Origin of the sequence: Brevibacillus sp. TJ4 (assembly GCF_044627595.2) — a bacterium.
In the GTDB taxonomy this organism is placed as follows: domain Bacteria; phylum Bacillota; class Bacilli; order Brevibacillales; family Brevibacillaceae; genus Brevibacillus.
In genome coordinates, this window is record NZ_CP185865.1 from 1789103 (window position 1) to 1846773 (window position 57671).

The following is a 57671-nucleotide window of genomic DNA, read 5'->3' on the forward strand; positions in this document are numbered from 1 at the left end:
GCATCATGCACCCCAGCATTTTGGCAACCAGATGGTAAACCAGGCCAACGTACAGACGGCGCAATTTGTACCACTGGGTGGAAATCCGATGGGGATGACTGGGGAGCCGAATCTGGGCTTGCTGATGGATATTCCGCTCCAGGTTACGGTTGAACTGGGAAGAACCAAAAAGCTGATTCGTGAAATTTTGGACCTGTCCGCAGGCTCCATCATCCAGTTGGACAAGCTGGCAGGGGAGCATGTCGATATCCTGGTTAACAACAAGCTGATCGCCAAGGGTGAGGTCGTCGTCATTGATGAGAACTTTGGTGTCCGCGTAACCGACATCATCAGTCAGTTTGACCGCGTTCAAAAGTTGCAGTAACACAAAACTAACTGTAAAGCATTGGGAGGAAGCTATCCATGTCTAACAAGGTATTGATCGTAGATGACGCTGCATTCATGCGCATGATGATTAAAGAGATTTTGTCGAAAAACGGTTACACAGTAGTAGGAGAAGCGAGCGACGGTGCCCAGGCAGTCGAAAAGTACAAGGAGTTGGGTCCTGACCTGGTAACGATGGACATCACCATGCCGGAGATGGATGGAATCGCAGCATTGAAAGAAATCAAGAAAATGGATCCAAACGCACGTGTCATCATGTGTTCGGCGATGGGGCAGCAAGCGATGGTCATTGATGCGATTCAGGCGGGCGCGAAAGATTTTATCGTAAAGCCATTCCAGGCTGATCGCGTGTTGGAAGCGATCAAAAAAACCTTGAGCTAATGATGAGAGTTCTGCGTGCAGGGATGCGGCTCATCTGTGTAAGTTTTCTAGCCCTGTTGCTTTTCGCTTCCCTGCCGACTTTTGTCTTTGCCCAGAGCGGTTCTGTATTTGATGCCATCAATGGGAACACTCCAGCGAGCGATGCGCCCGCCGGCGATGAACAGCCGGCGGCCATTCCCGGCAGCAATGTGGGCAGCCTGTTTGGCTATCTCGTTCAGGTTGTTTTTTCGCTGGGATTCATCATTTTGTTGATTTATTTGCTGCTTCGTTTCCTCGGCAAAAGACAGATCGGACAGCATCAAGGGCCGATCAAGGTGATCAGCGCAGCATCATTGGGACAAGGAAAGACGGTTCAAGTGGTGATGATTGGCGAATCGCTGTACGTCGTCGGAGTAGGAGAAGACGTCCAATTGCTCAGGCATATTCCGCCGGGTGAAGAAGCGGATGCCATTCTCGCCGATGTGGAAATCCAGCCGTTCAAAAATTCGTTGTCTTGGCTGCCGTTTGGCAAGAAAAAGCAGGCAGACGAAGAGGAGCTGTTTTCCTCCGAGGTGGAGGACAAGAGCTTTCAGGAGCTTCTCAACCGGCAATGGACGGACGTCCAGAAAAAGCCGATCCGCCCTGCTGAGTGGAACAAAGAGGAAGATCAGGACAGAGGGGAACTTCGATGAGAGTTTTTTGGCAGTTTCTTGTGGTTGCCATTGCATTACTGGCCATCCCGAATACCGTTATGGCAGCTCCTGCTGTACCGTTGATTCCTACCGTCGACCTGCAAATTGGCGGAGGAAACGGTACGCCACAGGAGACGTCCTCGGCTATCCAACTGTTGCTGATTCTGACCGTGCTGTCAGTTGCTCCGGCAATTTTGCTCCTGATGACCTGCTTTACTCGCATTGTGATCGTCCTGTCATTCGTGCGTACAGCGCTGGCCACACAGTCGATGCCGCCCAACCAGGTCTTGATCGGGCTGGCGATGTTTATGACCTTTTTTATCATGGCCCCTACACTGGCACAGGTGAACGAGACAGCGGTCCAGCCCTTTTTGCAGGGAGAGTTGACACAGCAGCAAGCATTTGACGCCGCAGTCATTCCCTTTAAGGAGTTCATGGCAAAGCAGACACGGGAAAAAGACCTGGTGCTGTTCCTGGAGTACACCCAATCGGAAAGACCGACGAGCATCCAGGACATACCGCTTACTGCACTGGTTCCCGCTTATGCGATCAGCGAACTGAAAACAGCGTTTCAAATTGGTTTTATGATTTTTATTCCGTTTCTTATTATCGACATGATCATCTCCAGTATTTTGATGGGGATGGGGATGATGATGCTGCCGCCCGTAATGATCTCGCTGCCATTCAAAATTTTGCTGTTTATTATGGTGGATGGTTGGTATCTTGTCGTCAAGTCGCTGTTGACCAGCTTTTAGTTTAGATCCAGGGGACTAGGAGGGAGAGCATGACACAGGAACTCTTGATGCAAATTGCGCAAAGCTCTGTTTTTACCATCCTGATCGTGGCTGCCCCTGCACTCGGAATTGCCATGCTGGTCGGTTTGCTCGTCAGTATTTTTCAGGCGACGACGCAAATTCAAGAACAGACACTCGCATTTATACCGAAGATTGTCGCGGTATTTCTGACGATTCTTTTCGTGGGTCCGTGGATGCTGCAAACATTACTCGATTTTGCAATGGGGATTCTGGGCAATCTCCACCAGTTTGTAGGGTAGCGTATGGATCTCGTCTTGATGCAACTACCCGTTTTTTTGCTGGTTTTTGTCCGAATCACGGCTTTTTTTGTGGCAGCGCCATTTTTCAACTCGCGAAATGTACCCAACCAGTTCAAGATCGCTCTCGGGTTTCTCTTGACGCTGATCAGTTTTCAATACGTACCGGCCGTTGAGCCGATTCCGATGGACTTGACCTTTATCATCCACGTGTTAAAGGAAGTGCTGGTCGGGGTAATGCTCGGGCTGATTTGCGAAATCATGTTTGCTGCCGTACAGGTAGCCGGTGGAATGATGGACATGCAGATCGGTTTGGCAATGGCCAACGTGATTGATCCGCGCACGGGTGCGTACATACCGGTTACAGGTAACTTTAAAAATGTACTGGCGACCCTTTACTTCTTCAGCATCGATGGTCATCACATGTTGATTCGCGGACTTATCAGCAGTTATCAAGTAATTCCTTTGGACCGGATGTGGGCGCCATTTGGCAGCGAGCAAGTGGTGATGACGGCGGTGAAGGTGTTCACACAGATGTTTCTCAGTGCTTTTATGATTGCCGCACCACTGGTCGTAGCAATCTTTCTCGTTGATGTGACGCTTGGGATCATTGCCAAATCCGTTCCGCAGTTTAACATTTTTGTTGTGGGTATGCCGATCAAAATGCTTGCCGGCTTTCTCCTGCTAATCGTTCTCATGCCAGCTTTCTTGCTGACCTTGAACGCGCTGTTTGAAAAAATGTTCCGGGGTTTTGCGGAGATGATGAGATGGCTCGGGGGATGAACATGAAGCGAATCCAATTCGCCTACCCCATTGACTTGCAGTTCTTCAACGGGGAAAAGACGGAGAAGGCGACTCCAAAGAAGATCCAGGACGCCCGAAAAAAAGGGCAGGTGGCCAAAAGCCAGGAGTTGGCGCCGGCGATCGCGCTGACCGCTTTCTTCTTCTTGCTGATGATGCTGGGCGGCTACATGCTTGAAGGGTTCCAGAGCATTATGCGTGAATCGCTGGTCACATACATCGGATGGCAGTTTAATGCGCACAACCTGCAAACCATGGTCAAGCAGATGGCCTTTGAAATCGTGAAAATTGTCGCACCGGTACTGGGACTGTCTTTTCTCATCGCGCTCGCAGTCAATTACGCGCAGGTGGGGTGGCTGTTTACGACAGAACCGTTGAAAATGAAACTGGAAAAGATCGACCCGATCAAGGGAGCAAAAAAGCTGTTCTCACTTCGCTCCATTGTCGAATTGTTTAAATCGTTGCTGAAAATCAGTGCGGGGCTTGTCGTCGCCTACTTTATCCTGTGGGAAGCCAAGGAAAAGCTGATGGAGCTTTCTTTCCTTTCACTTGGCTCGGTGATCGTGTTTACGGGCAATGAGGTCGTCAAGCTGGGAATCTTCATCGGACTTCTTCTGTTTATCCTTGCGATTCTGGACTACATATACCAACGCTATGAGTTCGCCAAAAACTTGCGCATGTCAAAGCAGGATATCAAGGACGAGCACAAGCAGGTAGAGGGCGATCCGTTGATCAAGTCGAAGATTCGCCAAAGACAGCGGAGCATGGCACTGCGCCGGATGATGCAAGATTTGCCCAAAGCCGATGTGATCATCACCAACCCGACGCACTTCGCCGTGGCGATCCGCTATGACGCCAACGACATGAGTGCCCCGACGGTGATCGCCAAAGGACAAGACTACTTGGCCTTGAAGATTCGAGAGATCGCCAAGAAACACCGCATCATTACAATGGAAAACAAGCCCTTGGCCAGGGCTCTCTATAACCAAGTTGAAATTGGACAACAAATTCCCGAAGAGTTGTTTAAAGCGGTCGCGGAAGTTCTCGCGTACGTCTACAAGCTGCAAGGGAAAGTGAAATAAGAGAAAGGAGGACACATAGTGGGATTTCGATTGAAAGAACTAGGGACAATCTTATTTGTCATCAGTATTGTAGTTATGATGGTGATCCCACTCCCTTCAGAGCTGCTTGATTTGCTGCTAATTCTCAACATCTCCCTTGCCTTGACGATTTTGCTCGTGGCCATGTATACAAAGGAAGTTCTGGATTTTGCGATTTTCCCGACAGTGTTGCTGATTACAACCTTGTTCCGTCTGGCGTTGAACGTATCCACGACACGAAACATCCTCTCCGAGGGCGAGGGTGGTAGGGTAATCGAGACCTTTGGGAGTTTTGTTATCGGAGGCAGTCCGGTAGTCGGTTTCGTCGTCTTTTTGATTCTCATCATCATTCAGTTCATCGTTATCACCAAGGGTTCAGAGCGTGTCGCGGAAGTAGCTGCCCGTTTTACCCTGGATGCGATGCCCGGGAAGCAAATGAGTATTGACGCAGATTTGAATGCCGGCATGATCTCGGAAGCAGAAGCGCGCGCCAGAAGGAAAAAAATTGAGAATGAAGCAGACTTTTACGGCTCCATGGACGGTGCCAGCAAATTCGTCAAAGGTGACGCGATCGCCGGAATTGTCATTTTTATCGTGAATATTATTGGTGGCTTCATTATTGGTATGTTGATTCACGATATGGGCTTTGCGGAGTCGGCGGCTCACTTTACGATGATGTCGGTGGGGGATGCACTGGTCAGCCAGATTCCGGCGCTGCTCATCTCTACGGCAGCGGGGATTATCGTGACGCGCTCCTCTTCGGGAGAAGGCTTGGGCGATGACATCGCCAAGCAGCTTTTCAACGTCCCGCGCCTGCTTTACATCGTAGCTGGCAGCATGCTGTTTCTGGGCTTGTTTACGCCAATTGGACTGTTCCCGGTGTTCCCGATCATTGCGATCCTCGGATTTGCGGCGTGGAAACTTTCCCGCAATCAGAAGACAGAGGAGAAGGAATCGGCTGATCAGATCGAGGAGCAACAGATTGAGGAAGTCCGCAGTCCGGAAAGCGTCGTGAACCTGCTGCAAGTGGACCCGATCGAATTCGAGTTTGGCTACGGCCTGATTCCGCTCGCGGATGTGAAACAAGGCGGTGATTTGCTGGATCGCGTCATTATGATCCGCAGGCAAATTGCCCTTGAGTTGGGGATCGTCGTTCCGGTCATCCGGATTCGCGACAACATTCAACTTCGCCCCAACGAATACATGATCAAAATCAAAGGCAGCCAGGTTGCAAAAGGGGAAATCATGCTCGATCACTACTTGGCAATGAGTCCGGGAATCGAGGACAATTCCGTAGTGGGGATCGAAACAGTGGAACCAGCGTTTGGATTGCCCGCATTGTGGGTAACAGAAGAAAATAAGGAAATTGCTGAACTGTCTGGATATACGGTGGTGGACCCGCCTTCCGTTGTCGCCACTCACTTAACCGAGATCGTCAAGCGGCATGCTCACGAGCTGCTGGGACGACAAGAGGTGCGTGCGCTGGTCGACAACGTACGCGAGACTTCCCCCGTGCTGGTTGACGAGCTGATTCCAGGCATGTTGTCTATTGGTGATTTGCAAAAGGTGCTGCAAAAGCTGTTGCGTGAAAAAGTGTCCATTCGCAATCTGCCGGTTATTCTCGAAGCGCTGGCCGACCACGCAGTCTACACCAAAGACCCTGAGGTGCTGACCGAGTACGTGCGGCAAGCGATGTCGCGGCAAATCACGCTGCAGTTCACAGAGCCGGGCCAGCCATTGCGCGTGCTGACTGCCGGTGCTGGCTTGGAAAAAGTAATTTCCGAGCGAATCGAGCAGTCGGAGCAAGGCAGCTATTTGGCGATGGATCCGGAGACCACCCAGCGCATTTACCAGGTCATGTCGTCGGAAGTAAGCAAAATGATCAATTCTGGCCAACAGCCGATCATTCTGTCTTCGCCGGCTATTCGCATGTATCTGCGGCAACTGATGGACCGGATGATGCCCGATGTGCCTGTGCTGTCCTATAGTGAGCTCGAGCCGCATGTTGAAGTGCAAAGCGTAGGGATGGTGAACATTTCGTGAGAGTGAAGCGTTACATTGTCGATTCCATGCCGGAAGCAATGGAAAAAATCAGAGGGGATTTGGGGAAGGATGCTGTCATCCTGAACTCCAAGCCGATCAAAGTGGGCGGAGTCTTCGGGCTGTTTGGCAAACAGCGGATTGAAGTCATCGCAGCAGTCGATGCGAAGACGGCCGATCGTGACAGACCCGTCCCCCCGGCAGCAGAACGGTCAAACGATTCACTCAAGCGCCCCCCGGCAGGGACGTATACTGCACAGCAAGTATACCGCAAACCCTCGTCAGCGACGCCTGGTCACGAGTCGCCAGCGGAGCCTGCTGCCGCACCGCGTGCAATGCTCGACACAGCGCCACCTGTGGCTGAACCTGCCGGAAGAGCGGCAGTCGAGCAGCCTGCAGGACAGACCTCCCAGACGGCCCGCGTCTCTGCACAGCCGGTACCCGATACGGTGACGGCCGGCAAGGGAAGCGAGCAGTTGGCTAACGAAGTGCGGGACATGCGCAAAATGTTCGAAAAGTTGTTGGTCAACGATCTGAGCCAGCAGCTTTCGCCTTCTCTGCAGCAGGTACGGCAGCGCTTGCTGGAACAGGAGGTAAGCGAGGAGGTGTCAGCAGAGATTATCGGTCACCTAGTGGAGACAGCCAAGCCGGGGCATGATTGGTCCCGAGAAGAAGCGCTTCGTATCAGCAAGGAGCAAATTGCTGCAATGCTTGCCCCGCACATCGATTCAGCCGCAAAGCTGGGGCCGGATGTGAGATATGCCTTTTTCTTCGGACCAACAGGAGTAGGGAAAACGACCACGATCGCCAAGCTGGCGGCCAACAGCATGCTCAAGGAAAGGCGGAAAATCGGCTTTATAACTGCAGATACATACCGGATGGCAGCCATTGAGCAGTTAAAAACGTACGCCAACATCCTGAACGTGCCGTTGGAAGTAGTCTTCTCCCCCCGCGAGATGGCCCAGGCGATGGAAAAACTGAGCGATTGCGACCTGATTTTCGTCGACACGGCCGGACGGAACTTCCGCAATGATGAATATGTACAGGGAATCAGCGAGCTGCTGCAGCATGGGAACAACAATACCAACTTCCTGGTATTGAGCCTGACCTCCAAGTACAGGGACATGAAGGCGATCATCGACAACTTCGCTGGGGTTCCTGTCGATCAAATCATCTTTACGAAGGCCGATGAAACCAATGCGTATGGCAGCATGCTGAATGTAACAAAAGAGACAGGGCTTTCCCTCTCGTATATGACCACTGGACAAAACGTACCCGATGACATCATGGCGGTAACGCCTGCAATGGTTTCCGCCATGATAATGGGAGATTGACAGGATGCGCGATCAAGCAGAACAACTACGTGAGCGGATGCAGCAGAACAGGAAAGCGCGACCGACTCGGCTCATCACCGTGTCCAGTGGAAAGGGCGGAGTCGGGAAGTCAAACTTCAGTTTGAACTTCGGCTTGGGATTGATCGAAAGAGGACATAAGACGATTCTCTTCGACGTCGACCTCGGCCTGGCAAACCTGGATGTACTGATGGGGATATCTCCACGGCACAACCTGTTTCATTTGCTAGAGCCCGACAAGACCGTATGGGACATCCTGGAGAGAGGCCCGGGAAACCTGGAGTTCATTGCAGGAGGCTCCGGCTTTACGCAAATCATGCAATTGGAAGACGCAAAACTGGATCGCCTGTTCTCCCAGCTTGAACCGTTGCATGGTTACGCTGATACGATCATTTTTGATACGGGTGCAGGTGTCTCAAAAGAGTCGATCCGCTTCATGCTCTCCTCCGACGAAGTCATTCTCGTCACAACACCCGAGCCGACTGCGATAACGGATGCTTATGCAGTGATCAAAATGATCCACTCGCGCAATCCACAGGTCCAGATTCGGATGGTGATCAATCGAGCCACCTCGGAGCGGGAAGGAAGAGCAACCGCTGACAAACTGGCTATGGTGGCCAAACGCTTTTTGAACATGGAGATCGGCACGTTAGGGTATATCACGGATGACCCTCACGTCTCCAAGGCAGTAAAGCTGCAGCGTCCTTTTCTACTCGCATATCCAGAATCGCAAGCCTCCAAAAGCATTCGAAAGCTGGTGGGAAGCTACCTGAACCACGCTTCTGCACCAGAAAGGGATTCCGGCGGCGGTCTGAGAGGATTTCTTGCGAAGCTGAAAAACTTCGTTCGGTAGGCAACAGGAGGTAGGAAGGGAGCGAACGTACAGTGAGCAAAATTCGAGTTCTTGTCACGGATGATTCTGCTTTCATGCGAAAGGTGATCTCCGACATCTTGTCAGAAGATCCTGATTTGGAAGTCATTGACCGTGCCAAAAACGGCTTGGAATGTATCGAAAAATGCAGCAAACTTCAACCTGATGTCGTTACATTGGACATCGAAATGCCTGTCATGGACGGGCTGCAGGCATTGGAAAAGCTGATGAGCACAAATCCTCTTCCTGTCGTTATGATCAGCAGCTTGACCAAGGAAGGGGCAGACGCGACGATTCGCGCTCTGGAACTCGGAGCTTTTGATTTTGTCACCAAGCCATCGGGGCCAATTTCCCTGGACATTCACAAAGTGGCGGATCGGCTGATCCAATGCGTGAAAGCAGCAGCTCTGGCGAAACGAAGAAAGAAAATCGGGGGAACCGGTGTCCTTCCAAGGACTTTGCCTGTGAAGGAACAGGTGGTGCCAAAGACAATTCAGCCCGCCAAACCCGCTTCGCCGCCCGTACCGACTCCGGCACCTGCCGTCGTGTCCACGCCGCCGTCTGTTCCACGGCGGAGCGGGGCGAACAGCAGGCTGGTCGTCCTCGGGACCTCGACAGGCGGTCCGAAAGCATTGCAAAAAGTACTGACGGCGATCCCGGCAAATTTTCCCGCCCCAATCGCAATCGTCCAACACATGCCAGCCGGTTTTACCAAATCGTTGGCTCAGCGCCTAGATTCACTATCCCAGATTCGTGTGACGGAAGTGCAGGAAGGGGAAGTGTTGCAGCCTGGTACGGCGTACATCGCGCCAGGCGGGTATCACTTTGAGGTGAGGCAAGGCAGTGGAAAACTGTATGCCCATCTGACGCAAGAAGAGCCGCGAGCAGGCCACCGTCCTTCGGTAGATGTCTTGTTTGAATCGGTCAGCAGATTGACAAATATCGACAAATGGGCAATCATCATGACAGGCATGGGAAATGATGGTACAAAAGGATTGCAACTTATGAAACAGACAGGAGCGGTAACAAGTATTGTCGAAGATGAATCGACATGCGTAGTGTTTGGAATGCCGCGTGCAGCGATACAGGCAGGGGTAGCGGACAACGTCGTGCCCTTGGATAACATTCCAGAAGTACTATGCAAGCTCTTGCACTGATTTTGGGAGGTGGATCACCGATGGATATGAATCAGTATTTGGACATGTTTATTGAAGAGTCAAAAGAACATCTGCAAGCGATCAACGCAAATTTGCTCATCTTGGAAAATGATCCGACGAACATCCAGATCGTGAACGAAATTTTCCGCTCGGCCCATACCTTGAAGGGCATGTCAGCGACGATGGGCTTTGAAGACATGGCGAGTCTTACGCACGAAGCAGAAAACGTGCTTGACTTGATCCGCAACAACAAGCTGACGATCAACAGCGATATTATGGATGTCATTTTCCAAAGCGTCGATCTGATTGAGAGCATGGTGATCCATATTACAGAAGGTGGAGACGGTTCAGCCGACGTATCCAAGCCAGTACAAAAGCTGCGAGCCATCGTATCCGGCGAATACCAGGCTGAACAGGAAACCGCGGCGGCACTGGCTGTCGAACCGGCTGCTCCGGAAGCTGCATCAGGCGGCCAGGAACAGGGGTATGAGCTGGACGAGTATGCCATGACCGTTCTCAAACAGTCGAAAGAATCCGGCAATAACTTGCTGTCGATCAAAGTAACCCTGCATGAGAACTGTTTGCTAAAAGCAGCCCGCGCCTACATGGTGTTCGACCAGTTGGAGTCGATGGGGGAAGTCATCAAAACGACTCCGTCTGTGCAGGAGATCGAAAACGAAGGGTTTGACCAGTCTTTCTCCATCGTCTACGTAACGATGCAGCCGATTGAGAAAATCAAGACAGCGCTGCTCAACATTTCCGAGGTCGTAGAAGTCGACGTCGATACAATCCAGCTTCAGCAACAGCAGCAAGCGCTTGAGGCTGCAGCTCCGCCTGTGCAGGCAAAAGCTGCTGAGCCAGTGGCGAAGCAGGAAGATAACGCATCGAAGCAGCAAGTGGCAGGAAAGAAACCGGCCGCCGGAGGCAAAACGATCCGCGTCGACATCGAGCGTCTGGACATTTTGATGAATCTGTTCAGCGAGCTTGTCATCGACCGTGGACGCCTGGAGCAACTGGCTCGCGAGATTGGCAAAAACGAGCTGCAGGAAACCGTAGAGCACATGAGCCGCATCAGCGGAGATTTGCAAAGCATCATCCTGACCATGCGCATGGTGCCAGTGGAGCAAGTTTTCAACCGTTTCCCGCGGATGGTTCGCGACCTGGCCAAAGATTTGAACAAAAAAGTGAATCTGGAGATTTTCGGTGCAGAGACCGAGCTGGATCGTACTGTTATCGACGAAATTGGCGACCCGCTCGTTCACTTGCTGCGCAACTCGCTCGACCACGGCCTCGAATCCGTAGAAGAGCGCAAGAAAGCTGGCAAGCCGGAAGAGGGCACGATCCAGTTGCGTGCGTTCCACAGCGGCAACCATGTCTTTATCGAAGTGAAAGACGACGGTGCCGGCATCAACAAGGAGAAAGTGCTCAACAAAGCGCTTGAGCGCGGCATCGTCAGCCAAACCGCTGCGGAAACGATGTCCGACAAGCAAATTCACGAGCTGCTGTTTGCATCTGGTTTCAGTACCGCTGAGGTGATCTCCGACATCTCCGGCAGGGGCGTAGGACTGGACGTCGTCAAGTCGAAAATCGAGTCATTGGGCGGCAGCGTCAGTGTCGATTCGGTACGCGGCAAAGGCACGACCTTCCTGATTCAGCTCCCGCTGACACTGTCGATCATTTCCGCGATGCTGGTTCAAGTGAAAAACGAGAAATACGCTGTACCTCTCAGCTCCATCATCGAGACTGCCGTTTTCAAGAAAGATCAGATTATGATGGCCCATCGCCAAAAAGTGATCGACTTCCGCGGAAGAGTGGTACCGCTGGTATCGCTGGAGGATGTATTCCAAGTTCCGCGTGACCGTGTTGAGGAAAGCGACGAGGTAGCCGTAGTCATTGTTCGCAAGGGAGAAAAAATGGCGGGTCTCGTGGTTGACTCCTTTATCGGTCAGCAGGAGATCGTCTTGAAGTCGCTGGGCAAGTACCTGGTCAACGTCTTCGCGATCTCCGGTGCGACGATTCTGGGTGATGGACAAGTAGCACTGATCATCGACTGCAATGCTTTGATTAAGTAGAAGGAGGCGCAGCCACATGTTGGACGAAAAAGAAATCGTAGGCGAAGTGAAGGTTATTGTCTTTCGGTTGAAAGACGAGGAGTATGGCGTGGAAGTAAACCAGGTAAAATCCATTGAAAAGCTGGAGCATATCACGCGGGTTCCCCGTACGCCCCAGTTTGTCAAAGGGGTCATCAACCTGCGCGGTGTGGTAACGCCGATTATCGACTTGCGCAAACGGTTTGACCTGGAAGAAAGCGATTATACCGATTCCACCCGAATCATCATCGTCGCGGTCGGTGAACTGGAAGTGGGGCTGATTGTCGACGCAGCCAACGACGTCATCGACATCCCGGTAGATGCGGTGGAACCACCGCCAGAAGTAGTCGGAGGTGTAGAGGCTGCCTACCTTCGCGGAGTAGCCAAACTGGACAAGCGCCTTTTGATCCTGTTGAACCTCGACAAAGTGCTGAGCACAGAAGAGATCAAACAGTTGGACGCGATTGAGGTCTAGGAAAATGGCTTACTACTCAAAGTTTGGGGAATTTCAGTTTGACGTGCTGCGGGAAATCGGCAATATCGGTGCGGGTCATGCAGCTACCGCTCTCTCCAAGCTCATTCAAAAAGAAATTGATATGAAAGTCCCCCAGGTCAACGTCATTCCGTTTGACCAGGTTGCAGATTGTGTAGGCGGGTCGGAGGCGGTAGTCGTTACCGTCTTCCTGCGCGTCGAAGGCGATGCGACAGGCAACATGTTTTTCATCTTGGACATTGATTCGGCGCAACACCTGCTTCACCAGGTCACTGGAATCGACAAACAGGTCGAGATGTGGGAGGAGTTGGAGATTTCGGCACTGCACGAGATGGGCAACATCCTCACCGGATCGTATCTTTCCTCGCTGGCCGATTTCACCAACTTGAACTTGCAGCCCTCTGTTCCGGCATTGGCAATCGACATGGCCGGAGCGATCCTCAGCCATGGACTGTACGCCCTGGGACGGGCTGGTGACTTTGCACTGACAATCGATACTGCCTTCTTTGAAGGAAACGAACGGGTGAAAGGACACTTTTTCCTCATTCCTGACCCTGAATCGTTACCTACATTATTTCGCGCACTAGGAGTACCGTTCGATGGAGACAATTAAGATCGGTATGGCTGACCTCGGTGTTACAAGACCACCAGGTCGGTTGCGTACCACGGGTTTAGGTTCATGCGTGGGGGTGGTTCTCTACGATCAGGTAAAAAAGGTCGCAGGAATGGCTCATGTGATGCTTCCTGAATCTTCGATGGCAAAAAACGGGGATGTGTCAAAGGGGAAATTTGCGGACACGGCGATCCCTTATCTGATTCAACTGATGGAGCGGGAAGGGGCATCGACGCGCAACATGGTCGCGAAAATGGCAGGGGGAGCACAAATGTTCGCCTTCCTTGGCGGCAGTGACACGATGCGGATCGGTCCACGCAATGTAGAAGCGTGCAAACATGCTTTGCAAGCTGCCCATATCAAACTGATCGCGGAAGATACGGGCGGAAACTGTGGTCGGACGATCGAATTCGATACGACCAACGGCCTTTTGCAGATTCGAACAGTAAATCAAGGTGTGAAGGAAGTATAAGTATGCTGGGAACCATTTGGATCAATACTGGCTTGGCGCTTCTCTCCTTTGTTGTAACCTTTGGAACAGCACTTGTCAGCAACGTCTGGCTCGTCTCACTGGAACGAGCGGTCATCGCGTTTGTCGTCTTCTTTCTCGCCGCTTTTCCAATCCGCTGGATACTTGGAGTGGTGACGCAAACGCCTGCAGCTCCGGACGTGGAGGGTCACAATGATACCGCAGAAGCAGGGAATGAAGCGAGAGAGGCCGATATGAATGTACAGCAGAGCGATGAGGCTGAGCCATTCACACCTCTTTCCTTCTCCAAAGTAGATACAACTCATCCTACCGAGGATCCCACCACCGTTGCAGAGGTTATCAGGCGCTTAACAGATGAGTAAAGGTTGGTGACGAATTCGTGGCACGGCCAATCAGTCAAGCAAAAACAAAAGAATTCGATAAATGGGTTATGTGGAAACAAGAAGGGAGTCGCGAGGCTGAAGTAGATTTGATTACGCAGTTTTTGCCGCTGGTGGACAAGGTTGCCAGCCGCCTTGCGATCAACCTGCCTGCCAACGTGGACAAAGACGATTTGATCAGCTACGGACGATTCGGTCTGTTGGACGCATTGTCGAAGTTCGACCATACGCGTGGACTGCAATTCGAAACGTATGCCATGTGGCGGATTCGCGGAGCCATGATTGACGGCTTGCGCGAAAATGACTGGATACCGCGGACAGTCCGGGACAAGGCGAAGAAAATGGAAGAAGCATACACCTATTTAGAACAACAGTTGCTGCGAATGCCGACCGACCAAGAAGTATCTTCCTACCTGGGAATCAATGAAAAAGAACTCCAGCAGTTGTTTTTTGAAACATCCCTTGCTACCATGGTATCCATTGATGAGGCAGTCGGCGATGAAGAAGAGCAAAAGACTGCTCGTCACTCGTACATCGTCGATGAAGCGACACCGCAGCCGGAGCACGTTGCAGAAGCCGCTGGTTTGAAGGACGTGCTCGTTTCCGTCATTGACAAACTGCCGGAAAAGGAAAGAATTGTGGTTTCCCTGTTCTATTTTGAAGAAATGACATTGTCCGAGATAGCGGAAATTATGAGCTTGTCACCCTCGCGTATTTCGCAGCTGCACTCCAAGGCGCTTTTCCGCTTGCGCTCTACATTATCCAGATGGAAATCGCAGCTTATGTGATCCTGGTTGCGTGATCAGCCTGGACGAGCGATAACTGATGTTTGAAGAGGGGGTAGAAAAAATGGAAGAGATCAGACCGTATCAGTTAGAAGTCAAAATCTCGCCAGACAAAATGGAAGCCATAGTCATACTCAAAACGGAAGAAAGTCAACCAGAAAAACTGTCGCTTACCGAAGATGACGTGTATCAAGTATTACAAGAACATGGAGTGAAGTTCGGCATCCAGCAAAGTGTCGTTCGAGAATTGTGCGCCATGCCCACCAAGTACATTGATGCTCGGCTCCCCGTTGCTGCTGGTGTTCCAGCCGTTCCTGGCGAGGATGGCAAGATCGAATACCCCTATCTTGATGTTGTGGAACCCGATAGCGGTCCCAAAGAATTGGCAGACGGACGCGTTGACTTTTACAATTTGACCAACATTCCCAATGTGGTCAAGGGTCAGCTTTTGGCCCGCAAACACCCTGCGACAGCCGGTGTACCAGGAACTTCTGTTACCGGAGAGACCATCGCGCCCAAAGCCGGCAAAGACGCCATCTTGAAGCCTGGGAAAAATGTCGTGATCAATCAAGAGCGAACCATGGTGTACGCCGCGATTGACGGTCAGGTTTCTTTTACGGAAAAAGAGAAAATCAATGTATTTCCCGTTTATGAAGTAAAAGGGGATGTCGATTTCTCAGTCGGCAATATTGAATTCGTGGGAACGGTGGTCATTCGCGGGAACGTCCTGAACGGCTTTCGCGTCAAGGCATCCGGAGATATTCGCGTACTGGGAAGTGTGGAGGGTGCCGACCTGGAGGCCAATGGCTCGATCGAGATCAAGAGCGGGATCGTCGCACAAGACAAAGGCTCCATCATCGCCGGCCAAAACGTCAAGACTTCCTTTATTCAAAATGCCAATGTAAACGCGGGCAATGACGTAATCGTTTCGCAAAGCATTATGTTCTCCACCGTGCGCGCAGGCAGACAGATCGTCTGCAATGGAGCCAAAGGCTTCATCATCGGCGGGGTGCTGCAAGCAGGGGAAAAAATCAGTGCGCGGGTTTTCGGAAACACGAGCGCGACACCAACCGTGCTGGAGGTCGGGGTAAAGCCGGAGCTGCGGACGGAGTTGGCGGAAATTACAAAGCAGCTGCAAAATCTTTACGAAAATTTGCGCAAAACGGATCAAGGATTGACTGTCATCAATCAAATTTTGCAGACGAGCGGCGATCTGCCTTCCGACAAACGCGTGATGCAGGTGAAACTGACCAATACCCGCTTGGTGCTGGAAAAGGAAGCCAAAGACCTCGAGGCGAGAAAGAAGCAGGTTGAAGCGGAACTGGTAGGAGAATCCCCGGCGGCGATTGAAGTGTTCAACACGATGTACCCCGGGATCAAGATGACGTTTGGAAAGCTGGTTCATTTCAATAAACACGAATACGGTCGGACGCGTTTTCTGGTCATCAATGGTGAAGTGACGAACGTGACGCTGGTATAATCGAAGCGACGGGATTCCGTAATGATTGGGAAGGGGGAGCATGATGAGCTTAAAAGTGGTCGAGTTGCAAGTAGCCTTGCCGCGCATGACCGATGTAGGCAGAATTCAGGAGCAACAGCTTCAGCGCCCCATCCATGAGGAATTGAACCAACAGCAAGAACGCAAACAACTGGACGAGCTTAACCGCCAACGGCCAATTGAAGTAAACGAGACAGAAAAAAACTTGATTCGCGAGCGAGAGTCCAGAGAGCAGAAGCAGAACGGCGAGCGCATGTCGGGTGAGGCGGCGGAGGAAGAGAAACAGGCGGAGACATTGAAAAGCAAAGCCGTACCGATGCGCGATCCGATGCGCGGACGTTTTATCGATATTTCATTATAATCATCAGAAGACAAACACAGAATGCCTGGACAAAGGTGGCTCACATGGACACGATATACATCATCTTGATTGGCGCCGGAATTTGCATCATGCTGATTGCCCTGTTGAGCAGACAAAAAGGGGCGGGAAAGCATTCCGGGTTGCCAAAGCAAAGCAGTATCGACAAGGCGGAGATCGACAAGGCTCTGCAACGAGTTGGCAAGCGTTTCGAGGAGGAGTACACGCTGCTCGCGCGTGAGTCAGAGCAGACGCGCCTGGAACTGATGCAGGAAATTCTCGCGCTGCGCAACCGCATTGAGGAATTGGAACAAAGCGTAAACGCGAAGCAGGAACAACCATCTTCTGAGCAAACGGTTCAGAAGACAGCGCCGGTTGTGGAGGAAGAACCGGATGTACTGGCACTCAAGGAACGCTACAGACGTGTTTTCGAATTGGCGAAAGAAGGTCTGACGCCAGACGAGATCGCCAAGCGCCTGGGGGCTGGACGCGGGGAGATTGACCTGATCTTTATGCTGGCGGCCAAGCGGGAGAGGGGCCAGGGTCATGCGTAAACGGGAACTCTTTTTGGGATTTGGAGCAGGTTTGCTGGTAGCTTCCGCGAGCATCGCACTCATACAGCCGAAAGAGAACGCTTCCATCCCGTCCGGACTGACCCGGGAGACGATCGCTGAGGCGGCGAAAGCGCTGGAGATGGTTGTGTTGACGAGAGAGGAGTACGACGAGCTGCAGCAGGAGAAAAAAGTGCAACTGGACCCGCCGCCGACTCCTCCGCAAAGGCCTGAGGCTCCGACAGTAGGGGCAGCGGATGTGCCACAGACGACGCCGGTACAAGCTCCTGAGGTGTCCACACCCGAGGCTGCAACGGCCCCCGCTGGTTCTGTGACGCAAGAGCCGCCTGCGCCGGACATCCCGCAGACATCAGCGCCAGAGTCGGTCCAACCTCCTGCCCCCGTCACGAAGGTATTCTCCATTCCGTACAGGGAGACAGCACAAGGGGTGGCGCGCACCCTGGTTGAAGAAGGCATTTTGCAGGAGAACAACAGGCTGGTCGAGGTGCTGCGGGCGCAGAACAAGCTGAACCGGATTCGCGTTGGCGAGTACGAGGTTTCCTTGCCCGTGACCGAGGAACAAATCGTTGAATTGATTACCACTCCGCCCCAAAATTGAGGCGGTGTTTTTTTGGACGAAAAAAAGAAAGCGGTTTGTTGCAATTGCATGGGGCATGTGATATATTCAATAACGGTGTTGAATTCGCACGTCCACCAATTCCAGCAACGGTGCTGCCTGTAGGCAGTTTTGCTCGGAAGATGCGGTGAGGCGGAGGTAAGCATCACAAAAAACCATTTTTGAAGGAGGTGTGAAATATGGCAGTAATTTCGATGAAACAGCTTCTCGAGGCTGGTGTTCACTTCGGTCACCAAACTCGCCGCTGGAACCCGAAAATGGCTCGCTATATCTTCACCGAACGTAACGGTATCTACATTATCGACCTGCAAAAAACCGTAAAGAAAGTTGAAGAAGCGTACAACTTCGTACGTGAACTCTCTCAAAACGGTGGAAAAGTTCTCTTCGTTGGTACGAAGAAACAAGCGCAAGAATCCGTTAAGGAAGAAGCAGAACGCACAGGTCACTACTACATCAACCAACGCTGGTTGGGTGGTACTTTGACTAACTTCTCTACCATTCAAAAACGTACAGCTCGCCTGGCTGAGCTGAAGCGCATGGAAGAGGACGGAACATTCTCCGTTCTGCCGAAAAAAGAAGTTATCGTTCTTCGCAAAGAAATGGATCGCCTGGAAAAATTCCTCGGCGGTATTGCACATATGGATCAACTGCCGGACGCATTGTTCGTCATTGACCCACGCAAAGAGCGCATCGCAGTTGCGGAAGCACGCAAACTGGGTATCCCGATCGTAGCGATTGTAGATACCAACTGCGATCCAGATGAGATCGACTATGTGATCCCTGGAAACGACGATGCGATTCGCGCAGTGAAATTGCTGACAGCGAAAATGGCTGACGCTCTGCTGGAAGGCAACCAGGGTACAGAAGAACAAGCCACAACAACTGCGTAAGCAAGTGTATGAAGGGTGGACTGAGGGTGTCAGAGCCCCCGTCCACCTTTTTTCATCTGTTTCACCTGATCCATAACTAAAGCAGTTTATCTTGCAACTTTTCGAGGAGGTTTCACTCAATGGCAATTAGTGCACAAGCGGTTAAAGAACTGCGTGAGCGTACAGGCGCGGGAATGATGGATTGCAAACGCGCGCTGGAAGAAACAGCGGGAGACATGGAAAAAGCGATCGACCTGTTGCGTGAGCGCGGGATTGCAAAAGCTGCGAAAAAATCCGGCCGCATTGCAGCGGAAGGTTTGACAGGAGTAGCAGTATCCGGCAATGTCGGAGCAATCGTAGAAGTAAACTGTGAAACAGATTTCGTGGCGAAAAACCCTGAGTTCCAGGCTCTCGTTCAGGATATCGCTGAGCATGTAGTAAGCCAGCGTCCAACCAGTGTAGAAGCAGCACTGGAACAGCCGTTCAAAGGTGCAGGTGAAACGCTTGGCCACGTTATCAACGAAAAAATCGCTACTATCGGGGAAAACATTTCCTTCCGCCGTTTCTTCATCAGCGAAAAATCGGACAACGGCACTTTCGGTACGTACCTCCACATGGGTGGTAAAATCGGCGTTCTCGTTACACTGGAAGGTACCAAAGACGAGACATTGGCAAAAGACCTGGGCATGCACGCAGCAGCGTCCAACCCGCGTTTTGCCAATCGCGAAGAAGTATCCGAAGACGAGATCAACCGCGAGCGCGAAGTATTGAAAAATCAAGCGCTGGCTGAAGGCAAACCTGCCAACATCGTAGAGAAAATGGTTGAAGGCCGCCTCTCCAAATACTTCGAAGAATACGTGCTGGTTGAACAGCCATTCGTCAAAGACCCGGATAAAAAGGTTTCTGCTTTGCTGAAAGACGCAGGCGCTACCCTGAAAGAATTTGCCCGCTTCCAAGTAGGCGAAGGCATCGAAAAGAAACAAGAAGATTTCGCTGCTGAAGTAATGGCGCAAGTGAATAAACAGTAAGAACGAAATAGGGAACACCTTCGTGTTCCCTATTTTCAAAGCAGAGAGTTTCACAGAAAGTGAAACTCTCCTGCACGTAATCAGCAAATGCGCCCGCGTACGTCGGAAGGAATCCGGCCATACACAGAGAATGACTCATGAATGGAGGCTGTTTTGCATGCCACTTCCTGCCTATAAACGCGTTGTGTTAAAGTTGAGTGGGGAAGCATTAGCAGGAGATTTGGGATACGGGATCGACCCGAAAGTCATTTTCTCCATCGCAAACCAGATCAAAGAAATCGTAGAATTGGGAGTCCAGGTCGCTGTCGTAGTTGGCGGTGGCAACATCTGGCGCGGACTATCGGGCAGCTCCAAAGGGATGGATCGGGCGACCGCGGACTACATGGGGATGCTGGCTACAATTATGAACTCGCTGGCCCTGCAGGATGGTCTGGAACAAGTCAACGTACCTACTCGTGTACAAACTTCGATTGAAATGAGGCAGGTGGCAGAGCCGTACATACGCCGACGTGCCATTCGTCATCTGGAAAAGATGCGCGTCGTCATTTTTGCTGCCGGAACAGGGAACCCGTACTTTTCTACAGACACAACCGCTGCCTTGCGCGCCGCCGAGATCGAAGCAGAAGTGATCCTGATGGCCAAGAACAAGGTAGACGGTGTATACTCGGCAGATCCGAGTCTCGACCCCGACGCTGTAAAATACGACAAGCTCACTTTCCTGGAGGTCCTGAACAAGGGATTGGGTGTCATGGATTCGACGGCATCCAGCTTGTGCATGGACAACGACATTCCGTTGATTGTCTTTAACATCTCCGAAGAAGGCAATATTCGCCGCGCTGTAATGGGTGAGAAAATCGGTACTCTTGTCAAGGAGGAATCATAATGCCACAAAGCGTGATCAATGAAATGGAAGAGCGCATGAATAAAGCGATTGCCAGCCTGAAAAAAGACCTGGCCAGCTTGCGTGCCGGACGTGCCAATCCGGCGATGCTGGATAGGGTCGTAGTCGATTACTACGGCACACCGACGCCGATCAGCCAATTGGCGACAATCAGCGTTCCTGAACCGCGCATGCTGACCATTCAGCCTTGGGACAAATCTGCACTGAAAGAGATTGACCGTGCGCTGCAACAGTCCGATTTGGGTATTTCTCCGTCGAATGACGGTGTTGTCATCCGCCTGGTCATCCCGCCGCTGACAGAAGAACGCCGCAAGGAACTGGTGAAGCTGTCCGCGAAAAGCGGAGAGGAAGCGAAAGTGGCGATCCGCAACATTCGCCGCGATGCCAACGACGAGCTGAAAAAGCTGGAGAAAGCAGCGACAATCTCCGAGGACGAATCCCGTCGCCACCAAGAAAACGTGCAAAAAATCACAGACAAGTTTATCGCGGAAGTCGATAAAATTGTAAAAGACAAAGAAAAAGATATTATGGAAGTGTAGTTGAAAGGAATCCCCCTCAGTTGAGGGGGATGTATGTCTATATCTCTCATTACGGGGGAAAACTTTATGTTAGAACATCTAGCGCGCAAATGGACGCGAAAGGAAAAACAGCCGGACAGCGGGATGGATGCTTCCGGAAAAATTCCTGTGCATGTTGCTGTTATCATGGACGGCAATGGTCGCTGGGCCAATCTGCGCAGCCTACCCAGGGTAGCAGGTCACCGAGCAGGCATGAAAACGGTAAAAGAGGTCGTCAAGGCAGCGGACGAGATCGGAATCCGCTACATGACGATGTATGCTTTTTCGACTGAAAACTGGAAGAGACCTCGTGATGAAGTAGATTTTTTGATGAGACTTCCGCAGGAGTTTTTGTCGACAGAATTGGATGAATTGATTGACCGTGGGGTACGCATCCGCATGCTGGGCAGCAGAGACAAATTGCCCGCTCATACGCTGGAGGCTCTGCTCATCGCAGAGGAGCGGACGCGTGAAAACACCGGTTTGCAACTCAACTTTGCCCTGAACTACGGGGGGCGGGATGAGATCGTGAAGGCATTCATGGAAATGGCCGCACAAGTGCAGGCAGGCTTGCTTGATCCCAGCAAATTGGATGAAAAAGAGATTTCTCGTCATTTGTATACAAGTGAAATTCCGGATCCAGACTTGTTGATTCGCACCAGCGGGGAAATTCGGTTGAGCAACTTCATGTTGTGGCAGTTGGCTTACACGGAGTTGTGGTTTACGGATGTGCTGTGGCCTGATTTTACCCGTGAACATTTTTATCAAGCCATTGCGGAATATCAAGGCCGAGCTCGTCGCTACGGGGCGGTATAGCCAAGAGGTGGAATAGTTGAAGCAACGGATCATAACAGGCCTGATCGGTGGGGCCGGTTTTCTTTTCCTCATCTATGTAGGAGGTGCCTGGTACTCACTGCTGGTTCTCTTGCTGGCCGTCATGGGTTTCTATGAATTCATCAGAATGGCTGGCGTACAAAAATATTGGTTGCCCGGTTTGCTCGGGTACGTGTTGATGGTGGGGATCATGTGGCCATCGCTTGCGTTTTCCGCGTGGCTTACAATGAGCATCCCTAATCTGATTTTGCCTGTGTTTTTGCTTCTTTTGACGTACTCCGTTTTGCGGAAAAACCAGTTTCACATTGAACACATCGCTCTTATCCTGGTAGGAGCGTTATACATAGGCTATGGTTTTACTTATATGGCTGCAACCCGCAGTTTGCCTGACGGGCTGTTCCTGTCACTTTTGGTCATACTCGGGATTTGGGCTACAGACTCAGGTGCTTATTTTATTGGTAAAGCATTTGGCAGCAAGAAGCTGTGGCCGGAGATCAGCCCCAACAAAACGGTCGAAGGGGCAGCGGGCGGTCTGGCAGCAGCGGTGATCGTGGTGCTGGGACTCAATGCGATATGGGGAGGCTTCTCCCTCCCGCAAGCGATCGCCATCGCTCTCGTGACAGGTATCGGCGGACAGTTGGGTGATTTGATCGAGTCCGGGCTCAAGCGACATTATGCGATCAAGGATTCAGGGCAGTTGCTTCCAGGACATGGAGGCGTGCTGGATCGTTTTGACAGCATGATGTTTGTGTTTCCCGTGCTGCATTTACTAGGAATTGTCTGAGAAAAAGTGCATATAGAAAGAGAAATAAAGGGTGGTTCAAAGTGAGACGAATAGCGCTCCTGGGTTCTACAGGCTCCATCGGGACGAGCACGCTGGACGTGGTTAGCCAGCATCCAGAGGAGTTCGAGGTAGTTGCGATGGCAGCCGGAAACAACGTGGACCTGTTGGCCAAGCAGGTGAGAGAGCATCGGCCTGAACTGGTTTCGGTCGGGACCGAGCAAGCGGCATTGGACCTGCGTGAGCAACTGCGCGGTGAACCTGCCCCGGAAATCGTCTGCGGCACGGAAGGTTTGGAACTGGTAGCAAGCCACTCTGATGCCAATTTTGTGATGACAGCAGTAGTGGGAAGTGTCGGTCTGGCACCGACTCTGGCCGCTATTCAAGCGGGGAAAACGATAGGCCTCGCCAACAAAGAGACGCTCGTCTGCGCAGGCTCAGTCGTTATGAAGGCGGCGAAAGAAAAGGGCGTGCCGATCATCCCGGTCGACAGCGAACACTCTGCCTTGTTTCAATGCTTGCAAGGGGAGAGGCGAGAGGATGTATCGCGTGTTATCATTACCGCATCGGGAGGCTCGTTTCGCCATCTGAAGCGGGAAGAGCTGGAAAAAGTGACGGTCGAACAAGCATTGGCCCATCCGAACTGGAGCATGGGGGCTAAAATCACGATTGATTCCGCGACGATGATGAACAAAGGCCTGGAAGTGATCGAGGCCCACTGGTTGTTTGATTTGCCGTACGAACAAATCGAAACACTCCTCCATTATGAAAGTATTATTCATTCCATGGTAGAATATAAGGATAGTGCTGTCATGGCGCAATTGGGTACACCGGACATGCGCGTGCCGATCCAGTACGCGCTCAGTTATCCGGGAAGAAAGCTGCTGAACACCGAGCCGCTCGACTTGGTGAAACTGGGCACTCTTCACTTTGCAGCCATGGATTTTGCCCGTTATCCTCTGTTACAATTGGCGTATGAATGCGGAAAAGCCGGCGGAACCTATACGGCTGTACTGAATGCAGCCAATGAGGTGGCAGTCGAGCATTTTCTCGCAGGCTCCATCCGCTTTTTGGACATTGAACGAATCGTCAAGCTCACCTGTGACGCCCACAGCGCGATCCAGGAACCGTCGCTGGAAGAAATCTTTGCGGCGGATAGTTGGGCGCGTTCCCGAGCTTTGGCGTTCATCCAAACAGGGTAAGATAAGTACCATACTTGGTAATGAAAGGTGGCTGTTCATTTGCCTTTTCCCAATCTTGATTCCCTTGAATCGATCCTCGCCTTTGCCATCATATTTGGTGCGCTCGTCTTTTTCCATGAAATGGGCCACTTTCTTTTGGCAAAAAGGGCGGGAATCCTTTGCCGTGAATTTGCCCTAGGAATGGGCCCGAAAATTTTCAGCTTCAAACGGGGAGAAACAGAGTACACCATCCGCCTGCTGCCGATCGGCGGAATGGTGCGCATGGCTGGCGAAGACCCGGAAATGGATATGCTGAAAACGGGCATGATGGTTCGGGTGGAGCGAGACGCGGTCGGGAAAGTAACCCATATTTTGCTGGACGAGGAGACACCTGGTTCGGCACGTGCCATTGCAGGCCGTGTGCTGGATTACGATTTGGAAACAAAGCTGTTTATCACACTCGAGCTTGATGGAGAAGATCGTACGTTTTCCATCCATCCCCAAGCCCAGCTTGTAAAAGATGGACGCGAAGCGCAAATCGCGCCGCTCAACCGCCAGTTTAAAGGAAAGACCGTCGGACAGCGTTTTTGGGCGATCTTCGCCGGACCCGCGGCGAACTTCCTGCTCGCCTTTGTGCTCTTCGTGGCAATCGGCTTGCTGTACGGCGTGCCGGACGACGTTCCGAAGATCGGGGAAGTGATGCCGGGTGGTCCGGCTGCCGAGGCGGGACTGGTACAAGGCGACAGAGTCGTATCCATCGAAGGCAAGCCGATCGCTTCCTGGAGAGATATTGTCGAGATCGTCAGCACCTCGCCGGACAAGGAACTGCAGTTTGAAATCGAACGCAACGGGCAAGTATCCACCGTTCCGGTTCATGTGGAAGGCGATGAAACCAATGTCGGTAAGATCATGGTAACCCAGTCCATGACGTATGCCCCCGGTGAGGCACTGAAGTTCGGTGTGACGTCTACCTACAAGTTTACCGTGATGATTTTGCAAAGCCTTGGTATGCTGTTCACAGGTGCCGTTGGTCTGCAGGATTTGAGCGGACCGGTAGGGATCTTCCAGATGACCGGACAGTTTGCGCAACAGGGAATCGCGATCTTGATGCAATGGGCAGCCGTACTGAGCATCAACCTCGGTCTGTTCAACCTGTTGCCGCTGCCTGCGCTCGACGGGGGAAGGCTGGCGTTTCTGCTGGTGGAAGCATTGCGTGGAAAACCGGTTGATCCTCATAAAGAAGGAATGGTCCACTTCCTGGGCTTTGCATTCCTGATGCTGCTGATTTTGGTTGTAACGTGGAATGACCTGCAACGCTTGTTTGCATAAAGACGTACCTACTCAGTAGGAAAGACAGACAAAAGTAAAGGATGGTGCAACATGTACAAGCGCGAGGAGACAAAACCGGTATTTGTAGGTGGAGTGCAGATCGGGGGACAAAAAAGTGTAGTGATCCAGTCCATGACTACGGCGGATACCCGTGACGTGGAAGGCACACTGGAGCAGATTCAGCGTCTGCATGACGCCGGTTGCCAAATTGTACGACTGGCTGTCATCAACGAAGATGCAGCCCGCGCCATCAAGAAGATCAAGGAGCGTTCTCCGCTGCCGCTCGTAGCGGATATTCACTTCGATCACAAACTGGCGCTGATCGCTCTGGAAAGCGGCATTGACAAAATCCGCATTAACCCCGGAAACATCGGTTCCAAAGAAAAGACGAAACGTGTAGTCGAGGCATGCCGTGAACGGAACGTCCCGATCCGCATCGGGGTCAACTCCGGTTCCGTAGAGAAACGCCTGCTCGATAAATACGGCTACCCTTCGCCGGAAGCAATCGTGGAAAGCGCGATGGACCACGTGCACATTCTGGAAGAGCTGAACTATGACAATATCGTGATTTCGCTCAAATCATCCGATGTGCCGACGATGATCCAGACGTATTCCCTGATGGCGCAAAAGCGCAACTACCCGCTGCATGTCGGCGTGACAGAGGCGGGTACCCAATTCTCCGGCAGCATCAAGTCCGCTGTCGGTATCGGAACGGTACTCTCCATGGGGATCGGGGATACGATTCGCGTGTCCCTGACCGCCGATCCGGTAGAAGAGATCAAGGTTGCCAAGCAAATTTTGCGCAGCCTTGACATCGTCAACAACGACCCGGTCGTGATCGCATGTCCTTCTTGCGGACGCTGCGCGATCGACCTGATCGGACTGGCTACCAAAGTCGAGGATGCTGTCTCTACCCTGAAAGTACCGTTGAAGGTGGCCGTTATGGGCTGTGCTGTAAACGGTCCGGGAGAAGCGCGCGAAGCCGATGTCGGCGTCGCGGGCGGCAACGGAGAAGGGCTGATCTTCCGCAATGGCGAAATCGTGCGGAAAGTGAAGGAAGACGAACTGTTTGAAGAACTGATGAAAGAAATCAATGAAATGGTGAACGAGAAAAAACCTACCCATGTGTAGGGAATGGCACTGATTGCCTGTTTTGATTGAAGGAGGACACGCACGTGTTGAAGCAAAGTCAAATGTTGATTCCCACTTTGCGGGAAGTTCCATCCGACGCCGAGATTGCCAGCCACAAGCTGCTTCTTCGCGCCGGTATGGCACGCCAGTTGGCATCCGGTATTTACACCTATTTGCCGCTGGCTCTCCGCACCTTGCAAAAAATCCAGGCTATTGTGCGTGAAGAGATGAATCGGGCAGGAGCACAAGAGCTGTTGATGCCAGCCATGCAGCCTGCTGAACTGTGGCACCAGTCAGGGCGTTGGGACGTCTACGGGCCTGAGCTCGTCCGTCTGCAGGACCGCCACGAGCGCTCCTTTGCTCTCGGACCGACCCACGAGGAAGTCATCACCAGTCTAGTGCGCGACGAAATCAATTCCTACAAAAAGCTGCCTATCAACCTGTACCAGATTCAAACCAAGTATCGCGACGAGGTGCGACCGCGCTTTGGTCTGATCCGCTGCCGGGAGTTTATTATGAAGGACGCCTACTCCTTTGACACGAATCAGGAAGGCTTGGACCGCAACTTCCAGGCTATGTACGATGCGTATACACGCATTTTCACCCGTGTCGGCCTGAACTTCCGGGCAGTCGAGGCGGATGCCGGCGCAATCGGCGGAAAAGGCACGTATGAGTTCATGGCGCTGTGCGAAATCGGGGAAGATACGATCGCTTATTCCGAAGAGGGAGATTATGCTGCCAACTTGGAAAAGGCAGAAGTCGTCTACACTCCTTCGGAAAAACCTGCTGTGCAGGCACCTCCAGCGGAAAAGGTGCACACCCCAGGCGTCAAAACCATCGATCAGTTGACCAAGGCACTGCAACTCGACGCAAAGCAGATCATCAAGAGTCTGCTGTACCGGGTGGACGACAAGCTGGTCATGGTGCTGGTCCGCGGTGACCACGAACTGAACGAAGTGAAGCTGAAAAACTTGTATGACGCGACCCAAGTCGGGCTTGCTTCGGAAGCGGACATTCACGCCGTTACGGGGGCTGCTGCCGGGTTTGTCGGACCAGTAGGCGTAGACGCTGAAAAAGTCGAAATCATTGCCGACCAGTTTGTACAGGATGTATACGATGGCATCGTCGGCGCGAACGAAAACGACTACCACCTGAAGCATGTCGTACCCGGGCGTGACTTCGCTGTGTCCCGCTATGCCGATCTGCGCAACATCACGGAAGGGGACGTGTGCCCGCGTACCGGAGGCGCGATCAAGTTCGCCAGAGGAGTCGAGGTCGGTCACGTATTCAAGCTGGGCACGAAGTATTCGCAGGCGCTGGGCGCTACCTTCCTCGATGAAAACGGTCGCAGCCAGCCGATGATCATGGGCTGCTACGGCATCGGCGTGTCGCGTACGATCGCAGCCGTCATTGAGCAGAACAACGATGAAAACGGCATTATCTGGCCGGTTGCCATCGCTCCGTTCCACGTCCATGTAATCCCGGTCAACGTAAAGGTTGACGAGCAGCGGCAGGCGAGTGAGCAAATTACAGAAGCGCTGCAGCGCGCGGGAGTGGAAGTGCTGTACGACGACCGTGCCGAACGCGCCGGTGTCAAGTTCAAGGACGCGGATTTGATCGGGCTTCCGCTGCGCATCACCGTCTCCGACAAGGCTGCGCAGGAAGGCACGGTGGAAGTGCGGATTCGTAAAACCGGAGAGGCTCGCGACGTCAAGCTGGACGAACTGGTTGACACCGTGAAAACGATGCTGGCCGAGATTGACCATACCGGTGCAGAACTGTTTGGCGCATAAGCCAGGCAGGAAAAAAGCGAGATTTTGTCGAATGGTACGGGGTACTCCCCTTTTTGAGCGGGGGGTACCCTTTTCTTGTTTATGGAAGGTGGGTATACCGTGGACCGGACACATGAACAAAAACAACGATTTTCCTTGTTAATGAAGCAAATGGAGATGCCCGCTGATTGGGTGGAGCATTTTTTCGCTGACGGACAAATCGATAAATTGGAGCTGTACAAACAAAACAAAAAATGGGTGTTTCACTTTACACTGCCCGCACTCTTGCCGGTACATGTTTTTCAGGCGTACATGCAACGGCTTCACGCTACCTTTTCCCATCTTGCTGTGGTCGATGCGCATTTTCGCTACCAGCAAAAGCCTGTGGTAGAGCAGGTCGTAGACGAATACTGGGACTTGCTGCTCGGGCGCGCGGAAGCAAAGCTCAACTCGCTGGCAGCAACGCTGCGCGGAGCGAGAAAGCAGGTCGCGAGCGGCGAAGTAAAAGTATACGTGCCGACGGAAATGACGGTGGAGATGGCCAAGCGAAAGCAGGCCGACCAGGAGCTTGCCGCGCTTTTTCAGCAAATGACTGATTGCAATCCGCGTTTTACGTTCCACGCCGAAGAAAACGAGGACGCGTACAAGGCGTTTGCCGAACAGCGCGAAGAAGAAGAACGGGCGCTGGTGGAAGTCGTGATGACGGCAGTCCAGCAGGAGAAAGAAAACAAGGCAAGCGATGGGGCTGAAGCAATTACGCGCCTGCTCATCGGCTACGAAATCAAGGATGATCCGATTCCGATCGTCCAAATTCAGGAAGAAGAGCGCCGCGTAGCCATTCAGGGTATGGTGTTCAACGCCGAGATCAAGGAACTGCGCAGTGGCCGTCATCTGTTGACCTTCCACATTACCGATTACACCGATTCCTTGACTGTGAAAATCTTTTCCCGCGACAAGGAAGATGTCAAAATGCTGGAAGCGCTCAAAGACGGCATGTGGGTCAAGGTACGAGGAAGCGTACAGCACGATACATTCATCCGTGAACTGGTAATGAACGCCAACGACCTCAACCAGATCGAGCAAGTCGCCCGCAGGGACAGCGCTCCGCAAAAAAGGGTCGAACTTCACTGTCATACTCCGATGAGTGCAATGGACGCAGTCGCGTCGGTAAAATCGCTTGTCTCGACGGCAGCCAAATGGGGCCATCCTGCCATTGCGATCACCGATCACGGCGTGGTCCAGGCTTTTCCCGAGGCTTACTCGATGGCGAAAAAAAACAACATCAAATGCATCCTCGGGATGGAGGCGTACGTCGTCGAGGACGGCATCGACATCGTCTACGGGCTGACGCCCGAAAACAACATGCCGATTGACGAGAATACCGAGTACGTTGTGTTCGATACGGAGACGACGGGGTTGAACGCTACCGAGCATACGATAATCGAGATTGCCGCGGTCAAGATGAAAGGATCAGAAATCGTCGACCAGTGGACGCAACTGATCGATCCACAGTTGGAGATCGGTCCGAAAACGACGGAAATTACCGGGATTACCAACGACATGCTGCGCGGGCAGGAAACGCTCGATGTCGTCCTGCGCAAGTTCAAGGATTTCGCTGGCAACGCCGTGATGGTCGCTCACAACGCCGAGTTTGACAAAGCGTTTATCAACGCATGTGCCAAGCGGATCGGCATGGAGCCGTGGAGCAATCCGTTTCTCGACACTTTGCCGCTGGCACGGATGATGTACAAAGGCATGCGCAACTACCGTCTGGGCACGCTGGCGAAGAAGTTCAACGTCGAGCTGATCAATGCCCACCGCGCTTTGGACGATACGGTAGCGCTGGCCCACGTCTTCCAGCATATCTTGAAGGACATCCGGGAAGCGCAAATCCATACGTTGATGGAACTGAATGAACGGAGCAACGCAGAAGCGGATTACAAGAGCAGCCGCCCTTTTCACGCCACGATTCTGGTTAAAAACAAGCAGGGGTTGAAAAACTTGTACAAGCTGGTGAGCCGCTCCCACGTGGAGACGTTTTACCGGTGGCCGCGAATTCCGCGCAGCCAGCTCAACAAGTATCGGGACGGGCTGCTGATCGGGACAGCGTGCAAGGAAGGCGAGCTGATGCAAGGAATTTTGCGCGGAAAATCGCCGGAAGACTTGAAACAGATCGCCGACTACTACGACTACCTGGAGCTGCAGCCGGTCGCGCAGTATTCACCGCTGCTGCGCAATGAAGAAATTCCTTCCCTGGAGACGATGAAAGACTACCACCGCAAGATCGTCAAGCTGGGCAAGGAGCTGGGCAAGCCTGTAGTCGCTACGGGAGACGTGCATTTTCTGAATCCGCAGGACGCCATATTCCGCGACGTGTTTCTGCTCTCAAAAGGGGACCCGACGGCAGGAGACCAGCCGCCGCTTTACCTGCACACGACAGATGAAATGCTTGAAGCCTTTTCCTTTTTGGGAGAAGAGACGGCGCATGAGATCGTCGTGGAAAATACAAATGCAATCGCAGAGATGATCGAGGATGTCAGCCCGATTCCGGACAAGCTGTACACGCCGATCATCGAAGGGGCAGACGACGAGCTGCGGCAGATGTGCTACGACAAGGCGAAGTTCCTCTACGGCGATCCGCTGCCAGAGCTGGTGGAAAAACGACTGGAAAAAGAGCTGAACAGTATCATCACACACGGTTTTGGGGTTATTTACCTGATTTCGCAACGGCTCGTGACCAAGTCGCTGATCGACGGCTATCTCGTCGGTTCCCGGGGTTCGGTCGGCTCCTCCTTCGTGGCGACGATGTCCGAAATTACCGAAGTCAATCCGCTGCCGCCGCATTATCGCTGCCCGGAATGTAAGCACAGCGAGTTTATTACGGACGGTTCCATCGCCTCCGGTTTTGACTTGCCGGACAAGGACTGCCCGAAATGCGGCACCCGGCTGGCTAAGGATGGACAAGACATCCCGTTCGAGACGTTCCTCGGCTTCAAGGGAGACAAGGTGCCGGATATTGACTTGAACTTCTCTGGTGATTACCAGCCGCGGGCGCATAAGTACACGCAAGAACTTTTCGGAGCGGATTACGTCTACCGTGCCGGAACGATCGGAACGGTGGCGGAAAAAACAGCGTACGGCTACGTCCGCAAGTATGCCGACGAGCGCGGCCTGACCTTGCGCAACGCGGAAATCGCCCGTCTGGTGCAAGGCTGCACCGGGGTAAAGCGGACGACCGGACAGCACCCGGGCGGCATTATCGTCGTACCGGACTATATGGAAATTGAAGATTTTTGCCCGATCCAGTATCCGGCAGACGACAATGAATCGGAGTGGCGCACGACCCATTTTGACTTCCACTCGATCCATGACAACCTGCTGAAGCTGGATATCCTCGGGCACGACGACCCGACCGTCATTCGCATGCTGCAAGACTTGACCAATATCGATCCGAAGACGATCCCTCTGGATGACAAGAAGACGATGTCGATCTTCAGCTCGACCGAAGCGCTGGGTGTGACGCCGGAGCAGATTCGCACCAACATGGGGACATTGGGTATTCCGGAATTTGGAACGAAATTTGTCCGGCAAATGCTGGAAGACACGAAGCCTACGACCTTTGCCGAGCTGGTGCAGATTTCCGGCCTCTCCCACGGTACGGACGTCTGGCTGAACAACGCCCAGGACTTGATCCGCAACGGAATCTGCAAACTGTCGGAAGTAATCGGGTGCCGCGACGACATCATGGTGTACCTGATCTACAAGGGGCTGGAGCCATCTCGCGCGTTTAAAATCATGGAGTCGGTGAGGAAAGGGAAGGGTGTCCCGGAGGAGGACCAGGAAGAGATGCGCAAAAACAACGTCCCCGACTGGTACATCGAATCTTGCCAACGGATCAAGTACATGTTCCCAAAAGCGCACGCCACGGCATACGTTATGATGGCGGTGCGGATTGCCTATTTCAAGGTGCACTACCCACTGGAGTTTTACGCGACCTACTTTACGGTGCGCGCCGATGATTTCGACATCCCGCTGATGGTCAAAGGGTCTGCTGCGATCAGACAGCGTATTGAAGAGATCGAAAGCAAGGGGCATGACGCACAGCCGAAGGAAAAGGCGCTGCTGACGGTGCTGGAGATGGCGCTGGAAATGGTGGAGCGCGGATTTACCTTTGCCAATGTCGACCTGTACAAATCGGATGCGACCCGCTTTTTGATCGAAGGCAATTCCTTGATCGCCCCGTTCAATGCTCTGCCGGGCCTTGGCACCAACGCTGCGATCAGCATCGTCAAGGCGCGCGAAGAAGGCGAGTTTTTGTCCAAGGAAGACCTGCTGTCCCGCTCGCGCATTTCCAAAACAATCCTCGATTACCTCGAAGAGCAAGGTGCGCTCAATGGGCTGCCCGAGTCCAACCAGCTCTCTTTGTTCTGATGCGGGCTGCAGCCAAGCGAGCTTCGTATCCAAAGGTTGTCAGTGAAGGGCTGTTATGCTATAATTTTTTTGGAAATACTGGTTTTATACGCATGGCTGATGGAGAGTGGGGAAACCCACTCTTTCTTTCTGGCTAAACCTTATGCTTCACATGATAAGGAGGTACTTGCTTGAGCAAGGTTACGGACATTGTCAGCGAACTGGTCACGCCCATACTCACCGAGATGGGATTGGAACTGGTGGACATCGAGTACAAGAAAGAAGGCAGCAACTGGTTTCTGCGCGTGTTCATCGACAACGAAGCCGGCAGCATCGACATCGATGACTGCAGCCTTGTAAGTGAGAGACTGAGCCAGAAACTTGATGAGGTGGACCCGATTCCTACCGCGTACTTCCTGGAGGTCTCCTCGCCGGGGGCGGAGCGCCCATTGCGCAACGAAAAAGATTTTCGCAAAGCAATCGGGAAGCACGTACATCTTACGACCAAGGAGCCAATTGACGGCGCAAGCGTGATCGAAGGCGAACTGCTTTCCTTTGAAGACGGCAAGCTGACGGTCAAGGAAGCGAAAAAAACGTATGTGATTTCCCAAGAACAAATTGACACGGCCCGTATGGCAATTGTCTTTTAAATAGTCTGGGTTGGTGGTAGTAAAGGAGGAGGCAACAAAAGTCATGAACGGCGATTTTATCGAGGCATTAGAGGCCATTGAGAGAGAAAAAGGCATCTCCAAAGACATTTTGATTGAGGCCATCGAGGCGGCACTCATCTCTGGATACAAACGGAACTTCAACTCAGCCCAAAATGTGCGCGTGGATGTAAATCGCCATACCGGGCTGGTACGCGTGTTTGCACGTAAAAATGTAGTGGAAGAGGTGCTCGATCCACGACTGGAAATTTCACTGGAGGCGGCACAGGAGCTAGACCCGAATTTCCGCATGGACGACATTGTGGAAATCGAGGTAACTCCACGCGACTTCGGACGCATCGCTGCGCAAACGGCCAAGCAGGTCGTCACCCAGCGCATTCGCGAAGCGGAGCGGGGCCTCATCTACAGTGAATTCATCGAGCGCGAAGACGACATCGTTACCGGTGTCGTCCAGCGCATGGATGCCCGCAACTACTATATCGATCTGGGCAAGGCCGAAGCTGTCATGCCGCTTACGGAAAAAATGCCGGTGGAGGAATTCAAGCCACAAGATCGCGTCAAAGCCTACATCATCAAGGTGGAAAAGACCACGAAGGGTCCGCAGATCGTCGTTTCCCGGACGCATCCAGGCTTGCTGAAGCGCTTGTTTGAACTGGAAGTGCCGGAGATTTACGACGGCGTAGTAGAAATCAAGTCTGTCGCGCGCGAAGCCGGAGATCGCTCCAAAATCGCCGTTCACTCGGTCAACCCTGACGTAGATCCGGTAGGTGCTTGCGTCGGGCCGAAGGGAATGCGCGTACAGACGATCGTCACCGAGCTGAAGGGCGAGAAAATTGATATTGTCCGCTGGTCTGAAGACCCGGCTGAATATGTAGCCAATGCGTTGAGTCCGGCCAAGGTGCTTCACGTGGAAGTAAACGCGGTGGAAAAAGTAACCCGCGTCATCGTGCCGGATTACCAGTTGTCCCTGGCGATTGGCAAACGCGGTCAAAACGCGCGCCTTGCCGCCAAGCTGACAGGCTGGAAGATTGACATCAAGAGCGAATCGCAGGCTGATCAAGAAGGCATCGACTATCCGAAAGTAGCGGAAGGCGATGAAGGAGCGGTCAACGAATAGCCATGAAGCAAAAAAAAATCCCTTTGCGTAAATGCATTGTGTGCCAGGAAATGTTTCCGAAAAAGGAATTGATCCGCGTAGTCCGAACACCGGATGAAGAGATTGTTATCGATCTGACGGGCAAGGCTGCCGGACGCGGTACCTATGTATGCCGGCAGGAAAGCTGTTTGAAACCGGATGCGTTCGCATCGGGAAAATGGAAGAAAGTGCTGGAACGCGCTTTGAATATTCCCATTTCACAAGAAAAGTACGACGCTTTTCGCGAAAAGTGGATGGAGATGATGGGTGGATGACGCCCAAAGCTGCGCAAATGCTCGGCATGGCAATGCGAGCGAGAAAAGTTGTTACCGGAGAGGAAATGGTTCTGCAGGCTGTTCGCAACGGTCAGGCCCGACTGGTGTTGCTCGCGTCGGATGCATCGGAGAATACCGCCAAAAAAATGCGGGACAAATGTTCCTATTACGGTGTTTCATGTGTGACCACGTCAGACCGATATACACTGGGGCACGCAATCGGAAAAGATGGGCGAGTAACCGTGGCGGTAACGGATGGGAAGTTGGCGGAAAGCATTCAGCGTCTGCTCACCTAATTGACGAAAGGGTGAAGTACATTTGAAGACACGTGTGTATGAATATGCCAAACAACACAACATGAGCAGTAAAGAAATCCTCAATTTGCTAAAGCGATTGAACATTGAAGTTGCAAATCATATGAGTATCTTGGAAGAATCAACGATCAAAAAGATCGAAGACCATATGGCAAAATTGCGTTCCGGTGCCAAGCCGGAGCAGCGCGCAGCGCAGACGGCCGAGTCAAGGCCGAGACCGGATAGCGCAGGCGATTCCCGCCGTACGGAAGGAAAAGGACAGCCGTCTCGACCACAGCAGGCAACAGGTCAGGGACGCACCGGGGATCGCGATCGGGGAGGCAATGGACAGGGCAACAACCGTCCAGGCAGCAACAACGGGGGAAGCCGCTCCGATGCACAGCGCCATGAAGGAAAAAATCAGGCAAAGAATCAGGAGAGAAAACCAAACAATATGACAAGTCAACCAGCGAAACAGAACGACCGAAAGCCGCAAGGGAACAGTCAGCAACGTCCCCAAAATCAAAACCGCCCACAAGGCCAACGTCCGCAGCAAAAGGCACCCAACCAATCCAGTGCACCTGCACCCGCAACAGGGGCGCGCACAGGCGACGAGTTCGAAGACAAGGTAAAACTTCCGTCTAACGTCGGACTGGAGAAGCGCGAAAAAATCAAAAAGGCTCCGCCGACCAAAAAGACGTTTGAAGACAGCAAGAAAAACACGTCTTTCCGTGGCGGCGGCAACCGCAACCACAACAATCGCCGCAACAACAACCGCGGACATCAGCCACAGCCTCGTCCGGTATTGGAACCACCGACAAAAATTACCTTCACGGAAACGCTGACGGTAAATGAACTGGCCGTCAAACTTCGCCGCGAACCGGCGGAAGTCATCAAAAAGCTGTTCAACCTGGGTATTATGGCTACGATCAATCAATACCTGGAGCGCGAGGCGATCGAACTGATCTGCGCGGAGTACAACGTCGAGGTTGAAGAAAAAATCATCATTGACGAAACCAATTTCGAAACACTGGAAGAAGTCGACGATCCAGACAAATTGGTTGAGCGCCCGCCAGTCGTAACGATCATGGGTCACGTTGACCACGGGAAAACCACGCTGTTGGACGCCATCCGCTCCACCAATGTCGTAGCAGGGGAAGCAGGGGGCATCACCCAGCACATCGGTGCTTATCAGGTAGAGACCAAAGGCAAGAAGATCACTTTCCTGGACACTCCTGGTCACGCTGCCTTTACGACGATGCGCGCTCGCGGTGCGCAAATAACCGACATCACTATTCTGGTAGTCGCCGCAGATGACGGCGTGATGCCGCAGACGATCGAGGCGATCAGCCATGCCAAAGCGGCTGGCGTGCCGATCATCGTCGCTGTCAACAAGGTAGACAAACCGGAAGCCAACATCGATCGCATCAAGCAAGAGCTGACAGAGTACGAACTGGTCTCCGAGGAATGGGGCGGCGACACGATTTTCTGCCCGATTTCGGCAAAACAGCGTACAGGTATCGAAGAGTTGCTCGAGTACATCCTGCTCGTAGCGGAAGTGCAGGAGTTGAAGGCCAACCCTGAGAAACGGGCACGTGGTACGGTTGTCGAGGCCGAGCTGGACAAAGGCCGCGGTCCGGTTGCGACCATCCTCGTACAGCACGGTACGCTTCGTGTCGGTGATCCGATCGTCGTCGGTTCCGCCTATGGCCGCGTCCGCGCGATGGTAAACGACAAGGGCCGCCGCCTGAAAGAAGCAGGTCCTTCCACACCGGTTGAGATCACAGGGCTCAACGATGTGCCGCAGGCAGGCGATCCGTTCATCGTCTTCGAAGACGAGAAAAAAGCGCGTGCGATCGGGGAAGCGCGTGCCGCCAAGCAGCGCGAGTCCGAGCGCAGAGGCAATGCCCGCGTATCGCTTGACGATCTGTTCCAGCAAATCCAGGAAGGCGATGTAAAAGAGCTGAACCTGATTGTCAAGGCAGACGTTCAAGGTTCCGTGGAAGCACTGCGCGGCGCACTGGAAAAAATCGACGTCAACGGTACACGTGTGAAGATCATCCACACTGGCGTAGGGGCGATTACCGAGTCCGACGTCACCCTGGCGAATGCTTCCAATGCGATCATTATCGGCTTCAACGTGCGTCCGGAGCCAAATGCCCGCAATATGGCTGAGCAGGAGAAGATCGACATTCGCCTGCACCGCGTCATTTACACCGTAATCGAAGAGATCGAGCAAGCACTGAAAGGCATGCTGGATCCTGTCTATAAAGAAAACATCATCGGCCAGGCAGAAATTCGCGAGGTGTTCAAAGTATCCAAGATCGGAAACATCGCGGGCTGCTATGTAACCGAAGGAAAACTGAGCCGCGATGCCGGTGCTCGCCTGATTCGCGAAGGGATCGTCATCTACGAAGGCAAGCTGGACACACTCAAGCGCTTCAAGGATGACGCCAAAGATGTCGCTGCCGGCTACGAGTGCGGTCTGACCCTGGAACGCTTCCAGGACATCAAGGTGGGCGACGTGATCGAAGCCTTCGTAATGGTTGAAGTGAAACAATAATGGTAGCAGGTGCGCGGATTGAGCTGTTTTTGCCCGCATGCCAAAATTTGAAAGAGAAACGGGCCATCGTCAAAAGCATCATTGGCAAGCTGCGGAGCAGATTCAATCTCTCCGTGGCAGAGGTGGCTTATCAGGAGCAGTGGCAGCGAACCGTCATCGGGATCGCTGCCGTTGCTAATGAGATCTCTTTTTTGCAAAACGAGCTGCAAGCTGCCATCCGTCTGGTGGAAATCCAACCCGGTGTGGAGTTGATCCACGCAGAGACGGAATACTACGAGTAGGAAGGCTGACGGAGGTGAGAGAACAATGAACAAAACAAGAATGAGCCGCGTAGGGGAAGAGATCAAGAAAGAACTGAGCGTACTGTTGCAGCGTGGTTTAAAGGACCCGCGCATCGGCTTTGTCACCGTAACAGATGTCGAAGTAACGAGCGACCTGCAGTTGGCGAAAGTGTACGTGAGCATCTTTGGCAGTGAGGAAGAGCGCAGTGCATCATTGGCCGGATTGCAAAAGGCAAAGGGGTATTTGCGGACGGAAATTGGCAAGCGCGTAAAGCTGCGCCACATTCCCGACTTTGTCTTTAAACTGGATGAATCCATCACATACGGCAGCAAAATCGAGAACATCCTGCGGGAAATCTCCAGCGAAGGAGACAAAACCGATGATCGATAAGAATGGGGTAATGGAAGCGGCACGGTTCATGGCTGAACACGACCGCTTCCTCGTACTGTCACACGTCAATCCGGATGGAGATGCGACGGGTTCAGCCCTGGCCGTCGCATTGATGCTGGAACAGCTGGGAAAATCATACATAGTGGCAAACGAAGGGGAGACACCGGAAAAGTTCTCCTTTTTGCCGCGTTTCGACCGGCTGCGCGACCTTGCGCGGGAGCCGTTGGAAGAAACCTTTGAAGCGGTCATTGCCGTAGACTGTGCCGACCGCTCGCGAATGGGACAGGTTGCCCCATACTTTGCGCCACAAGCCGCAGTGCTCAATATCGACCACCACCCGACCAACGACCTGTTCGGCACGATCAACCTGATCCGGACAGATGCAGCGGCGACGGCGGAAATTTTGTTCGAGCTTGCGGAGGCGGCGGGAATCGCCTTTACCCAGGAGCTCGCCTTGTGCATCTACACAGGCTTGTTGACAGACACAGGAGGTTTTCGCTACTCGAACACTTCCCCGCGCGTGCTGGAAATCGCCTCCAAGCTGCTTTCGTTTGGCGTAAGCCCTGGAGAGGTCGCAGAGCGCTGCCTGGAGGAAATCACATACGCCCATGTCAAAATTCTCCGTCGCGCCTTGCAGACATTGACGCTGTCCCACGATGGCCAGATCGCTTCGATTACCGTCGTGCCGGAGGATTTTGCCGAAGCCGGAGCTGAGCGCGAGGACGCTGGTGGATTGGTGAACTACTGCCGCAATATCGAAGGCGTCGAAGTAGGAATCTCATTCGTCGAAGCAGAGAAAGGGATCGTCAAAGTGAGCATGCGCGCTCGCGACCGTGTGGACGTCTCGGCAATTGCCAAAGAGCTGGGCGGCGGCGGTCATGCCAAAGCGGCAGGTTGTACCATGCGCGGCGAGATGAGCGCGGTGCAAGAGCAAGTATTCCGAACAGTGGAGCGGGCTTTGGGGAGTGAACAGCAATGAGTAATGTGAACGGCGTTCTCGTCGTCGACAAGCCGGCGGGTATGACCTCGCATGATTGCGTCGCCCGGATTCGCCGCTTGTTCAAGACGAAAAAGGCAGGGCATACGGGAACGCTCGATCCGGAAGTAACCGGCGTGCTTCCCATTTGCCTCGGCCACGGCACCCGCCTTGTAGAGTATTTGCAGGAGCTGCCCAAGAGCTATGACGTCGTGATGCGGATCGGCTATGCGACGACTACCGAGGATGCGACCGGAGACGTAGTCGAGCGAAAAGACGTAGAGCCAGGAGCAATCACGGAAGAGCGCGTGAGGGAAGCATTCGCTTCGTTTGTCGGCGAGATTGAACAAGTCCCGCCGATGTATTCGGCCGTCAAGGTGAACGGAAAGCGGCTGTACGAATTGGCCCGGGAAGGTGTTGTCATTGAAAGGCAGAGCCGCCGGGTGACGATCTACGAACTGGCGCTCGTAAGCATCTCCTTTGAGGAGCAGATGGTGGATGTTCGTTTCACCTGCACTTGTTCAAAAGGCACCTACATGCGGACGTTATGTGTTGACCTGGGGCAAGCGCTGGGGTATCCTGCCCATATGAAGCTGCTTCGGCGGACGAAAAGCGGCCCATTTACCGAACAGGATGCCATCCCGCTGGAACAACTCGAAGAACGGGCGGCACATGGCAACGATCTTGCTCCATTGCTCCTGTCCATTGAAGAAGCAGTCTCCTTTTTGCCGTCCTATCAGGTAAAAGAGGAGCGGGTCAAGGCTGTGCAGAACGGTCTGCCCACTGCACTGCCAGGAGTGGACCTGCAGGAAGGGAGCCTGGTTTGCCTGTTTTCGGGCGAGCGGTTACTCGGTATCCATCGCGTATACCGAGGTGACAAAGGGCTCTTCGCCAAAGCAGAAAAAGTCTTTCCTTCCGAGGTGTAGCTGTGAAGACGATTTCCTTGCATTACCCACTTCCAGAAGAAGTAGTGCACGCTTCTCCCGGCGTGATTGCTTTGGGCTATTTCGACGGTGTCCACCTCGGACATCGACGGGTCATCCAGAAGGCGATAGACATCGCCAAAGCAAACGGCTGGCAAAGCACGGTTTTGACCTTTGATCCCCATCCCCGCGAGGTATTGGGGAAGAGCGGTTATACCCGTTATCTGACTCCGCTTGCCGACAAGCTGGAACAGTTTGAAAAATTGGGTGTGGACATTACCTATGTGATGAAGTTCGATATTTCCCTCGCTGCTGTCTACCCGGAGGATTTCGTGGAAGAATGTCTGTTGCCCCTCTCCTGCCGCCATGTGGTCGTCGGCTTTGACTACACGTTTGGCCACCGTGGCATGGGAACGGCTGCCACCTTGCAAGAGTTGAGCAAAGGACGTTATGAGGTAGACGTGATCGGTCCGGTAAACCGGCTCGGCGAAAAAGTAAGCAGCACGATTATCCGCGAGTACCTGCTCAATGGCGATGTGGAACAGACGCAACAGCTTCTCGGACGGTCATACAAGGTCAGAGGCACTGTCGTCCACGGCGACAAACGTGGCAGGACGATCGGCTTTCCGACGGCAAACATCTCCGTGTCAGCACCGTATTTGATCGGCAAAAACGGCGTGTACGGCGTGCGCTTCAAGGTCGATCAGGCTGTCTATCACGGTGTGATGAACGTAGGGATCAAGCCTACCTTTGAACTGGAGAAAAAAGAGAAGTCGCTGGAAGTACACCTGTTTGACTTCTCCGATGAGATATATGGCAAAGAAGTTGAAGTCGAATTTCTTTTCTACCTCCGGGAAGAGCAGAAATTCGCCGGCGTCGATGCGCTGATCGCCCAAATTCAAAAAGATGTGCAAACGGCGAAACAGCGATTTGCGAGAATCTAGCAATGCCCCCACTTTTCATTTTGCTTTTTGCAGGTGGGTATGCTATAATCCATACTGTTGTACAGAAACCGTAGCTTGGCTGTCCGATTGCTCACCGACGGCAGACTCGGCTAACGGGATATAAAATGAGGAGGTGAGTCACGATGGCATTGACTCAAGAGCGTAAAACGCAACTGATTCAAGAGTTCCGTACGCATGAGAACGACACCGGTTCGCCGGAAGTACAAATCGCTATCCTGACCGAAAACATCAACAACCTGAACGATCATTTGCGCACGCACAAGAAGGATCATCACAGCCGTCGCGGTTTGTTGAAGATGGTAGGTCAACGTCGTAACCTGTTGACATACTTGAGAGAAACTGACGTGCAGCGTTATCGTTCTCTTGTAGACCGTCTGGGTCTGCGTCGCTAATCAGCGTCTTGTAAAAAGCGGGTTTTATCCCGCTTTTTCTAATACCCACAAAAGGGAGTCACCCTTCGCCCATTTAATTTTAAACAGGGCAGGAAATAATACATATAAGTAGAAAACAAAGTGTAGAATGCACATTGTCGATAAGGAGGACTGCTAGCAACATGGAGCAACAATACCGTACATATGAATACGAACTGGCAGGCCGAAAACTGACGCTTGAGTTTGGCAAAATGGCGAAACAAGCGCAGGGATCGGTGTTGGTTCGGTACGGAGATACGGCAATCCTGTCTGCAGTGACGGTCTCGAAGGAAGCAAAAGCACTTGATTTCTTCCCGCTTACCGTAAACTATGAGGAGCGACTCTACGCAGTCGGGAAAATTCCCGGCGGCTTTATCAAAAGAGAGGGACGTCCAAGCGAAAAAGCAATTCTTGCCAGCCGCTTGATTGACCGCCCGGTTCGTCCTCTGTTCGCAGAAGGCTTTCGTAACGAAGTACAGATCGTCAATACCGTGCTTTCCGTAGATCAGGATTGCTCACCGGAAATTGCCGCGATGATCGGAACGTCCGCTGCTTTGAGCGTATCGGAAATTCCGTTCCAGGGGCCGATTGCCGGCGTAATCGTTGGCCGGGTAGATGGAAAGTTCATCATCAACCCGACAGTGGCTCAAGCGGAAAAAAGCGATATTCATCTGGTCGTAGCCGGTACGCACAAAGCGATCAACATGGTGGAAGCAGGGGCCGATCAGGTGCCTGAAGAAGTCATGCTGGAAGCGATTATGACCGGACACGATGAGATCAAGCGACTGATTGAATTCCAGAACCAGATCGTCGCCGAGATCGGCAAGGAAAAAATGCAGGTCGTCCTGCATGAAGTAGATCCGACTGTAGACCAGGCTGTTCGCGAGTATGCCGAAGCGCGGCTGAAAGAAGCGATTCGCATCGAAGAAAAGCAAGCTCGTTACGATGCCATTGACGCGATCAAGGCAGAGACGAAGGAGCATTTTGCGGCACTGGATGCGGAAAGCTACGCACAGCAGGAAAAAATGATCGACGAAGTGCTGGGCAACATCGTCAAGGATGAGGTCCGCCGTCTGATTACAGAGGAAAAAATCCGCCCGGATGGACGGGCTTTGAACGAAATCCGCCCGCTCTCCAGCGAAGTTGGCATCTTGGCTCGTACGCACGGGTCTGCGATGTTTACGCGCGGACAGACACAGGCGTTGAGCGTGTGCACACTCGGTCCGCTCGGAGACGTGCAAATTCTCGACGGACTTGGTCTGGAAGAGTCCAAGCGTTTCATGCACCACTACAACTTCCCACCGTACAGCGTGGGTGAGGCGCGTCCGCTGCGACCGCCAGGCAGACGTGAGATTGGCCACGGGGCGTTGGGTGAACGTGCGATTGAACCGATTATTCCGAGCGAAGTCGACTTCCCGTATACGATTCGTCTCGTCTCTGAAGTCATCGAGTCTAACGGTTCCACTTCCCAGGCATCCATTTGCGCCAGCGTACTGGCTTTGATGGACGCAGGGGTTCCGATCAAGGCTCCGGTCGCAGGGATTGCCATGGGTCTGATTATGAGCAAAGACGAGAAGAGCTTCTCGATTTTGACCGACATCCAGGGCATGGAAGACCACCTGGGCGACATGGACTTCAAGGTAGCAGGTACGGAAAAAGGCGTAACCGCCATCCAGATGGACATCAAGATTGCCGGAATCAACCGGGAAGTGCTGGAGCTGGCACTGGAGCAAGCGCGCGAGGGACGCATGCAAATCCTCAAGCACATGCTCGGCACCTTGTCCGAGCCGCGCAACGAACTGTCTCCATTTGCACCGAAGATCATGACCATGACGATCAACCCGGACAAGATTCGCGATGTCATCGGACCACAAGGCCGCGTAATCAACAAGATCATCGAGGAAACCGGCGTGAAGATCGACATCGAACAAGATGGACGCGTCTTTATCGCATCGGTTGACCAGCAGGCAAACCTGCGCGCCAAGCAGATCATCGAAGATCTCGTGCGTGAAGTTGCAGTTGGACAAACCTACCTCGGTACCGTGAAACGCGTCGAGAAGTACGGCGCATTTATCGAATTGTTCGCTGGCAAGGAAGGACTGTGCCATATTTCCCAACTGGCGGAAGAGCGTGTGGCGAAGACGGAAGACGTCGTCTCCATCGGGGATAAGATTGAAGTGAAAGTAACGGAAATCGACGACCAAGGACGAATCAATCTCTCCCGTAAAGCGGTGCTCAAGGAAAAAGCAGCAGCACAGCAAACCGCTCCTGCAAAAGCCGAATAAACGACAGACAAAAGGCTTCGTCACGCGAAGAAAGCTTCGTGTTACAGAAGCTTTTTTCTTTTTGCCTGTAGTCGTCCTAAGTGTTCCCCTCCTTTCATAAATTGGACAAAGAAGGACTTGTTCGAGTGCGTAAGGAGGCTGGAGGTACATGAAAACGGGCAGGAGAAGGCTGTTGTTTGCCATATGCTGTGCGGTTTTGTTCGTCTTTGTCACCAATTGGAAGCCGGTGACACACTATGTAAACACCGTAAAAAACAAGGAAGCGCTACCGGTCGCAGTCCCGTTGGGTGAGCGGGATGAGTGGCTGGCGCAAATTGAAAAATGGAGAGCAGAGAAGGAGGAGCAGCCGATCAACGCCAAGCTGGACAGGGTCTGGAAAGCCGTGCCTGGCTACAATGGACTCGAGGTGGACATCGAGGCCACGCTGGCGAAGATGAAGGCGGCGAAAACGCCGGGGCCGGAGCATCTCGTCATGCGGGAAGTGCCTCCTGCCGTTGCGCTAGAAGAGTTGGGGGCGCATCCGATCTATCGGGGAAACCCGAAAAAGCCGGCCATTTCCTTTATGGTCAATGTCGCCTGGGGCAACGAATATCTGGATTCCATGCTGGACACCTTTGACAAGCATCAGGTGAAGACGACGTTCTTTCTCGACGGCTCGTGGGTCAAACGAAATCCGGAAGAAGCGAAAAAAATCGTCCAGCGCGGCCATGAGCTGGGCAATCACGCCTATTCCCACCCGGACATGAAGCACCTCGGGGTAGAGCGCATCCACCAGGAAATCAGCCGCACGCAAGCGATCATCGAGCAGACGACGGGAGTCAAGCCAGCGCTGTTTGCGCCCCCATCCGGCTCATTTAGCCAACGCGTCGTGGACATCGCCCATTCCTCGTACGGCATGAAAACGATCCTGTGGACAGCCGATACGGTGGACTGGATGAAGCCGCCGCCAGAGAAAGTGATCGCCAAAATCAGCAAGCTGATGGATAATGGTGTGCTTGTATTGATGCACCCGACCGCGGCATCGGAGAAGAGCCTCGACCAATTGCTGACCCTCGCCAAACAAAAAGGTCTGGTCCCCACTACTGTCTCTCAGGTCATCTCCAGCAGCAGACTTCCCTAGCATCCGTTTGTTGTGGTGCAACATGAAGTTTGCTATAGTTAATCGTGTCTAATGACTTCCCCTGCGCAGAGAGAAAGAGTAGGGCACCAAGGAGGATCTTTGTGATACAACGACATACGTGTGAAAACGGTCTGAGAATCGTCACGGAAAAAATTCCGTCCGTTCGTTCCGTGGCGATCGGCATATGGGTAGGGACCGGTTCCAAATATGAAAATGAACAAAACAACGGGATCTCCCATTTTCTCGAACACATGTTTTTCAAAGGGACGCAAACGCGGTCTGCCAAGGAAATTGCAGAAACATTTGATGAAATCGGCGGCAATGTGAATGCGTTTACCTCGAAGGAGTACACTTGTTACTACGCGAGAGTGCTGGACCAGCACGCACCGATTGCTCTCGACGTGCTTTCCGATATGTTTTTCAACTCCGTCTTTGACAGCGGCGAGCTGGAGAAAGAGAAAAACGTCGTCATCGAAGAAATCGGCATGTACGATGATACACCAGACGATCTCGTCCACGATTTGATTGCGCGTGCCAGCTACGGCGACCATCCGCTGGGCTACTCCATTTTGGGAACAGAAGACGTGCTGCGCAGCCTCAAGCGTGACGATTTGCTGCAGTATATTGAGCAGCGCTACCTTCCAGTCAATACTGTCATTTCCGTGGCGGGCAACTTCGACGACGCGCTGACTGAGGAGATCAAAAAACGCTTTTCGGCTTATCCGAGCACGCGTCAGGATACGGTCGTGCAAGCGCCCGCTTTTCTCGCAGGAAGCATCGCCCACCAGAAAACGACTGAACAGGCCCACATCTGCTTCTCTCTGCCCGGATTGCCTGTAGGACACGAAGATTCCTACTCGCTCACGCTGCTCAACAACGTACTCGGTGGCAGCATGAGCTCGCGGCTCTTCCAGGAGATTCGCGAGGAACGCGGGCTTGCCTACTCGGTGTACTCCTATCACTCCGCATACAAGGAGACAGGGACGTTCACGATCTATACAGGAACGGCGCCTGAGCAAGTCAGCCAAGTGTTTGACATCGTCTCCAACCTGCTGCGCGATGTCGCGGATAACGGCATTACCGACAAAGAGCTGAACAAAGGCAAGGAGCAGTTGAAGGGAAGCCTGATGCTGAGCCTGGAGAGCACCAGCAGCCGCATGAGCCGCCTGGGAAAAAATGAATTGCTGCTCAAACGCCACCTCAGCCTTGATGAAGTCATTTCCAAGATCGACAGCGTCAGCCACGAGTCGGTACGGGCAGTCGCACAGCAGCTTTTCCGCCAGAAGCTGGCCCTGGCGATGGTCAGTCCGCTGGAGAGCTTTCCCGCAAACGTAAAGAACGACATCTTGCTGTAATCGAGCGGCAAGACCAAAAACCCGGCATAGGCCGGGTTTTTTTGCGTATATCAACAGTAAACCAAACGGACAGGGAGTGGTACGGATGCGTTTGAGCCAACTGGGCGGAAAAGAGATCATCGGACTGGATACGGGAGAACGGATGGGCGTGATCGGGGATTCCGATCTGGTCATCAATCCCGAAACGGGGCAGATCGAGTCCATTATTTTGCCGGCGGGCGGATTTTTCGGCTTGGGGAAAAAACGGGAGGACATCGTGATCCCGTGGAGCGCCATCGTGAAAATCGGATCGGACATGGTCATCATCCAGGTGCATCAGCGGCAGGAACAAGCTCCGCAAACGTAACCGGTAGTGTCACCTAACAATCTGTCAGCGAATAGATTGGGGTTAGAACGCTGTGTTGTTTATCCTGTTTTGTATGTGAAAAAACTTTTGCCTTTCGTTTGTTTAATGCAGTAAAATGTGTGGAAAGGGGAACGCAGCATGCTAACGGGCATACATGTTGCCTTTATTGGCGGAGACGCGCGTCAGTTGGAAGTTGTCAAACGCTGCATACAACTTGACGCGACCGTTACGTTAATCGGCTTCGATAACCTGGAAAGCAATTTTACAGGGGCAACGAAGAGACCATTAACATGCGATGTGTTGAAAGACGCGGATGCCCTCATCCTGCCCATTGTTGGTACAGATGACAATGGTTTCGTGGAAAGCATCTTTTGCTCCAAGCAGCTTCAACTGCAAGTGGAGCACATTGCCTGCTTGAAGAAACATTGTGTTGTCTATACAGGAATGGCCAAACCTTACCTGCGCACCTTGACGTCTGCTGAGCAGATTTCGCTGGTAGAGTTGCTGGATCGTGACGACGTAGCCATATACAACTCCATCCCGACAGCGGAGGGAGCCTTGATGATGGCGATTCAACATACAGATATCACGATTCACGGATCGCAATCCATCGTGTTGGGACTGGGCCGTACAGGTCTTTCTATGGCTCGTGTCCTTCATGCCCTGGGAGCGCGCGTGAGAGTAGGGGCAAGGCGTCAGGAACACTTGGCGCGCATTTATGAGATGGGATTGACTCCCTTCCATATTAGCGAAATAAGGCAACAAGTGACGAATGCGGATTTCATTTTTAATACCATACCATCACTCGTGCTGACGGCAGAAGTAATCGCGCAGATGCCGCAGACAGCGTTTATACTTGATCTCGCCTCCAAACCAGGGGGCACAGATTTCCGCTATGCACAGAGACGAGGGATTAAGGCACTTCTCGCACCCGGACTTCCTGGCATTGTCGCACCCAAATCGGCAGGACAAATTTTGGCTCAAACATTGTCCCGTCTCATCGCGGAGCAAACGATATCCAGGGGGAATCAGCATGGGTAAACTGCAGGGAAAAACCATTGGATTCGGTTTGTCTGGATCCCACTGCACGCTGGAGGAGACGATGCCGCAAATCCAGCGTTTTATCGATGAAGGCGCACGCGTGATACCGATTGTCTCGCAGACAATTATGACGACTGACACCAGATTCGGGACATCGGCAAGCTGGCAGGAGCAGATCAAGCAGATCACTGGCGAGGAGTTGATCTCCACAATCCCCGAGGCGGAGCCGTTGGGGCCATCGAAGCTGCTGGACGCGATGCTGATTGCTCCGTGCACAGGCAGTACAACCAGCAGGCTTGCCAATGCGATTACGGACAGCCCTGTGCTGATGGCAGCGAAGGCGACGATGCGCAACTTGCGCCCGGTCGTGATCGCCATTTCCACGAATGATGGTTTGGGATTGAATGCTGCCAATATTGCTAAGCTTTTGGCAGCGAAAAACATTTACTTCGTCCCGTTTGGCCAGGACGCTCCTGACAAAAAGCCCAATTCTCTCGTCGCGCGCATGGATCTTTTAATAGAGACGTGCGTGGCAGCTTTGGAGGGAAAGCAATTGCAACCCTTGCTCATCGAGCGATTTAACTATTAAAATAGCTAGAGAAAAAAATACGATACCCGTTATTGGCGAGTAGGAGGAGAGTAAGAGATGGCGAACCAACAGATGTATACGGTAGCGGTAGTTGGCGCGACTGGCGCTGTGGGACAGCAAATGATCAAAATTTTGGAAGAGCGCAACTTCCCGGTGAAACAATTGAAGCTGCTTGCTTCTGGCCGTTCTGCAGGCAAAACCGTACTGTTTAAGGGAGCAGAGGTCGTGATTGAGGAGGCAACTCCGGACAGTTTTTCCGGTGTCGATTTTGCCCTTTTCAGCGCAGGCGGCAGTGTCAGCAAGGAGCTGGCGCATCATGCTGTCCGACACGGCGCAGTGGTGATCGACAATACGAGTGCGTTTCGGATGGACCCAGAGGTTCCGCTGGTCGTTCCGGAAGTAAACATGGATGCTGCGCTCGCCCACAAGGGGATCATTGCCAACCCGAACTGCTCTACGATTCAGATGGTAGCCGCTCTGAAACCTTTGTACGACCGCTACGGAATCGATCGCATCATCGTCTCGACCTATCAGGCTGTATCAGGTGCCGGTCAATCGGCAATCAACGAACTGATGGATCAAAGTCGCGAGGTGTTGGATGGCAAGGAGCCTACCTGCAACGTACTGCCGGTAAGCAAACTCCCCGTCCATCACCAGATTGCGTTTAATGCCATTCCGCAAATCGACGTGTTCACGGACAATGGCTTTACGTACGAAGAGATGAAAATGATCAACGAAACGAAAAAAATCTTCGCAGATGACCAGGTACTGGTTTCTGCTACTTGCGTCCGTATTCCGGTCGTCTACGGGCACAGCGAGTCTGTATATGTAGAGCTGAAAGACGACTACGATCTCGGCGAAGTAAAAGCGCTCTTGGAAAAAGCGCCAGGCGTTGTGCTGGTAGACGTTCCAGAAGAGCAAAAATACCCGCTGGCTACGGACGCGACAGGAAAGCTGGAGGTCTTTGTCGGGCGGGTACGGCGTGACCTCCATCATCCCCGCGGCTTGCACATGTGGATCGTTTCCGACAACCTGTTGAAAGGTGCTGCCTGGAACACTGTGCAAATCGCGGAAGAACTCATCAAAGCTCGAGCATAGGGGAGAGGTTCATTGAAGATTCTCGTCCAGAAATTCGGCGGTTCTTCCTTAACGACGGAAGATTGCCGGATGCGGGCAATCTACCATATTGAAAAGGCGCTCGACGAGGACTATTCCCTCGTCGTCGTCGTCTCGGCGATGGGACGCAAAGGCGATCCTTACGCTACGGACACCCTGTTGCAACTGATCCGGGACAACGGAAACCATTTACCAAACAGAGAAACCGATATGCTGATGCATACCGGAGAGATTATATCCGCCAGCGTGATGTGCAGCATGCTGCACGCGCGCGGGATTCAAGCTACAGTATTAACCGGTGGTCAGGCAAATATCGTCACCAGCGATGACTTCACCAATGCCCAGATTGTATCGATTGACCCTAGCCGTATTCACAGCGAATTGCAAAAGGGCAACGTGGTGATCGTGCCCGGTTTTCAGGGCAGGACAGCCGAATGGGAAATTACGACGCTGGGCCGAGGTGGAAGCGATACGACGGCGACCGCACTGGGAGTCGCGTTGAAGGCAGAAATGGTTGACATTTTTACTGACGTAAATGGCATTATGACGGCAGATCCGCGGATTGTCGAGGAAGCGCAGCCGCTTTCCGCGGTCACCTATACGGAGATTTGCAACATGGCCCACCTCGGTGCCAAAGTCATTCATCCCCGTGCAGTGGAAATTGCCATGCAGGCAAATGTGCCGATACGCGTCCGCTCCACGTTTTCGGACGACCCCGGGACACTTGTCACTACGATGGTGGAAGCAGATAAGATGGGCTATACCGTGCACGATCGCGTCGTCATGGGAATCGCCCACGTGCCCAACATAACGCAGATCAAGGTAGCAAACAAAGACGGTGAATATGATACGCAATTGCAGGTATTTAAGGCGATGGCGACAAACAATATCAGTGTGGATTTCATCAACGTGAACCCACTTGGCGTCGCCTATACCGTCCATGATGAACTGGGAGATAAAGCAGCGAAGCTGTTGCTGGAAATGGGCTACGAGCCGCAATTGCTCCCGCATTGTGCCAAGGTGTCGGTGATCGGAGCAGGAATGACCGGCGTTCCCGGTGTCATGGCACAAATCGTGGAGGCTTTGACACAGGCGGACATTCCAATTTTGCAGTCTGCTGATTCCCATACGACGATCTGGGTATTGGTGCATGAATCGGATATGGTGAGGGCAGTTCGTGCCCTGCACCAACAATTTCATCTACACTCTCACCAGTTGTAGACATCAGGGAAGAGCAGACCATCGGATTATGAACAGAGGAGATGGAGAGGCAGTGGCACGTTTTGGCCGACTGGTTACCGCAATGGTAACGCCATTTAACGAACAAAAGCAGATTGACTTTGAAAAAACGGAACGGCTGATTGATCATCTGCTGGCTACAGGCAGCGAAGGAATCGTAGTCAGCGGGACGACGGGAGAATCGCCGACTTTGTCCGGCGCCGAGAAGCTGGAGCTGTTCCGCCATGTGGTATCGTACGCCAAAGGCAAATGCCACATCATTGCCGGAACGGGCAGCAACAATACTGCGCAAAGCATCGAGTTCACCCAGGAAGTGCAAAAAATCGGCGTCGACGCCGTGATGCTGGTTTCGCCATACTACAGCCGTCCGTCGCAGGAAGGCCTGTACGCGCATTTCAAGGAAATCGCTACATCCACCGATCTGCCTGTCATGCTGTACAACGTACCAGGACGGACAGCGGTGAACATGAATGCGGAGACGACACTGCGCTTGGCTCAACTTCCCAACGTGGTGTGCACGAAGGAAGCGTCCGGCAATCTGGGGCAGATGGCGAGAATCATCGAACATGCGCCAGAAGGCTTTGAACTGTACAGTGGAGATGACGGATTGACGTTGCCGGTGCTCTCCATTGGCGGTGTCGGAGTTGTCAGCGTAGCGAGCCATGTCATCGGAACCGAGATGCAGGAGATGATCAATGCCTATTTCCAGGGAGATCATGCACGGGCTGCATCGCTGCATCGCAAACTGGTGCCGGTATTCGAAGGGCTGTTCGTATACCCGAGTCCTTGCCCGGTAAAAGAAGCGCTGAACCATCTCGGGATCGATGTGGGCGGTGTTCGCCTGCCTTTGATCGAACTGAACGACGAGGAAAAGACGTTTGTCCATTCCTTGCTGCAATTGTAATCGCAGGCGTTCTGCCGGCGAGAGCCATTCCCCGTGAATGGCTCTTTTTTCTTGTGTTCGCGATTTCACTTCGGGTATAATGAAACTAAGTGATTTGGGGCGGTTTTTTTGAGTGTAGGTGACAACTAAATATAGGAGGTTACATGTTTTGGCAAAGTCCAATCACTCTGTTCTCATTTTCGCCCTGGGCGGAGTAGGCGAAATTGGGAAGAATATGTACGTGGTACAGTGCGATGATGACATCGTGGTGATTGATGCTGGTTTGAAGTTCCCCGAAGAGGAAATGCTGGGGATTGATATGGTCATTCCGGACATCACATACCTCGAGGAGCATCGCGACAAGGTACGGGGAATCATCATTACGCACGGGCACGAGGACCATATTGGAGGACTTCCTTATGTACTCAAGCACCTGAATGTACCCGTTTATGCTACCAAGCTTACCCTTGGACTGATTGAAGCAAAGTTGAAAGAAGCGGGCATCCTAAACGAGACGAAGCGCGTTTTGATCAATAGTGAGTCTGAGATCGGACTGGGTCAGATGAAAGCGACCTTTTTCCGTGTCAACCACAGCATTCCTGACTGCGTCGGGGTTTGCCTGGAGACGCGAGAGGGCTACATCGTCCATACGGGAGACTTCAAATTCGATCAAACGCCAATCAACAACCAGACAGCCGATCTGGCGAAAATGGCGATGATTGGTGATCGTGGTGTGCTCTGTCTGCTTTCGGACAGTACCAATGCTGAGCGGCCTGGATTTACCGGTTCCGAGCGTTCCGTGGGAATCGCCATCAAGGATGTATTCAGCAAGGCTGAGGGACGTATCGTCGTCTCTACATTTGCATCCAATGTCCATCGCATCCAGCAAGTGCTCGACGCTGCCGTTCACTACAACCGAAAAGTGACGATCGTAGGTCGAAGCATGCAAAATGTGATCAACATCAGCCGTGATTTGGGGTATTTGTTTGTTCCGGACGGGCTGATTGTGGACAATGATGAAATCAACAAGCTGCCTGTTGAACAGGTAGTCATTTTGTCGACCGGAAGCCAAGGGGAGCCCATGTCGGCGCTCACGAGGATGGCCCGATCCGCCCATCGGAAAATTGACATCCTCGCTGGTGACACGGTTATCATCGCTGCTACACCGATTCCGGGGAATGAAAAATACGTAGCGCGAACGATTGATCAGCTTTCGCGCATCGGCGCTGAAGTAATCTACGGCGGCCACGGGCCAAACGGAACCGTCCACGTCTCCGGCCATGGTAGCCAAGAAGATTTGCGCCTGATGCTCAATCTGATGAAACCAAAGTTTTTTATCCCGATTCACGGGGAATACCGGATGCTGAAAAGCCATGCGCTGCTCGGCGAACAAGTGGGCGTCCCAGAGGAAAACATCTTCCTGATCGACAACGGCGATACGGTGGAAATCTCTGGCGGAAACGCTCGTTACGGGCCTAGAGTGCAGGCAGGCAATGTCTTGATTGACGGTCTGGGTGTCGGGGACGTAGGCAACATTGTCCTGCGCGACCGCAAATTACTTTCACAAGATGGAATACTGGTAGTTGTCGTTACACTCAGCAAACAAAACGGAACGATCTTGTCAGGCCCAGATATTATTTCACGCGGATTTGTGTATGTGCGCGAATCCGAGGAACTGCTGGACGAAGCAAATCGCATCGTGACCCAAACACTTATCAAATGCATGGAAGAAAATGTAAATGAATGGTCCTCCCTGAAAAACAATGTGAAGGAGGCGCTGGGGCGTTATTTGTACGAACAGACGCGCCGCCGCCCGATGATCCTTCCCATCATTATGGAGGTATAAGTACAAGCAGCCGAACGACGTGAGTGCGTTCGGCTGTTTTTTTTGCAGGACGCAGAGCGGGATTGATGCTTCCCTTACATCTTTTTGCAGCGGGCTATCCATACTAACAAAGGAAAGTGAGGGAGAAAAATGAATTCAAACCGCCAAAGTTCCAATTTCTTGAATCGGCCGCCTTTTTCCAATCCTGCACAAAACGAAACCAAGCAGGATCTTTTGTCCTCGCTTCAGGGACAGGACCCGCCTGCGGAGACACCCGCGCCTCCTGCAGAACCGGAAGCACCCCCCGCAGTACAGGACGATCAAAAGAAAAAGCTGCTCGATTCCATATCGCAGTTGGGGCAAACCAACGTCCCCCAACTGGAGAGCAACATCTATTGCATGAGCATTATCGGTCAGGTAGAAGGCCATATCCAACTGCCCCCGCAGAACAAGACAACCAAATACGAGCATCTTATCCCGCAACTGGTAGCAGCAGAACAAAACAAGAAGATTGAAGGCGTGCTTGTCGTCCTGAACACAGTCGGGGGAGACGTCGAGGCAGGTCTGGCGATTGCCGAAATGGTAGCGTCGCTGTCCAAGCCGGTCGTCACGCTGGTGCTCGGCGGCGGGCATAGCATCGGCGTGCCGATCGCTGTCGCAGGCAGCTACTCGTTTATTGCCGAGACGGCGACGATGACGATTCATCCGATCCGCCTGACAGGCTTGGTGATCAGCGTCCCGCAAACATTTGAGTACCTCGACAAAATGCAGGATCGCGTCGTCAGCTTTATCGCCCGCCACTCCAAGATCAGCGAAGAAAAGTTTCGCGAGCTGATGCTTCGCACAGGTGAGCTGACTCGGGACATCGGGACCAACGTCATCGGTGCCGATGCCGTGAAGTACGGTCTGATTGACGAAGTCGGCGGACTGGGAAAAGCCTTGCAAAAGCTGAATGAACTGATCGAAAAATCGCGGAATGGGGAGTCGGTGCTGCAGTGATTTTACACACCGTAATGCCGTTGGAAACCGTGATGGCCAATATGGAGCAGGTGGAGAAGCAGGAGTTGAAAGAAATCGCCTATGGTCATATGACGATGCTGATCGAGCAGACTGGTCCGTTCGAAGGCAGGATTGTCCGGATGATCAGTCCCGATCCGCAAGACTACTTGAATCCGGATTGTGCGCCTGGCACGATCGTGCGTTTTCTGCCGCAAGGGTTCGCGTAAGAAGTCCTGTATTTCTATGATTTTCCTGTGTTATACTAGTTGTGTACGAACAGCAGCCGAACAAAAAACGGCTGCCTTTTTACGATGGAGATGCAAGACTGTTCGTAACAGCCAAAAAGGAGGCGTGCCATTGAGTAGAAGAGGAAGAAAAAAGTCGAGCGCGGCATTCGCCTCTGTTTTGAAAATAGAGTTGCTGGGACTCGTCATTATTGTGTTGTCGTTGATCGGCTTGCTCGAGAGCGGATGGCTGGGGAGAAATGTCCTCGCCTTTCTCTTCCGCTTTATTGCAGGCTCATGGGACTTCACCATACCCGTCTTTCTGATCGGGATGGCACTCTACATGATGTTTACGCGAGAGCGTCCACGCCTGAGCTTTCGCATCGTCGGACTGTTCCTGATCGGGATTGCCGTCTGCACCTGGGACCATATGATGCTGTACAAGCTGATTACGGCGGACGGAAAATTCGCCGAGCAGAGCATCATTCGCGTCACCTGGGACAGACTGTTGCTTGATCACAGCCAAGCCGTTTCGACCACCGGTGTAGGTGGCGGGATGCTCGGTGCGCTCGTTTTCGCCATTTGCTACAGTCTGGTCGGGATGATCGGCACCGGCATCGTCATTGTCTTTTTGTTTTTGGCAGGTTTGATGTTCCTGTTCAACCTCTCGTACGTCGACATCGTGCTGTTCCTGCGCAACAAGGTCGGTGCGCTCTACGGCAAAGCGAAGGAAACGGTGAAGGAATCGATCCAGTTGATGCAGGAGGAAAGCGCAAAACGAAAGCAGGAAGCGCAAAAGGCAAAAGAAGAGCGCGCAGCCCAAAAACAGGCGCAGGCAGCAGCGGGTACACCTCCACAGGAGGCATGGCAATCCTCCGGCGAGGAAGCGCCAAGTCTGGAGCATGGAACCTTGGCTGCGGTCGAGCCGGAACCGCCGATACAACCGGTGATTCACGATTTTACCGAGCGCATTGCCGTTGCAGACGGCACGCCTGAAGCACGAATGGCAGGAGGCAATTCAGTCCAGCAAACAAGCCAGCAAGACACGCAGGAAATCACCTTTTCTCTCGAGGGCGAGGAAGAGATTTTTGGCACGCTCGAGCAGGAAGGGGAGCAGTTGTCCATTCCGTACGTACTGCCGAGCTTACATATGCTATCCCGCCCGAAAGCGCAAAGCTCGGGCAAGGGAGTCGACCACACATCCAACGCCACCAAGCTGGTGCAGACGCTGAAGAGCTTCGGGGTCAGCGCTACCGTCTCCGAGGTGCATCGCGGTCCTGCGGTGACGCGCTACGAAGTGCAGCCGGCAACTGGCGTCAAGGTGAGCCGGATCGTCAGCTTGACGGACGACCTCGCTCTCGCCCTGGCCGCCAAAGACATCCGGATTGAAGCGCCGATTCCCGGGAAGTCGGCGATCGGGATCGAAGTGCCCAACTCCGAGGTGGCAGTCGTCACGTTGCGCGAGGTGCTGGAATCGTCGCCATATCAGGATGCCCCGGGAAAACTGACGGTGGTTCTGGGACGGGACATTTCCGGTGAGCCGATCGTCGCAGACTTGACGAGAATGCCCCATTTGCTCGTAGCAGGCGCTACCGGGAGCGGAAAGTCGGTCTGCATCAACGGACTCATTATGAGCATCCTGTTCAAGGCCAAGCCGGAAGAAGTAAAGCTGATGATGATCGACCCGAAAATGGTAGAACTGAATGTGTACAACGGGATTCCGCACTTGCTTGCACCGGTGGTAACGGATCCGAAGCGGGCGTCCGTCGCACTGAAAAAAGTAGTGGCGGAGATGGAGCGCCGCTACAACCTGTTCGCCAAGACCGGCAGCCGCAATATCGAAATGTACAACGCGAATACGACAGATGCGCCGCTGCCCTACATCGTGGTCATCGTGGACGAGCTGGCCGATCTGATGATGGTCGCTCCCGGCGAAGTCGAGGACGCCATCTGCCGTCTGGCGCAAATGGCGCGCGCTTCCGGGATACACCTGATTATCGCCACCCAGCGTCCGTCCGTCGATGTCATCACCGGGGTAATCAAGGCGAATATTCCGTCCCGGATCGCGTTTGGCGTCTCCTCGATGGCCGACTCACGAACGATCCTGGACATGGGCGGAGCGGAGAAACTTTTGGGCAGAGGGGACATGCTCTTTTTGCCGATGGGAGCCTCGAAGCCCGTTCGGGTACAAGGCGCGTTTGTGTCCGACAAAGAGGTGGAGGATGTCGTCCACTTTGTAAAGGAACAGCAGGAAGCGCGCTACAACGAAGAGATGATCCCCGGCGAAGTCCAGGACGAGCAGCAGGCCGTGGTGGACGACGACTTGTACGACCAGGCGGTGCAAATCGTGGCCGAAGCACAGACAGCGTCAGCGTCTCTCTTGCAGCGGCGCTTGCGTGTCGGCTATACCCGGGCCGCCCGGCTGATCGACATGATGGAAGCCAACGGGATCGTCGGACCGTACGAAGGAAGCAAGCCGCGGGAGGTGCGCATCCCTAAGCCGAGCGCGGAAAGCAACATTTCATAAATTGCCCAGCCATTGGACTCGAGGGGTGTCGGAATGCCAGCTTTTGTAAGGAATCAGCGCAGAAAATATGGCTTGCAATCTTCGACGCCCCTGGGGTAAAATTCTTACGAGATTGAAGGAAATAGTTGTTATCCAGTACACGAACAAGAGGTCTGACGTCCTACCTGTTGGGATGGCTCGTGGACAGCAGGAGTGAATGGCTGATGAGCATCAAAGCGAATGTTCGGTCGCTATGTCTGTTGGTTATGGACAAAATAAAAAGCGATATCGAATCCGGACAACTGCGTCCAGGTGAACGGCTTCCATCCGAAGCGGCTCTATCCAAACAGTTAGGGGTTAGCAGAGCAACTCTTCGCGAGGCATTGCGCCTTTTGGAAGAAGAGAAAATCGTGATTCGCCGACACGGAGTTGGCACCTTTATCAATGCCAAACCTGTTTTCTCGGGAGGAATCGGGGAGCTTTTCAGCGTGACGGATGCGATTGAGCGTCAGGGCTACGCAGCCGGAACGAAAATATTGGGGACGTCGTACGCAGACGCAGCGGAAGAGGCGCGCAAGCATCTCTCGCTCAATTCCGGAGAAGGCGTGCTGGTGGTAGAACGTATCCGCACAGCAGACAGTTTGCCGGTGGTGTACTGTGTGGACCGGATTCCCGCTCACCTCGTTCCCGAAGGATACAACGCTGACGAAGAATCGATTTTCAATTGGCTGGAAAGCGTGACCGGCATACGAATCGCGTATGCAGTG

57 protein-coding genes (2 of these 57 running past the window's edge) are annotated in these 57671 nt (G+C 52.9%); all 57 read left to right on the plus strand.

What is annotated here, in order from left to right; genetic code table 11:
• A protein-coding gene (gene fliY, locus ACAF76_RS08730) for a flagellar motor switch phosphatase FliY (protein WP_400162983.1) crosses the window boundary here: on the plus strand, positions 1-364 show its final stretch. Its footprint begins 965 nt before the window's first position; only the last 364 of its 1329 coding nucleotides appear in the window; the start codon falls outside the window, past its left edge; the stop codon is at positions 362-364.
• Positions 365-402: 38 nt separating this feature from the next.
• On the plus strand, positions 403-765 hold the full coding sequence (locus ACAF76_RS08735) for a response regulator (RefSeq protein ID WP_023557147.1): 363 nt from the start codon (positions 403-405) through the stop codon (positions 763-765).
• Positions 766-767: 2 nt separating this feature from the next.
• Positions 768-1436, plus strand: coding sequence for a flagellar biosynthetic protein FliO (locus tag ACAF76_RS08740; RefSeq protein ID WP_400162984.1), 669 nt, complete (start codon positions 768-770; stop codon positions 1434-1436).
• Positions 1433-2191, plus strand: coding sequence for a flagellar type III secretion system pore protein FliP (fliP, locus tag ACAF76_RS08745; protein WP_400162985.1), 759 nt, complete (start codon positions 1433-1435; stop codon positions 2189-2191). The genes ACAF76_RS08740 and fliP overlap by 4 nt, the downstream gene beginning before the upstream one ends.
• A 29-nt stretch (positions 2192-2220) precedes the next feature.
• On the plus strand, positions 2221-2490 hold the full coding sequence (gene fliQ, locus ACAF76_RS08750; RefSeq protein WP_400162986.1) for a flagellar biosynthesis protein FliQ: 270 nt from the start codon (positions 2221-2223) through the stop codon (positions 2488-2490).
• Between the two features lie 3 nt (positions 2491-2493).
• Entirely contained in the window at positions 2494-3270 is a 777-nt protein-coding gene (fliR, locus tag ACAF76_RS08755) for a flagellar biosynthetic protein FliR (protein ID WP_400162987.1), read from the plus strand.
• 2 nt (positions 3271-3272) lie between these two features.
• Positions 3273-4370, plus strand: a complete 1098-nt coding sequence (gene flhB, locus ACAF76_RS08760) for a flagellar biosynthesis protein FlhB (protein WP_400162988.1) — start codon at positions 3273-3275, stop codon at positions 4368-4370.
• An 18-nt stretch (positions 4371-4388) separates the two neighbouring features.
• Positions 4389-6431: a flagellar biosynthesis protein FlhA gene (flhA, locus tag ACAF76_RS08765; protein WP_400162989.1), complete on the plus strand. Its 2043-nt coding sequence runs from the start codon at positions 4389-4391 to the stop codon at positions 6429-6431.
• Complete coding sequence (gene flhF / locus ACAF76_RS08770) at positions 6428-7762, plus strand: flagellar biosynthesis protein FlhF (protein ID WP_400162990.1); 1335 nt, start codon at positions 6428-6430, stop codon at positions 7760-7762. The genes flhA and flhF overlap by 4 nt, the downstream gene beginning before the upstream one ends.
• A 4-nt stretch (positions 7763-7766) precedes the next feature.
• Complete coding sequence (locus ACAF76_RS08775; RefSeq protein ID WP_400162991.1) at positions 7767-8633, plus strand: MinD/ParA family protein; 867 nt, start codon at positions 7767-7769, stop codon at positions 8631-8633.
• A gap of 32 nt (positions 8634-8665) precedes the next feature.
• Entirely contained in the window at positions 8666-9808 is a 1143-nt protein-coding gene (locus ACAF76_RS08780) for a chemotaxis response regulator protein-glutamate methylesterase (RefSeq protein ID WP_400162992.1), read from the plus strand.
• Positions 9809-9828: 20 nt separating this feature from the next.
• Complete coding sequence (locus ACAF76_RS08785) at positions 9829-11880, plus strand: chemotaxis protein CheA (RefSeq protein ID WP_400162993.1); 2052 nt, start codon at positions 9829-9831, stop codon at positions 11878-11880.
• 16 nt (positions 11881-11896) lie between these two features.
• Complete coding sequence (locus tag ACAF76_RS08790) at positions 11897-12373, plus strand: chemotaxis protein CheW (RefSeq protein ID WP_400162994.1); 477 nt, start codon at positions 11897-11899, stop codon at positions 12371-12373.
• A gap of 4 nt (positions 12374-12377) precedes the next feature.
• Positions 12378-13004, plus strand: a complete 627-nt coding sequence (locus ACAF76_RS08795; protein WP_400162995.1) for a chemotaxis protein CheC — start codon at positions 12378-12380, stop codon at positions 13002-13004.
• Positions 12991-13476 carry a chemotaxis protein CheD gene (locus ACAF76_RS08800; RefSeq protein ID WP_400162996.1) on the plus strand — a complete coding sequence of 162 codons (486 nt, stop codon included), beginning with the start codon at positions 12991-12993 and terminating at the stop codon, positions 13474-13476. Before ACAF76_RS08795 ends, ACAF76_RS08800 begins: the two co-directional genes overlap by 14 nt.
• Positions 13477-13478: 2 nt before the next feature.
• Positions 13479-13856 carry a hypothetical protein gene (locus tag ACAF76_RS08805; RefSeq protein ID WP_400162997.1) on the plus strand — a complete coding sequence of 126 codons (378 nt, stop codon included), beginning with the start codon at positions 13479-13481 and terminating at the stop codon, positions 13854-13856.
• A 17-nt stretch (positions 13857-13873) separates the two neighbouring features.
• Entirely contained in the window at positions 13874-14662 is a 789-nt protein-coding gene (locus ACAF76_RS08810) for a FliA/WhiG family RNA polymerase sigma factor (protein WP_400162998.1), read from the plus strand.
• A 61-nt stretch (positions 14663-14723) separates the two neighbouring features.
• On the plus strand, positions 14724-16139 hold the full coding sequence (locus tag ACAF76_RS08815) for a DUF342 domain-containing protein (RefSeq protein WP_400162999.1): 1416 nt from the start codon (positions 14724-14726) through the stop codon (positions 16137-16139).
• A gap of 43 nt (positions 16140-16182) precedes the next feature.
• Positions 16183-16518, plus strand: coding sequence for a hypothetical protein (locus ACAF76_RS08820; RefSeq protein WP_400163000.1), 336 nt, complete (start codon positions 16183-16185; stop codon positions 16516-16518).
• Positions 16519-16562: 44 nt separating this feature from the next.
• Complete coding sequence (locus ACAF76_RS08825) at positions 16563-17069, plus strand: DUF6115 domain-containing protein (RefSeq protein ID WP_400163001.1); 507 nt, start codon at positions 16563-16565, stop codon at positions 17067-17069.
• Entirely contained in the window at positions 17062-17685 is a 624-nt protein-coding gene (locus ACAF76_RS08830; RefSeq protein ID WP_400163002.1) for a DNA polymerase III subunit gamma/tau, read from the plus strand. The genes ACAF76_RS08825 and ACAF76_RS08830 overlap by 8 nt, the downstream gene beginning before the upstream one ends.
• Positions 17686-17882: 197 nt before the next feature.
• Complete coding sequence (rpsB, locus tag ACAF76_RS08835; RefSeq protein WP_400163003.1) at positions 17883-18593, plus strand: 30S ribosomal protein S2; 711 nt, start codon at positions 17883-17885, stop codon at positions 18591-18593.
• Positions 18594-18712: 119 nt separating this feature from the next.
• A complete protein-coding gene (gene tsf / locus ACAF76_RS08840; RefSeq protein WP_400163004.1) occupies positions 18713-19600 on the plus strand; it encodes a translation elongation factor Ts in 888 nt (295 codons plus the stop codon).
• A 157-nt stretch (positions 19601-19757) separates the two neighbouring features.
• A complete protein-coding gene (pyrH, locus tag ACAF76_RS08845) occupies positions 19758-20483 on the plus strand; it encodes a UMP kinase (protein ID WP_400163006.1) in 726 nt (241 codons plus the stop codon).
• On the plus strand, positions 20483-21040 hold the full coding sequence (gene frr, locus ACAF76_RS08850) for a ribosome recycling factor (protein WP_400163007.1): 558 nt from the start codon (positions 20483-20485) through the stop codon (positions 21038-21040). The genes pyrH and frr overlap by 1 nt, the downstream gene beginning before the upstream one ends.
• Before the next feature lie 66 nt (positions 21041-21106).
• A complete protein-coding gene (locus ACAF76_RS08855) occupies positions 21107-21874 on the plus strand; it encodes an isoprenyl transferase (RefSeq protein WP_400163008.1) in 768 nt (255 codons plus the stop codon).
• A gap of 16 nt (positions 21875-21890) precedes the next feature.
• Entirely contained in the window at positions 21891-22676 is a 786-nt protein-coding gene (locus ACAF76_RS08860) for a phosphatidate cytidylyltransferase (protein WP_400163009.1), read from the plus strand.
• Positions 22677-22717: 41 nt separating this feature from the next.
• The gene (locus ACAF76_RS08865; protein WP_400163010.1) at positions 22718-23875 is read left to right on the plus strand and encodes a 1-deoxy-D-xylulose-5-phosphate reductoisomerase; all 1158 of its coding nucleotides are present in this window, start codon (positions 22718-22720) and stop codon (positions 23873-23875) included.
• 39 nt (positions 23876-23914) lie between these two features.
• Positions 23915-25183, plus strand: a complete 1269-nt coding sequence (gene rseP / locus ACAF76_RS08870) for an RIP metalloprotease RseP (RefSeq protein ID WP_400163011.1) — start codon at positions 23915-23917, stop codon at positions 25181-25183.
• Between the two features lie 51 nt (positions 25184-25234).
• On the plus strand, positions 25235-26314 hold the full coding sequence (gene ispG, locus ACAF76_RS08875) for a flavodoxin-dependent (E)-4-hydroxy-3-methylbut-2-enyl-diphosphate synthase (RefSeq protein ID WP_400163012.1): 1080 nt from the start codon (positions 25235-25237) through the stop codon (positions 26312-26314).
• A 47-nt stretch (positions 26315-26361) separates the two neighbouring features.
• Positions 26362-28107, plus strand: coding sequence for a proline--tRNA ligase (locus ACAF76_RS08880; protein WP_400163063.1), 1746 nt, complete (start codon positions 26362-26364; stop codon positions 28105-28107).
• A gap of 99 nt (positions 28108-28206) precedes the next feature.
• On the plus strand, positions 28207-32517 hold the full coding sequence (locus ACAF76_RS08885; RefSeq protein WP_400163013.1) for a PolC-type DNA polymerase III: 4311 nt from the start codon (positions 28207-28209) through the stop codon (positions 32515-32517).
• Positions 32518-32687: 170 nt separating this feature from the next.
• Positions 32688-33146, plus strand: a complete 459-nt coding sequence (gene rimP / locus ACAF76_RS08890) for a ribosome maturation factor RimP (RefSeq protein ID WP_400163014.1) — start codon at positions 32688-32690, stop codon at positions 33144-33146.
• Between the two features lie 43 nt (positions 33147-33189).
• Positions 33190-34281 (plus strand): transcription termination factor NusA, encoded by a 1092-nt coding sequence (nusA, locus tag ACAF76_RS08895; protein ID WP_400163015.1) that lies wholly within the window; start codon positions 33190-33192, stop codon positions 34279-34281.
• Between the two features lie 2 nt (positions 34282-34283).
• On the plus strand, positions 34284-34574 hold the full coding sequence (gene rnpM, locus ACAF76_RS08900) for an RNase P modulator RnpM (RefSeq protein WP_400163016.1): 291 nt from the start codon (positions 34284-34286) through the stop codon (positions 34572-34574).
• Positions 34571-34870 (plus strand): YlxQ family RNA-binding protein, encoded by a 300-nt coding sequence (locus ACAF76_RS08905; RefSeq protein WP_400163017.1) that lies wholly within the window; start codon positions 34571-34573, stop codon positions 34868-34870. The genes rnpM and ACAF76_RS08905 overlap by 4 nt, the downstream gene beginning before the upstream one ends.
• A 22-nt stretch (positions 34871-34892) precedes the next feature.
• Positions 34893-37430 (plus strand): translation initiation factor IF-2, encoded by a 2538-nt coding sequence (infB, locus tag ACAF76_RS08910; protein ID WP_400163018.1) that lies wholly within the window; start codon positions 34893-34895, stop codon positions 37428-37430.
• Entirely contained in the window at positions 37430-37711 is a 282-nt protein-coding gene (locus tag ACAF76_RS08915; RefSeq protein WP_400163019.1) for a DUF503 domain-containing protein, read from the plus strand. The genes infB and ACAF76_RS08915 overlap by 1 nt, the downstream gene beginning before the upstream one ends.
• 25 nt (positions 37712-37736) lie before the next feature.
• Complete coding sequence (gene rbfA, locus ACAF76_RS08920) at positions 37737-38102, plus strand: 30S ribosome-binding factor RbfA (protein ID WP_400163020.1); 366 nt, start codon at positions 37737-37739, stop codon at positions 38100-38102.
• Entirely contained in the window at positions 38092-39081 is a 990-nt protein-coding gene (locus ACAF76_RS08925) for a bifunctional oligoribonuclease/PAP phosphatase NrnA (protein ID WP_400163021.1), read from the plus strand. Before rbfA ends, ACAF76_RS08925 begins: the two co-directional genes overlap by 11 nt.
• Positions 39078-40004, plus strand: a complete 927-nt coding sequence (truB, locus tag ACAF76_RS08930; protein ID WP_400163022.1) for a tRNA pseudouridine(55) synthase TruB — start codon at positions 39078-39080, stop codon at positions 40002-40004. The genes ACAF76_RS08925 and truB overlap by 4 nt, the downstream gene beginning before the upstream one ends.
• Positions 40005-40006: 2 nt before the next feature.
• Complete coding sequence (locus ACAF76_RS08935; RefSeq protein ID WP_400163023.1) at positions 40007-40945, plus strand: bifunctional riboflavin kinase/FAD synthetase; 939 nt, start codon at positions 40007-40009, stop codon at positions 40943-40945.
• Positions 40946-41088: 143 nt separating this feature from the next.
• Positions 41089-41358, plus strand: a complete 270-nt coding sequence (gene rpsO, locus ACAF76_RS08940) for a 30S ribosomal protein S15 (protein WP_400163024.1) — start codon at positions 41089-41091, stop codon at positions 41356-41358.
• A gap of 161 nt (positions 41359-41519) precedes the next feature.
• The gene (gene pnp / locus ACAF76_RS08945; protein ID WP_400163025.1) at positions 41520-43661 is read left to right on the plus strand and encodes a polyribonucleotide nucleotidyltransferase; all 2142 of its coding nucleotides are present in this window, start codon (positions 41520-41522) and stop codon (positions 43659-43661) included.
• Between the two features lie 148 nt (positions 43662-43809).
• Positions 43810-44781: a polysaccharide deacetylase family protein gene (locus ACAF76_RS08950; RefSeq protein WP_400163026.1), complete on the plus strand. Its 972-nt coding sequence runs from the start codon at positions 43810-43812 to the stop codon at positions 44779-44781.
• Between the two features lie 101 nt (positions 44782-44882).
• Positions 44883-46136 carry a M16 family metallopeptidase gene (locus ACAF76_RS08955; RefSeq protein WP_400163027.1) on the plus strand — a complete coding sequence of 418 codons (1254 nt, stop codon included), beginning with the start codon at positions 44883-44885 and terminating at the stop codon, positions 46134-46136.
• An 85-nt stretch (positions 46137-46221) separates the two neighbouring features.
• Positions 46222-46482, plus strand: a complete 261-nt coding sequence (locus tag ACAF76_RS08960) for a YlmC/YmxH family sporulation protein (protein WP_400163028.1) — start codon at positions 46222-46224, stop codon at positions 46480-46482.
• A gap of 138 nt (positions 46483-46620) precedes the next feature.
• The gene (gene dpsA / locus ACAF76_RS08965; RefSeq protein WP_400163029.1) at positions 46621-47523 is read left to right on the plus strand and encodes a dipicolinate synthase subunit DpsA; all 903 of its coding nucleotides are present in this window, start codon (positions 46621-46623) and stop codon (positions 47521-47523) included.
• Positions 47516-48112 (plus strand): dipicolinate synthase subunit B, encoded by a 597-nt coding sequence (locus tag ACAF76_RS08970; protein ID WP_400163030.1) that lies wholly within the window; start codon positions 47516-47518, stop codon positions 48110-48112. The genes dpsA and ACAF76_RS08970 overlap by 8 nt, the downstream gene beginning before the upstream one ends.
• Positions 48113-48169: 57 nt before the next feature.
• Entirely contained in the window at positions 48170-49210 is a 1041-nt protein-coding gene (locus ACAF76_RS08975) for an aspartate-semialdehyde dehydrogenase (RefSeq protein ID WP_400163031.1), read from the plus strand.
• A gap of 12 nt (positions 49211-49222) precedes the next feature.
• Positions 49223-50449: an aspartate kinase gene (gene dapG, locus ACAF76_RS08980; protein ID WP_400163032.1), complete on the plus strand. Its 1227-nt coding sequence runs from the start codon at positions 49223-49225 to the stop codon at positions 50447-50449.
• Positions 50450-50501: 52 nt separating this feature from the next.
• Complete coding sequence (gene dapA / locus ACAF76_RS08985) at positions 50502-51371, plus strand: 4-hydroxy-tetrahydrodipicolinate synthase (protein WP_400163064.1); 870 nt, start codon at positions 50502-50504, stop codon at positions 51369-51371.
• A gap of 148 nt (positions 51372-51519) precedes the next feature.
• Positions 51520-53196: a ribonuclease J gene (locus tag ACAF76_RS08990; protein WP_400163033.1), complete on the plus strand. Its 1677-nt coding sequence runs from the start codon at positions 51520-51522 to the stop codon at positions 53194-53196.
• 129 nt (positions 53197-53325) lie between these two features.
• On the plus strand, positions 53326-54174 hold the full coding sequence (locus ACAF76_RS08995) for a ClpP family protease (RefSeq protein ID WP_400163034.1): 849 nt from the start codon (positions 53326-53328) through the stop codon (positions 54172-54174).
• Complete coding sequence (locus ACAF76_RS09000) at positions 54171-54401, plus strand: YlzJ-like family protein (protein ID WP_400163035.1); 231 nt, start codon at positions 54171-54173, stop codon at positions 54399-54401. Before ACAF76_RS08995 ends, ACAF76_RS09000 begins: the two co-directional genes overlap by 4 nt.
• 124 nt (positions 54402-54525) lie before the next feature.
• Positions 54526-56925 carry a DNA translocase FtsK gene (locus tag ACAF76_RS09005; protein WP_400163036.1) on the plus strand — a complete coding sequence of 800 codons (2400 nt, stop codon included), beginning with the start codon at positions 54526-54528 and terminating at the stop codon, positions 56923-56925.
• A gap of 203 nt (positions 56926-57128) precedes the next feature.
• Positions 57129-57671: the 5' portion of a GntR family transcriptional regulator gene (locus ACAF76_RS09010; RefSeq protein WP_400163037.1), read on the plus strand. Its footprint extends 183 nt past the window's final position; 543 of the gene's 726 nt are visible here — the first part of the coding sequence; the start codon lies at positions 57129-57131; the stop codon falls past the right edge of the window.

Coding starts and splice junctions, on each gene's coding strand:
- ACAF76_RS08855 (WP_400163008.1), top strand. CDS start 21,107: ATGTTAGAACATCTAGCGCGCAAATGGACGCGAAAGGAAAAACAGCCG.
- rpsB (WP_400163003.1), top strand. CDS start 17,883: ATGGCAGTAATTTCGATGAAACAGCTTCTCGAGGCTGGTGTTCACTTC.
- ACAF76_RS08820 (WP_400163000.1), top strand. CDS start 16,183: ATGAGCTTAAAAGTGGTCGAGTTGCAAGTAGCCTTGCCGCGCATGACC.
- flhB (WP_400162988.1), top strand. CDS start 3,273: ATGAAGCGAATCCAATTCGCCTACCCCATTGACTTGCAGTTCTTCAAC.
- pnp (WP_400163025.1), top strand. CDS start 41,520: ATGGAGCAACAATACCGTACATATGAATACGAACTGGCAGGCCGAAAA.
- ispG (WP_400163012.1), top strand. CDS start 25,235: ATGTACAAGCGCGAGGAGACAAAACCGGTATTTGTAGGTGGAGTGCAG.
- ACAF76_RS08815 (WP_400162999.1), top strand. CDS start 14,724: ATGGAAGAGATCAGACCGTATCAGTTAGAAGTCAAAATCTCGCCAGAC.
- rnpM (WP_400163016.1), top strand. CDS start 34,284: ATGAAGCAAAAAAAAATCCCTTTGCGTAAATGCATTGTGTGCCAGGAA.
- ACAF76_RS08785 (WP_400162993.1), top strand. CDS start 9,829: ATGGATATGAATCAGTATTTGGACATGTTTATTGAAGAGTCAAAAGAA.
- ACAF76_RS08805 (WP_400162997.1), top strand. CDS start 13,479: ATGCTGGGAACCATTTGGATCAATACTGGCTTGGCGCTTCTCTCCTTT.
- ACAF76_RS08825 (WP_400163001.1), top strand. CDS start 16,563: ATGGACACGATATACATCATCTTGATTGGCGCCGGAATTTGCATCATG.
- ACAF76_RS08790 (WP_400162994.1), top strand. CDS start 11,897: ATGTTGGACGAAAAAGAAATCGTAGGCGAAGTGAAGGTTATTGTCTTT.
- ACAF76_RS08830 (WP_400163002.1), top strand. CDS start 17,062: ATGCGTAAACGGGAACTCTTTTTGGGATTTGGAGCAGGTTTGCTGGTA.
- ACAF76_RS08775 (WP_400162991.1), top strand. CDS start 7,767: ATGCGCGATCAAGCAGAACAACTACGTGAGCGGATGCAGCAGAACAGG.
- ACAF76_RS08740 (WP_400162984.1), top strand. CDS start 768: ATGAGAGTTCTGCGTGCAGGGATGCGGCTCATCTGTGTAAGTTTTCTA.
- ACAF76_RS08995 (WP_400163034.1), top strand. CDS start 53,326: ATGAATTCAAACCGCCAAAGTTCCAATTTCTTGAATCGGCCGCCTTTT.
- ACAF76_RS08950 (WP_400163026.1), top strand. CDS start 43,810: ATGAAAACGGGCAGGAGAAGGCTGTTGTTTGCCATATGCTGTGCGGTT.
- ACAF76_RS08925 (WP_400163021.1), top strand. CDS start 38,092: ATGATCGATAAGAATGGGGTAATGGAAGCGGCACGGTTCATGGCTGAA.
- pyrH (WP_400163006.1), top strand. CDS start 19,758: ATGCCACTTCCTGCCTATAAACGCGTTGTGTTAAAGTTGAGTGGGGAA.
- ACAF76_RS08975 (WP_400163031.1), top strand. CDS start 48,170: ATGGCGAACCAACAGATGTATACGGTAGCGGTAGTTGGCGCGACTGGC.
- nusA (WP_400163015.1), top strand. CDS start 33,190: ATGAACGGCGATTTTATCGAGGCATTAGAGGCCATTGAGAGAGAAAAA.
- fliR (WP_400162987.1), top strand. CDS start 2,494: ATGGATCTCGTCTTGATGCAACTACCCGTTTTTTTGCTGGTTTTTGTC.
- frr (WP_400163007.1), top strand. CDS start 20,483: ATGCCACAAAGCGTGATCAATGAAATGGAAGAGCGCATGAATAAAGCG.
- ACAF76_RS08735 (WP_023557147.1), top strand. CDS start 403: ATGTCTAACAAGGTATTGATCGTAGATGACGCTGCATTCATGCGCATG.
- rbfA (WP_400163020.1), top strand. CDS start 37,737: ATGAACAAAACAAGAATGAGCCGCGTAGGGGAAGAGATCAAGAAAGAA.
- ACAF76_RS08960 (WP_400163028.1), top strand. CDS start 46,222: ATGCGTTTGAGCCAACTGGGCGGAAAAGAGATCATCGGACTGGATACG.
- fliP (WP_400162985.1), top strand. CDS start 1,433: ATGAGAGTTTTTTGGCAGTTTCTTGTGGTTGCCATTGCATTACTGGCC.
- ACAF76_RS08905 (WP_400163017.1), top strand. CDS start 34,571: ATGACGCCCAAAGCTGCGCAAATGCTCGGCATGGCAATGCGAGCGAGA.
- ACAF76_RS08915 (WP_400163019.1), top strand. CDS start 37,430: ATGGTAGCAGGTGCGCGGATTGAGCTGTTTTTGCCCGCATGCCAAAAT.
- tsf (WP_400163004.1), top strand. CDS start 18,713: ATGGCAATTAGTGCACAAGCGGTTAAAGAACTGCGTGAGCGTACAGGC.
- dpsA (WP_400163029.1), top strand. CDS start 46,621: ATGCTAACGGGCATACATGTTGCCTTTATTGGCGGAGACGCGCGTCAG.
- fliQ (WP_400162986.1), top strand. CDS start 2,221: ATGACACAGGAACTCTTGATGCAAATTGCGCAAAGCTCTGTTTTTACC.
- truB (WP_400163022.1), top strand. CDS start 39,078: ATGAGTAATGTGAACGGCGTTCTCGTCGTCGACAAGCCGGCGGGTATG.
- ACAF76_RS08795 (WP_400162995.1), top strand. CDS start 12,378: ATGGCTTACTACTCAAAGTTTGGGGAATTTCAGTTTGACGTGCTGCGG.
- rpsO (WP_400163024.1), top strand. CDS start 41,089: ATGGCATTGACTCAAGAGCGTAAAACGCAACTGATTCAAGAGTTCCGT.
- ACAF76_RS08970 (WP_400163030.1), top strand. CDS start 47,516: ATGGGTAAACTGCAGGGAAAAACCATTGGATTCGGTTTGTCTGGATCC.
- ACAF76_RS08800 (WP_400162996.1), top strand. CDS start 12,991: ATGGAGACAATTAAGATCGGTATGGCTGACCTCGGTGTTACAAGACCA.